Consider the following 57,671-nt stretch of genomic DNA (forward strand, 5'->3'; position numbering starts at 1 on the left):
GCCTGTCGGAACTTTAATAGCAGGAGAGATTTCCGCTCCCATAATTACACTAATTTCATCCAATAGCTTTTGCAAATCATTTTCCGCTTTTTTAAAAGCAGCTATTTTTTCATGTAAATCTACTGCTCGTTTTAACTCCCGCATTTGTTTCGATACAGATGTATAGTCCGGATGATATTTTCCAAAACGCTGCACTTCTTCATAACGCTCTTTCATTGCTGTAAATTGACGAATTAGCATTTGTACTTCCGAATCTTGCTGCACTGTCTGGTAGCACTTGCGGTATTGCTCTGCTATATCTGAAAGAACAACTGCCTTTGCAAGTTGTTCAGCCTTGTCTAAAATCATTACGCTCTCTAGCGTCGCTACAATCATGAGAGACACCTCCGAATATTAATCATATCACATTTACAGCAGAACTACTAATCCCATGACTTTATTCAGATATAGATTACAAACAAATATGTTCAGCGATATTGTACTTCAAAATTTCCCACGTTCCCTCTATTTCTCTCACATAACTGATACAAGCATTTTGTAATGGTGTTTGAAACGTAATTTCTTCTGGAGAAATAGCATGTAACATCGCTTTAATTGCGTGAGAATGTGCAACAATAATAATACGTTTTCCCATATATTTTTGGGCAACATCTTTTAATGCTGCAAAACACCGCTCAACAATTTCTTGATCCGTTTCCATTCCTTCCACGTTACCATCTGCAATAGACTGTCTAACTTCAGCAACTGGCTTTCCTGATGCTATTCCAAAGTTCCGTTCCATAAAACGTTCATCAAGATGAATTGTGTCTATTTTCACCACATTAGCAATAGCTTGTGCTGTTTCATATGCTCTTACTAGTGGACTACTAACGATAATATCCCATGATTCAGCTTTTAACGCTGCTGCACTTTGTCCTGCTTGCTTTTTTCCAATTCCATTTAAAGGAATATCTTCTCTTCCTTGAATAATCTCTTGAAAATTCCAATCAGTTTGTCCATGTCGTACTAAACAAATTTCCGTCATGCTATAACTCCTTTTTCTATAATCCATTTTTATTGTAACAAAAGTTTCGCATGACGGACATACTTTTTACTTCCAATTAATTAACGTTTTGCTGTTTCATATATTGAAACATGTCTATCATAAGAGAAGCAACGGATAATTGATTTTGGAACTTAGCTACCTTGTCTGGGATTGTCTTTTTAAAATATTGCATGGCCGCTAATTCAAATGCTTCTTTTTCACTTGGATTTCTAGAAAGTTTTCGATACCAATATGGTTGCTCTCGAATATATTTCTGTAAATCTTCATTCGACTTTACAAATTCGATGAGTTCTGTTCTCATCACTCTTCCTCCTAATCTTTTTGAAAGAAAAACGGATTATTTTCGGAATTCCGCTGTTGCTTTGTTGTCTGATTCCCTTGAAACTGTTGAATAACCTGCTGCACACTTCCAAGGGCAGTCGTCATATTCGCTAAATGTTGCTGCACCTGTTCCACATCTATTTTTTTTAAAAACGATACCATTTGTCCCATAAAATCCCCAGACTTTTCTCCGCTCTCTTCTTGTACAGATGGAGGAACTATCTCTCCATTCACTTTGTAGCGATTCCATACACCATCTTGTTCTCCAAGTAAATACCATTCTTCGTAAAACTGTTGCCATGATTTCTCTCCATTTCGAACGTCATGAACCATCTTTGGATGCTGACGTACAAACTCTTTGAACTTTTGAATAGAAGGATGTAAATCTCCTTTCACTGTTGTCATTACAATCACCCCACCCGATGTATCTTTTACTATATTGTAAGAAAAAAAAGGCGCATGGTTCGCCTATTTTTAGGCAATCCATACACCTTACTTCTGAATAAAATTTTGCGTATAAAATTTATCATACACTCCAATTCCTAAACCAGTGAATTGTTCGTTTAGTAAATTCTTTCGATGCCCTTCACTATTTAACCATCCTTGAACCGCTGCAATTCCATCACTATGCTGCGCCGCAATATTTTCCCCAGCTAACTGAAATGATACATTTCCTTTTTGCAAACGATCTCCCAACGTCCCTAGCGTTGGTGAATCATGGGAAAAATAGTTGTTATCTTTCATGTCTTTACTATGTTCATATGCTACTGCCGCTGCTTGCTGATCCCATACTAATAACGGAAGATGGCTACGACTTCGAATTACATTTGTCAAATCTAAAATTTGCTGTGCATTCCCTTGTTCAACTTGTTTTATTTGTTCTGATGATAATGGCTGTGGATTCGTTAACTCTCCAGAATAAACAATCTGATACGGTCTTTGGTTAATTAACGTTTCATCATCCATATAACGAACACCAACAAGTTTATGTGTAAAATGATCAAAATATAATTGCGCCCATCCATCTTCTATAGAAACGAGTGGTTGTTCTGTTAGTTCAACATCAGATAATTCGAATTGATAGCCATTTTTCCCCATTTTAAGTGAAATTTCATGTGAAAACGGCTTTTTCTTATAAATCTCTTCATATGTTTCCCCAATATGAAATGGCGAAATATTTACTTTCTCTCCACCAACATAAATCGTAACAATTTTATGCTCTTTAACTCCAAACTGCACATATTGCGATAAGTCTTTATTATATACCCACCATTCATAACCATATGCAGATGGTTCAATTCGCGCTGGCTCATCCCAATTCGCTAATAAAATTTCAGAATCACTACCAAGTAACTCTGGAATTGTTTCTGGTATTCCTTTAATCTCTTTTTCTTTTTTTGTTTTCACAATCTTATGCTCTTTATTTAAATGAGGAGATTGAAATATATATTGAGAAACGAGTAATTTCCCGTATAGATCAATTGCTAAAATAAGAATGGTAATCACCATAATACGAAACAACTTTTTCAAATTATATACCTCCTGAATAACCATGAAATTGAGGTATACACAAACAAAACTGTTTTATCCATTTTGTGTGTACCACACTAAGTTCACTATATCATATTTCTTTTATAAAATCAGACATTCTCCCTTTTCTCTCTATATCAATTGCGTTTTCTCACTATTCGTACTATTATAAATTCAAGTGGTTCTACGTTTATAATAAGGAGGCTATTTCATGCAATTTACAAATACGAAACTTGAAGGCGTAGTTGTTGACTTCACACTTCTTACTGAGGTAATGGACAATCATCACTTTGTACTAGCTGGGCAATGGGATTACGAGCGAGTTACATACGACTATAAATTTGAAATGCTGAATGATGTGTATTATTTACGTATACAAGGTTTTGCGACAGAAGGAGATATTGGCAGGCGACATGCCCATATTAAATTATTAAAACCTCTTCTTGGTAAACATTATTATCCACACGGCGTCGAGTATGGAGAGAACGAAAATTTCCCAAAAAATGTTCTTCAAAAAAGCGAACAGTTACTTCAAAATATCGAAAAAGAGTTACAAGATTTAGCGATTATAGAATAAAGAAAACTTTCTACGAGTTTCGCTATATACAAGTTAAAAAACGACATAAAACCCCTTTCCTTTTAAGGGGGACGAGAGCATCTGGCCGTGCACAGTATCGGTCAGGGCCTTTTCCTGCCACATGCGAGGTTTAAAACAAAGGGAGAAAGCAAGTAGCGGGCATGTTTTATTCTGCATAGCAGCGACTTATATAAACAAAAAGAAGGTGTACACGATGGTACACCCTCTTTTTGTTTAGTAAATTTACCGCGCTATTCGTGAACGGTAAGCCTTCCTGCTGAAAGCTTTCTTTCAGTTTCAGATGATTGGTTTTGCAAATACGGGGGCAATGCATGTATCTGTTCAGCATCCTTTTTCCGTTCTTTACGCGCCCACGAGAAGAAAACATACCCAATCACTGTGCCATATACAAGTTCTTGTATAACTTTCATTACAATCCCTCCTGTTTTCTGATCCTCTAAAACAGGAATCCAATGTAAGAAATTAGGACCTGTAATATTTAGGTTAGATAATGTTCCAGCTGGCACGCAAAGTGCCATTGCCTTCATCCATGCACTTGGATCTGTATATGTCACAAATAATGGCTCATTAGCAAATATAATAAGCGCACAAGCCGGTGTTAATAACATCCCATTAGCAAACATATAACCAATCTTTTGGATATCACTTAACGTTTGATATTGTGGTAATGGATTAAATATCGGCCACCATAGCATGATTGCCATAAAAAACAACACAGCAAGAACAACTGGATGTCCAATTTGACTCTGCTTTACCGTATCAAACACAAGCGGTAAATGATACATAGAAAAAAAACCGTTAAACATCAATAAGGCGATAATAGGATTTGCCCATATGCGTAACATCATCCGAATAAATCGAAGTGATGTTATATATTCAAACAACCAATTTGGTAAGCCAAGTAACAATAATGGCGGTACAGCAATGTACATGATTGCCATTTCCAACATATGTGCACTAAACACAATATGCCCAAGTAAATCGATCGGACCTCCTTTAACTAAATATAAAAGGAACATTCCACTTGTAAAATAAAAGATTTTCCGTTTACTTACTTCTTCCCCATTCGGAAAACGATGTCTATACTTTCCAATAATTAAAAAATAACCAATTACAATAGCGAATATAAAAAGAAAAAAGATTGGGCTCCACAGTGCTTCAAAACCAAATATCCATAAGTTGTTCACTTTTCCTTCACCCTCCCTTTCATAAGCAAAAGGGGATTGACGAAACATTCAATCCCCCTTTCTATTTTAAATCCAAACGATTGTTGTAAAAGTTAAAATCGTTACTAATCCGACTAGTAAACCAGCATACAAGAAAAATGATGGAGCTTCATGCCCTTTATGGCTCATATGCATAAAATAATACAATTGAAAAATAACCTGTACGGCAGCTAACAATAAAATTAATGGTACCGAAAAAAGCGGACTAAATGTTTTCGGATATGCGACTGCTACAAATGCAATAACTGTTAAAAAAATCATTAATCCGAACGTAACGACTTGATGTTTCATTTCTTCCGCACTTTTTTTTCTGCGATAAGCGAGATCCACTTTAGGATTGTTTATATTTGTTTGTTTTATCGCCATTGTTTATCCCACCATTCCCATTAAGTATACTACAGTGAAAATAAACACCCAAACTACGTCAATAAAATGCCAGTAAATTGATGCGACGTAAAACTTCGGAGCATTATATAAATTCAAACCACGCTTCGCATTACGGAGCACTAGAGTTAAAATCCACAGTAATCCAAATAAAACGTGTAACCCATGCGTACCAACTAACGCATAAAACGCAGATCCAAATGCACTACTTTTTATAGTATGCTTAAATTCATGAGTATAATGATTAAACTCATAAATCTCAAAACCTAAAAAGCCAATCCCAAGCAATGTTGTAATAATAAGCCAAAACTGCATTTGTTTAAAATTAAAATTCTTCATATGATACATTGCATATACGCTCGTTAAACTACTCGTTAAAAGAAGCATTGTCATAATAAACACAAGTGGCATTTGAAACATTTCTTGTGACGTCGGTCCACCGTTTGTTGAATTTTTCAGTGCTAAATATGTTCCAAACAAGGAAGCAAACAGTACCGTTTCGCCTCCTAGAAATAACCAAAATCCAATGAATTTATTCTTCCCTTCGAGGGTTGCTTTTTCAGGCTCTGCTGGAAAGGTTTCATTTGTTAATTTTTCCTCTGCATGCATTACGCCTTCCCCCCTTTATCATCTAAATCTTCTTTATGAATATGGTATCCATGATCATCAATTACAGATCGGAAGAACATCGCTCCAAACGTAATAATAAGACCAACGATCGCTACCATTAACCACATTTTCTCTTTCCCACCCTGCATATACATCGCTCCAAATGCTGCGATAAATAGGCCTAAAGAGATAACAAACGGTAAGAAAGATGAGTTTGGCATATGAATATCACCAATCGGCTCTGCTGGTGTGATTTCATTTTTCCCTTCCCGTTTTTCAATCCATAATGGATCTAATCCACGCACAAACGGTAATTGCTTGAAGTTATATTCAGGTGTCGGCGCAGGAATTGCCCATTCTAACGTACGACCATCCCATGGATCGCGTCCAGCTTGTTTTTTTGAAAAAGATGTTTTTACAACATTAACCAAAAGCACAATTGTTCCAAGAGCCATAAATACTGCGCCTATTGAACTAATTAAGTTACCAGTTTCTAATCCTTGTCCTGGCAAATACGTAAAATATCGGCGCGGCATACCGATTAAACCAAGGAAGTGCTGAATAAAGAACGTTAAATGGAAACCAATAAAGAACAACCAAAACGTAATTTTACCAAGTGTCTCATCCAAGATTTTATTAAACATAAGCGGCCAATAGTAATGAGCCCCCGCAAATAATCCAAACACAACTCCACCGACAATTACGTAATGGAAGTGAGCGACAACAAAGTAATTGTCATGAAATTGATAATCAGCAGGAGCAGATGCAAGCATAACCCCTGTCACACCACCCATAACGAACGATGGAATGAAAGCAACAGCCCACATCATTGGTGTTGTAAAGCGAATACTTCCACCCCACATCGTAAAGAGCCAGTTGAAAATTTTAATACCTGTCGGAACAGCAATTGCCATTGTAGCCACAGAAAAAATGGCATTCGCTACCGGGCCAAGACCCACTGTGAACATATGATGCGCCCACACCATGAATCCTAAAAATCCAATTAATACCGTTGCAAATACCATAGATGAATATCCGAATAATCGTTTTTTAGAGAATGTCGCGAAGATTTCTGAGAATATTCCGAAAACAGGGAGTATAAGAATGTATACTTCTGGATGACCGAAAATCCAAAATAAATGCTCCCATATAATCGTATTTCCTCCTAAAGCAGGATTAAAAAAGCTTGTTCCAAATAAACGATCTAACATTAATAAAGCTAAACCGACTGTAAGTGGCGGGAATGCAAATAAAATAAGTGCGGAAGTTACAAACGTCGTCCATGTAAACATCGGCATACGCATATATGTCATTCCAGGTGCACGCATATTAATAATGGTAACTAGAAAGTTAATTCCACCTATTAATGTTCCAATACCTGAAATTTGCAAGCCGAGAACATAGAAATCGATGCCGTGTCCTTTTGAGGCGAGTGATAACGATGCATATGATGTCCATCCTGCATCAGGTGCCCCGCCTAAAAACCAACTTAAATTTAAAAATACGCCCCCAAAGAAAAATAGCCAAAATCCAAGCGAGTTTAAAAATGGAAACGCAACGTCTCGTGCACCAATTTGAAGTGGTACAGCTGCATTCATCATCGCAAATACAAGCGGCATTGCTGCTAAGAAAATCATTGTTGTTCCGTGCATCGTTAACACTTGGTTGTACGTATCTCCAACAAGAAAATCATTGTTTGGAAATGCTAGCTGATACCGAATAAATATTGCTTCTATTCCACCAATGATAAAAAATAACCCACCTGCAATTAAATAGAGAATGGCAATCTTTTTATGGTCTACTGTCGTTAAATAATCCCAAATTACAGAGCCCACTCCCTGTTTTTTTGCTACAGAACTCACGTTTTCTACCTCCCCTTCGCAAATAGTTTCTCTTTACTTTTCAACTTTTAATGTTTTCAAGTAAGCATTTAATGCCTCTACTTGATCATCAGTAAGATTACCGTATTTTCCAGTCATTTTATTTCCTGGTTTCATGCTCTCAGGGTTTTTTAACCATTTTTTTACATTTTCTTCATTATTTTCAGCAATTCCCGCAACCATATCTCGATCTGCGAAATTTGCTAAATTGGGTGCGATACGTGCAGAAGGTGGTCTGCTATCATTGGATCCAGTAGCATGACAACCCACACAACTCTTTTCAAAAATTTGTTTACCTTCCTGCGCTTGCGTAGAAGCAACAGCTTTCTTACCATCCAACTCTTTCATACTAGCAATCCATTTTTTGTACTCGCTTTCACTAACAGCTTTCACTTTAAACTGCATTAAAGCATGAGATGGACCACAAAATTCTGCACAAAAACCATTATATGTGCCCGATTTATCTGCTTTAATCCACATTTTGTTCGCATTATCTGGATTTGTATCCATTTTTCCAGCTAATGATGGTACCCAAAATGAGTGTTTAATATCAGAGCCTTTTAAATTTAAATACACTTTTTTACCTGTAGGGATGACTAAATCTTGCGAAGTTGCTAATTTTTCAGTATTGTAAGAAAATTCCCACCAATAAAGATTCGCTGTTACATCAACAACGATTGTGTCTTTATCAATATTCTTTTTCTCCATCGCACTAACGTCAGCAAGTTTAAACGTATATGTAACAGTAGGGACAGCCAATACCAATAGAAGTAAAATTGGAATGACTGTCCATATAATTTCTAGCTTGTGATTCCCTTCTACTTGCTTCGGAATATAATTTTCCTGGCCCTCTCTTTGACGAAAACGCACAATTACATACAAGAAAATAATTGTAACAACAAGAACGACACCTATCATGATTGCACTGGCTAATAACAATAAATCATATTGCATTTTTGCTACTTCACCTTGTGGAATCAAAGTAGATTGAAAGGCTTTACCGCATCCCCCTAACAGTAAAGCCACTAGTGAAACGAGCGAAAGCAATCGCCACTGTTTCTTCATGCAAACAACCCCCACTTTCTTTGTTAATTAGATTGTACTTTATAGTAAGTAAAGTAAATCTCAACGTAAAGAAATCCCCTCATGTAGTTGTCTTAGAAGAAAGTTACAACAATCATTAAAACAAATAAGATTGTTAAGTAATTTAAGGAGTATACAAACATTTGCACGGACCATTTGATGTCGTCTTTCTTGCGGAAGCCATAAAACCCTAACACGATCCAGCCGATGTTAAGCACTGTTGCAATTACCATAAATGTTACTCCAAGTGCACTCATATAAAATGGCAGTGGTAATAAGCATACTGTCCAAATCATAATTTGACGTTTTGTAATATCAAATCCATGCGCAACAGGAAGCATTGGAATACCTGCATTGCGATATTCTTCAACACGTTTCATCGCAAGTGCGAGGAAATGTGGAATTTGCCAAATAAACATAATTAAGAATAGCATCCAAGGAATAGGGTGACTCAAGCTTGGATCAATAGCCGCCCAACCAATTAAAGGCGGAACTGCACCTGATACACTTCCTACTACTGTGTTTAACGTATATTTTCGCTTTGTCCATAACGAATACAGAACAACATACGTAAAGAAACCAATAAAACCAATAAATGCTGCCATCGGTGTTGTAAATAGCAAAAATACAAAACCCAAAAGCGAAATTGTAATCCCTAATGTTAATGCGAATCCTGGTTTATATTTTCCTGTTACTGTTGGACGATTTTTTGTTCGTTCCATTAAATGATCAATATCTCGGTCAATATAATTATTTAAGCTACATGCCCCCGCCATAATTAATGCAGAGCCGACGATTGTAAAAAATATTTTATCTAGATGGTCCATAACATTCAATCCATTGAAATGTAGAGCTAACCAAAATCCTGTAAATACAGTAAGTGTATTTGAATTTACAATCCCCATCTTAACGAGCGCTAATAAATCTTGTACACGTGTTGTTTCCGGTACATTTGTTATAGCTGACTCATCATGCAGTTCACTTGTTGCATGGCTCATCACTTTAACCCCCTCTTAAAACTTCCATCTTTCTTTTGCCTATTTACTTAAAATAAAACATCGTGGTTTTATATAGCAATATTATTACTGTAGAAATGTTGTTTTGTGGTTTTACTATTAATATACACTTCTCGCTCGAATATATTAAAACATATTTCATGAAGAAATTGTGAAGAAAACATGAACTTTTTGTGTCTATGACTGAAAAAGTTTTCCTACTACTTCATCAATCATAGAACGTATTTCTCTTTTATAATAAACTATTTTGTCAAATTCCGCATGTATTTCGATGTATTTATTTATAAAACTCACTACTTTTTTGTTAGAATCAGTAATTTATGTTCTAAATTTCAGTATTTTTTCACCTTCGCTTCACACTTTCTGTCCCCTTTGCTATTTTATCAGATTTTATATATCATAGGACTGTAGTGCATTTCTGTTTCTATAACATTTATCCGGCTATTTGCGGGCAGTAACCTCCCCGACTCTGGATTCTAAGGAAACAAAGAGAATAAAGAACTGTTGGCATGCGCCCGATTGGTTTAAGATCCCTCAATAGGGGATGCAACAAGTCACTGAGGGATGTTGAACTTTATTTCATTAAAATATTGCACAATAACTTTGAAATTGAAAGCTGGTGAAAAGAATTGCAACGCTTTATAAAATGGTTAGCAGTCCTTACAAGTCTTGATTTATTATTCGTTCTACTTGGCGGTGCATTAGTTACTAAAACTGGCTCTGGACAAGGCTGTGGTAAATCTTGGCCGCTATGTAATGGAGAATTTGTTCCTTCGCATTTATCGATGGAAACAATTATTGAGCTGAGTCATCGCCTTACTTCAGGTTCTGCAGGAATTCTCGTTACACTACTATGTATCTTATCTTGGAAATACTATGGACACGTTCGTGAAACAAAAGCACTTGCCATTCTATCTTTCATATTTTTAATAGCACAAGCGCTCATGGGTGCTGCTGCGGTTGTATGGGGGCAAGTTCCAGCTGTATTAGCAATTCATTTCGGTATTTCCCTTATTTCGTTTGCTGCTGTTATTTTATTAACACTTCTCATCTTTGAAATCGATAAGAAATTTGATGCCTATTCACTTGTTATTGATAAGAAGATGAAGTTTCACATTTACGGTGTAACAATTTACAGTTACCTTGTTGTCTATACAGGAGCATTAGTACGGCATGAGCACGCAAGCTTGGCCTGTCCGATTTTCCCATTATGCAGTAAAAACAGCCCTCTACCCACGCAATATCATGAATGGGTACAAATGGGGCATCGGATTGCTGCTATGTTAATTTTCGCTTGGATTTTATATGCCATGATGATAGCTATTAGGCATTATAAACAACAAAAGGTTATATGTTATGGGTGGATTACAGCTTTTATTCTTGTCACATGTCAAGCAATCGTTGGTATTTTAGTTGTATACACAGACGCGAGCTTAGCAATGTCCCTTCTGCATTCACTCTTTATTTCATGCTTATTTGCTGTATTGTGCTATTTAGCTATGCTAGGAACACGCAGTAAAACAAACAGAAATAAAACAGAAATAAATCGTAATATTAAACAAACGAAACTATCATAATAACTTGTCTCTTCCAACAAGTTATTATTTTTAAAAAGCAAAAAGAGCTGCACAAAAGCAGCTCTTTTTTATTTTCATAATACGAGTGATAGCTTCATTTTATTGCTCTAATTCAATCAGCAAATCACCCGTTTGAATTGCCTCTCCATCTTTCACATACACTTTTTTCACCGTACCAGTAAATGGAGCTTGTACAGTTGTTTCCATTTTCATCGCTTCTGTAATTGCCATGGAATCACCTTTTTTCACTTGCTCGCCTTCACTTACTACTACTTTGATTACAGTTCCTGGCATTGTTGCGTTAATATGGTTTGGATTTTCACGATTTCCTTTCACTCGCTGCGAAACCGTCGCTTTCACACTTTCATCTTTTATAACAATTTCACGAGGTTGTCCATTAAATTCAAAATAGACAACACGTGTACCATCTAATTGTGGTTCTCCAATCGAAATTAATTTCACAATTAACGTTTTACCACGTTCGATTTCTACACTAATTTCTTCACCAAGTTTCATTCCATAGAAGAATGTCGGTGTGTCAAGAACAGAAATATCTCCATATTGCTCTGTAGTTTTTTGATAATCCATAAATACTTTCGGATATAACGCATACGCTACAATATCAAACATCGTTACTATACGACCGAGCTTATGGAATAACTCTTCTTTTAATGCTTCAAAATCGATCGGTTCTAGCAATTCACCTGGTCTTACTGTTAAAGGCTCTTTACCTTTTAGTATAATTCCTTGTAGCTCTTTCGGAAAACCACCATACGGTTGTCCAAGATCACCAGAAAACATTTCTACAACTGACCCTGGGAAATCTAATGCATGACCACGTTCATAAATATCTTTCTCTGTTAAATGATTTTGTACCATAAATAGAGCCATATCACCGACTACTTTTGATGATGGAGTTACTTTAACGATATCACCGAACATATCATTAACGCGGCGATACATCACTTTCACTTCATCGAATCGATCTCCTAATCCGACAGCTTTTGCTTGTTGCTGTAGATTACTATATTGACCGCCTGGCATTTCATGCATATACACTTCTGTATGCGGTGCATTCATCCCACTTTCAAAGGAGGAATAATATTTACGAACATCTTCCCAATAATGAGAGAGCTTCTCTAGAGATTCCACATCCACATTCGGCTGTCTTTCATTTCCTTCTAATGCATAGAATAACGTATTAGCGCTCGGCTGAGATGTTAGACCTGCCATAGAGCTTACCGCAACGTCTACAATATCCACTCCAGCTTCAATCGCTTTTGCATATGTTAATACACCGTTTCCACTCGTATCATGCGTATGAAGATGCACTGGAATCGATACCGTCTCTTTTAATGCGGACACTAAATCGTATGCTGCGTTCGGCTTTAATAAGCCTGCCATATCTTTAATCCCTAAAATATGAGCACCAGATGCTTCTAACTCTTTCGCCAAATTTTTGTAGTAATTTAAATCATATTTACTGCGCATTGGATCATGGATATCGCCTGTGTAACACATTGTTGCCTCTGCAATTTTACCGCTTTGACGCACAGCATCAATTGCAACGCGCATACCTTCCACCCAGTTTAAGCTATCAAAAATACGGAATACATCAATGCCAGCCTGTGCAGAACACTCTACAAACTTTTGAATTAAGTTATCTGGATAGTTTTTATATCCTACTGCATTTGATGCACGAAGAAGCATTTGGAATAATACATTTGGCATACCCTCACGTAATTGTAATAAACGTTCCCATGGATCTTCTTTTAAGAAACGATACGCGACATCAAATGTTGCTCCGCCCCACATTTCTGCCGAAAATAGATTCGGTAACATTCTTGCTGTTGGTTCAGCAATTTGTTTCAGCTCTTGTGTACGAATACGTGTTGCTAATAACGACTGATGTGCATCACGGAATGTAGTATCAGTTAATAAAACTTGTTTTTGTTCTTGAACCCATTTTACTAATCCATCAGCTCCGCGCTCATCTAAAATTTGCTTTGTACCAGTTTGGATTGGTTCAGAATGTTTTATATTCGGAATGCGCGATTCGGCAAAAATCGGTTTTTCTTGTTTTCCTACTCCAGGGAATCCATTTACCGTTACCGTGCCAATATACGATAGCATTTTTGTACCACGGTCTTTTCGTTTTGGAAATACGAATAGTTCCGGCGAGGAATCGATAAACGATGTATCATATTCTCCTGATAAAAAGTTCTGGTTCTTTACAACATTTGCCAAAAACGGAATATTTGTTTTAATACCACGAATACGGAATTCCTTTAAGTTACGTTCCATTTTAGACGCTGCTTGTTCAAATGTTAATGCCCAAGTTGTTACTTTTACAAGTAAAGAGTCGTAATATGGTGTAATAACTGCACCTTGAAAGCTATTTCCTGTATCTAAACGAACCCCAAAACCGCCACCAGAACGATACGCCATAATTTTCCCTGTATCTGGCATAAAATTATTAAGCGGATCTTCTGTTGTCACGCGAGATTGAATTGCAAATCCATGTGTAATGATATCTTCTTGTTTTGGAATACTTACTTTTTCACTATGTAAAGCATATCCGTCAGCAATTAAAATTTGTGATTGAACGATGTCAATACCTGTAATCATTTCTGTAATTGTATGTTCCACTTGGACACGTGGATTCACTTCAATAAAATAGAATTCATTTCCTTTTACAAGAAACTCAACTGTTCCTGCATTCACATAATTAACATTTTTCGTTAATTGAACTGCAGCCTCACAAATACGATTGCGCAGTTCAGCAGAAAGAGACACACTTGGTGCTACTTCTACAACTTTTTGATGTCGTCGCTGTACAGAACAATCACGCTCATATAAATGAACAATATTTCCATGTTCATCTGCTAATATTTGTACTTCAATATGCTTTGGATTTTCAACAAATTTTTCAACATATACTTCATCGTTTCCAAATGCTGCTTTCGCCTCGGATTTCGCACGATCATACGCTTCCTTTAATTCCTCTTCACTACGTACAATCCGCATCCCGCGGCCGCCACCACCAAGAGCTGCTTTAATGATAATTGGGTAATCATACTTTTTTGCAAAATCGGCTACTTCGTTAAGCTCTTTTACAGGGCCATCACTACCAGGAATGATCGGGATATTTGCCAGTTGAGCTTGCGTTCTTGCCTTTACTTTATCCCCAAACATGTCTAAATGCTTACTCTTTGGACCAATAAAAACAATACCTTCATCTTCGCAACGTTTTGCAAATTGGATATTTTCTGATAAAAAGCCGTATCCTGGGTGAATTGCATCCACATTATTGCTTTTTGCAATTTCAATAATACCTTCAATATCAAGATATGCATCAATTGGTTTTTTTCCTTCGCCTACCAAATACGCTTCATCTGCTTTATAGCGATGATATGAACCGCTATCTTCTTTCGAGTAAATCGCAACTGTGCGTAGTCCTAATTCTGTACAAGCACGAAACACACGAATCGCAATTTCTCCGCGGTTCGCTACTAATACTTTTTGAATACGTTGCAGCTTTTTCATGATTTTCCCCCTCTATTTTCCTACCATTCATAACACCATAAGTTTGTCCCGCTTTAGTGGGAGTAAGTATATCACTTCCAACAGTACTTTTTCACTGCGTGCAAGCTTCACTTTATTTTTGTTCATCATACCTTATTTTTTGACAAACGCTAAGCATTCTGTCCAATTTGTCTCACAAAATTAGTATAGCATAAAATAAAGGAAGCAACCATCTTTTTTGTAGAACACATTCAACTAAATATGACATACTCTTTATTGTAAAACCACAAAATAATCATCCTTTTTTTGAATCTATACAAATAAAAGAAGCTTTGTACAAGTGTACAAAGCTTCTTTTATTTTACAACAACAAGATGTCTCTCTTGTTTAGGTTGTTGTTGTTGTTGTTGTTCTCGCTCTTGCTGTTCTCTTTTTTCTTGTTGTTTCACAAAACTAGCTACATTTAATAAAATTCCCATAGCTGCTAAGGTTGACACTAAAGAAGTACCACCAAAACTAACAAATGGTAAAGGCACACCGGTAAGTGGCATAACTCCCGTAATCCCACCTAAGTTTACTATAGCTTGCACTCCAATCATACTGCCAATTCCAATTGCAAGTAAACTCCCAAAAGGATCTTTACATTTTTGTGCAATTCGAAAAGCACGAACGACAATAACTAGTAAACCTATTAAAATAATTGCCACCCCAACAAATCCTAGTTCCTCAGATACAATTGCCATAATGAAGTCTGTATGTGGCTCTGGTAAATACCCATACTTTTGAATACTATTTCCTAATCCTCTACCAATTACACCACCAGAAGCTATTCCAACAAACGAATTAATTAATTGAAATCCCTTCCCTTGGGCATCTCCAAACGGATTCCAAAACGTAGTGAACCGTGCAATTTGAACAGGCGTTAAAACATTTTGTCCTATAAAATATCCAAGCGGGATCCATATAATAGATGTAAGAGCAATTCGTTTTATCCAAACTTGAAAGGGTATCCCTGAACAGAACGTCATAATTCCAATCGTTGAGATAATTAATAATGTTGTCCCTAAGTCAGGCTGTTTTAAAATTAAATAAATTGTAATCAATAAAAAACTAAACACTCGGCCAGCACCATGCCAAATCGGTCCATCTGTCGCTTGTTTTTTTGCATAAAAACGCGCTAATACAATGATGATCCCTACTTTAACAAACTCCGATGGCTGTACACCAAACACCCACGATTTCGCATGATTCACAACAGTTCCCCATTTTAAAACAATTAGTAACATTCCAATGCTAGCAACAACGATTAAAACAGTAATTATACGCTTTCGCCATACTTGAAAGGGAACAAACATAACAATAAGCAAACCAATTGTCCCGACGAACATCGCTTTTAACTGTGACAGAAAAAAGTGATTGCTCGTCCATCCGTATTTCGGATAATATTTTGTAATTGCAACAATAGAACTGGCACTATACACCATAATAACGCCGAGCACACATACGATAACAAGAGGAAGCACTAAAGAATAATCTATGGACTTCCAGACTCTTTTCATTCAAAATCCTCTTTCTCTCTTCTTTTTTACAATTGTATTCCATATGTATTAGCATTCTTCCTGCTTTGCAGGAAAAATCATTTTTTCCACAAAAAAAGCTCAAACTGATTCGGTTTGAGCTCCTTATTTGAACCAGCTATTATTGTTTGTTTGTAAAAGCATCATGCAACGCCGATAGCTCGCGTTCTAATTCTCCTAAAATTTCTTTACCTTGCTCTTCCGCAACGAGACCAAGACGAACCGCAAAATCAACTTCACGGGATAAGCCAAACATTTGTGTATCGAGTACCTCTTCGTACAATGGACACTGTGGCATCGTAAGGTGGTCCATTTGCACCTTAATAAGTTTTAATATTTTCTCTGCATCAGCTTGTAGAAGGGCAAGTGCCTTTTCCTGATGATTCATTACTGTCTCAGACGCCAAATTGGTTCCCTCCATTTCCGTCCTACTCTCCTATCCTATCTATTAATATTAGCGATAGTTTTCGTAAATTGCAATAGAAACATTTTCTGTGACAATTGTTCCTAGTCCTATTATACTGAAAAGTGGGAGTATAAGACAAATGGGGGAAAAACAATGACTGAAATCTTATTTATTAACGGAAATGTCCGCTTTCCAATTACAATTGATCCAAGTGTCTGGATTTTTGATGATCGAAAAGTCGACTTAACAACATACTTTACAACTCCAAAAGAAATAACAAGTGAATTAGCACAGTATACTAAAGAAACATCTAAACATTGGGATCGTGAAATTAGAGAAGGAGCTATTTTTCCACCTATCAATAAGAGCGTTGCAAGATTTGAAAAGGAGAAAATGATTACAGGAACATTCGGTATACCATTTTTACCTTTTTTAGAAAACGCAGAGATTTCTAGCGAGGCAACACATGTAGAAATTCATACTGAATTCGATATTACAACAATTTCAATAAAGGAAGCAAAGGATGCTATTCTCGGTTTTTCTATTAAAGGGAAGCCACTAAAAGAAGACGGTCCTGTCCACCTTTATTTTGGAGATGGCTCTAATGTCAATAATCCCATTCGATATATTCGAAAGTTTACTATCGTATAAAGTGAAACTTTAATCAGTGGGGGTTTTTTTCATCCCCCACTGATTATTAGTTGAACCAATCGGGCTTTTACGGGCAGTTATCTCCCACCTAACTTCTTTGCTTTCGCCAAATTTTGAGGTGGGAGTATTACTGCCCGTTAATGCGGGATAAAGTGAAACTTTCGATGGCAAAAAGATTTACTTTACATTCACAAAGGACAAGCAAATAAGAGTGGCTTTCGCCACTCTTTCCTACAATAAATCCGCTGCAAGTTGCGCTAAATTAGAACGTTCACCTTTTACAAACTTCACATGTCCACTAATTTTTTGTTCTTTAAACTTCTCTACAACAAATGTTAAACCATTATTATATTCATCTAAATATGGATGATCAATTTGCTGTGGATCTCCCATTAAAACAATTTTGCTTCTCTCTCCGACACGCGTTAAAATTGTCTTCACTTCATGTTTCGTTAAATTTTGTGCTTCATCAATAATAATAAACTGCTCTGGAATACTACGTCCGCGAATATATGTTAGAGCTTCTACTTCAATAGAACCCATTCCCGCTAAAATTGCATCTAATTCCCCAGGCTTTTTTGTGTTAAATAAATATTCTAAATTATCATAAATCGGTTGCATCCAAGGTCTTAACTTTTCTTCTTTCTCTCCTGGTAAATATCCAATGTCTTTTCCAACTGGAACAATAGGCCTTGCCACGAGCAACTTTTTATACATTCCCAAATCTTCTGTTTGCATTAGTCCCGCAGCTAATGCTATTAATGTTTTCCCCGTTCCAGCTTTCCCTGTCAATGTTACAAGAGGAATGTCTTCACGTAACAACAATTCCATCCCCATAATTTGTTGTACATTTCGAGGACGAATTCCCCAAATCTGCTCATTTGGAAAAATAAGCTTTTTTATCTTTTTCCCAGAGTGATCAACGATCCCGAGAGCCGAACTCGATCCTCCTAAAGCATCCTTCATTACAATAAATTGATTAGGGTAAAACGGATGATTCGCAATTTCAGAAAGAGGAAGCTCTCCTTTTTCATAAAAACGGTTTAAAATCTCTTTTTGTATGTAATACTCTAAGAAGCCTGTATATATGTTTTCAACTTCCGTAACACGATCACTCAAATAATCTTCGGCTTGTAATCCTAGAGCATCAGCTTTTACTCGTACAAGCACATCCTTACTCACAAGGATGACAGATTTCCCATTTTCTTTTTCTTGCTCTTCTAATGATAAATTTTTGGCCACAGCTAAAATACGATTATCATTTGTTTTCTCTACAAAAATATCTTGTAATTGAACAAACGAACGATGATTTAGCTCAATTCGAAACGTCCCTCCATTCTCAAGAGGAATGCTGTCATGCAGTTTCCCAAGTTCGCGAAATTTATCTATTAGTTTTGATACATAGCGCGCATTTCTTCCAACTTCATCCATATAACGTTTCTTCGAATCTACTTCCTCTAACACAACAGCTGGAATGACTACATCATTATCTTCAAAAGAAAAAATAGATAACGGATCCTGCAAAAGCACATTCGTATCTAGCACATAAATTCTATTCAACCTGTTACCCCCTGACTCCACCATGAAATTTGTAGAACAAGGGTTTCATCCATAGGTATGGACGAACCATTGTTATAATTATATGTACTGTACAAACGAGATAGAATAGAAATTACTTGAAATATAAATAAAAAGGATGAACAACTTTCTTTGCTGCCCATCCTGTTTCACACATCCTTCATCGCTGATAAAACTTGGTTGTCTAATTTTTCCGCGGCGCGAAGATCGTATGTTTTTTCATATTTCGGTTCAATAGCAAGTTTCGCACCGTAAAACATTACGTCACGTACTTCTTGTACAGAAACTTCAATTAAAGTTAATTTCAGCGGAATACCTTCTATCCGCTCTGTTTTGATAATCGCTTTACCACTTATAGAATATACGGATTCATTTGCCATAACAGTAAGAACAAGCCCTGCGTGATGGCGCAAATTCTCTACAATACGAGAACGTTGATCCACTGCAAAACGAATAACTTTTTCATCCATTGCATATACCCATGAAATCGCACTTACATTTGGAACACCTTTCTCAAAATCAGTCGTTGCAATTGTCACAATACGCTCTTCACGTAACGCTTTCACTAAAGCATCTGTTAATGCTAGTTCCACTATATTTGCCATGCTTCCACCTCCATAAACTTCTATATTGATTTCGCTCTAACAGGCACTTCCTACCAGGAGACTGTAACAAACGAAGAAAAGAGGCCTGCCCACATGATTCAACTAACCATCAACAAAAATGTACATTCAACGCTAATAATAGTTTCACTTATATAATAACCTATTTTTCGAATTGCGAAAATATTATTTTTTTCTCCTATAGTTCAAAAACTTCTAAGGTCCATGATATACTAAAATAAGATAGAACTTGTGCCGAGGTGACAAAATGAGAGTCAAATGTATTCTTTGCGATAAAAAAGAAGATTTAAATGACGAAAATCCAGTAGCGAAGCGACTTCGTAATCGTCCTATTCATACATTTATGTGTAAACAATGTATAGGTCGAATTACAGAACGTACTTTAGAACGACACGCAACAGGAAATTTCCGATTATATCGTGATAAAACAGTTGAAGATGAATGGTAATTGTTAATAGGAATATCGTCTATTCGAACGCTGATAGCAATCCAATAAACATTACTATATAGTATTCCAACCGTCTAATTGTCACGCATAAATAAGCCCTTATCGAACAGGATGAGGGCTTATTTATATTTCTCCGGTTCACGGTTTATCTGTTCTAAAAAACAATCAATCAACTCAAGTGGAAACCGAACTGATTTCTTTTCTCCTTCTTTTTCATATGTAACAAAATACATATCTTCCTTTTTTTCTACTGTAACATGTTGTAACTGATGATTTTCATGTAACATATTATGAAAAAGCATATATGTTTCTTGAGCAGCTTCATCATATGGACGAGCTTCTGCTACAATTTTAATCGTTAACCAATTATATAATGCATCTTGCACAGAACGCATCTTACATTCCCCCTTTAGCCTGCTTTTGAATGTTTCGCTTGTCGCAAACGTAATTTATATATACCAAGTATAATAATCGCTACAACAAGCCCTTCTCCTACAGGCAGAAAAACAGCAAAAAAGGTTAAAATAGTGCACCCAAGTATTAGTACAGTATAAATTACTACATTCTTTAACAAAGATAATTTTCTAGCAAACCCTAAATTATAAACAATAATGCTGAATATAATAATTGTACCGTAAAGAAGCCACATTCCCACTTCTGGATTGACATCTACATTGTACAACTTCGCAAAAAATGACATTTTTTCAAGCACTACATTTCTCCCCCTTACTCACGCAGATGAATAACAACTCCTTCTATTTCATTTCCAATTTACTTACTATAAGAGTACCCTGCAAAAAAAGTACTGTCCACAAAAAAGAACAAATTTTCAAAAAATAATTACGATAAAAAAGCTGCCTTTTATTAAAAGGCAGCCCTACATTACTTAAGCTTCTACAGATTTCTTTTTCTTAGCAGCTCTTTCGCGCTCACTCTTATCAAGAATCTTTTTACGAAGACGAATTGATTCTGGAGTTACTTCACAGAACTCATCATCGTTTAAGTACTCTAATGACTCTTCTAAAGTCATTAAGCGTGGTTTTTTCATTGTTGAAGTTTGATCTTTCGTCGCAGAACGAATGTTAGTTTGTTGTTTCATTTTTACAACGTTAACTGTTAAATCATTCTCACGTGTATGTTCTCCAACAATCATACCAGCATATACTTCTGTACCTGGTTCAACGAAGATTACACCGCGATCTTCAACTTGCATAATACCGTATTGTGATGCTTTTCCTGTTTCAAGTGAAACAAGAACACCTTGGCGACGTCCACCAACTTGTCCAGCATGTACTGGTTGGTAGCAATCGAATGTATGGTTTAAAATACCATAACCACGAGTTAATGTTAGGAATTCTGTCGTGTAACCAATTAAACCACGTGCTGGAACCATGAAAGTAAGGCGAACTTGACCGTTTCCGTTATTCACCATGTCTAACATTTCACCTTTACGTGCACCCATTGATTCCATAATAGAACCAGTGTATTCTTCAGGCACATCGATTTGTACGCGCTCTACAGGCTCACATCTTACGCCATCAACTTCTTTAATAATTACTTCTGGTTTTGACACTTGTAATTCGTATCCTTCACGGCGCATGTTTTCGATTAAGATTGATAAATGTAATTCTCCGCGTCCAGATACAATCCATGCATCAGGAGATTCTGTATTATCTACACGTAAGCTCACATCTGTTTCTAACTGTGAACGAAGACGTTCTTCAATTTTACGAGATGTAATATACTTACCTTCACGACCTGCAAATGGACTGTTATTTACAAGGAATGTCATTTGTAGTGTCGGCTCATCAATACGTAATAACGGCAATGCCTCTTGATGCTCAACTGGACATACCGTTTCACCAACGTTAATGTCTTCCATACCTGAAACAGCTACTAGGTCTCCAGCTTTTGCTTCTTCAATTTCTTGACGTTTTAATCCCATGTAACCAAATAATTTTGTTACACGGAATTGTTTTACACTTCCATCAACCTTCATTAATGCAACTTGTTGTCCTACTTTCATTGTACCGCGGAATACACGACCAACTCCGATACGACCTACATAATCATTATAATCAAGAAGTGCTATTTGGAATTGAAGTGGCTCTTCACTGTTATCGATTGGTGCTGGAATATGATCAATAATTGTATCAAATAATGATTTCATATTCTCTTCTTGGTTTGCTGGATTTGAATCTAAGCTCGCTGTTCCGTTCATTGCTGAAGCAAATACAACAGGGAACTCTAATTGATTTTCGTTTGCACCAAGTTCAATGAATAAGTCGATTACTTCATCAACTACTTCGTCTGGACGAGCAAAGTCACGGTCAATTTTGTTTACAACAACGATTGGAGTTAAGTTTTGCTCAAGTGCTTTCTTTAACACAAATCGTGTTTGTGGCATACAACCTTCATATGCATCAACAACAAGTAAAACACCATCAACCATTTTCATGATACGTTCTACTTCACCACCGAAGTCAGCATGTCCAGGTGTATCTAAAATGTTAATTCTTTTATCTTCATAATGAATCGCTGTATTTTTCGCTAAAATAGTAATACCGCGTTCTCTTTCTAAATCATTTGAATCCATTGCACGTTCTTCCACGTGCTCATTTGCACGGAACGTCCCCGCTTGACGTAATAACTGGTCAACAAGTGTTGTTTTACCATGGTCAACGTGGGCGATAATTGCTATATTTCGTAAATCTTCTCGTTTTTTCAACATGTCCAACTCCTAGTGTCTTTTTAATCCTTTTCTATTATAAGAGCGAAGGGGATATAATAGCAATCAAAATAAAACCAAGAATGAAAATATAGTTGTATTCTCACTTTTGTGAAAGTACAATAAAACTGGAGGGTGAAATATATGGAACAGATTCAGTATCGTTTTTTATTAACAGCTATCATTGGTGTTATTTTTATGATTGGTATTGGAATTATGATTGCTGAGAATAGCCCAATCGGTGTTATTATTTGTATTATTGGTACGATTTTTACAATCGGATACGGATTTATAACAAAAAGAAAAATGCGTAAGCTACAATAACCACAAAAAGTAAGAAGCGATTTTCTATGCCTCTTACTTTTTTGTTTTTTCTATGGATTTTATACACCTATTGTACATATTGTAGCATCTCTTCGTACACACCTGGTCTTGCAACGAGAACGCTACTCTTCTCAATAATTTGCAGCGGCTCTCCAGTAAAAGTCGTTACTTTTCCTCCAACCTCTTCTACAATAATCTTTCCTCCGCCAAAATCCCATGGAGACAAGCGAGGTGTCACATAAGCATCTAATCGTCCTGTTGCTACATATACCATTTCAAGTGCTGCACAACCGTATGAACGTGTTCCTCTTGCTTTTTTTACAAGTTGTGCCATTTTCCTCATATCAAGACGAGAATTATCAGTAAGCCACGTAGCATTTACAGCAATAACTCCTAATGATACTTCACTCGGCTGTAATGATGGAATTTCTATTTCATTACAAAATGCTCCAATACCCTTTTTCGCATGATATAACTCATCATGAACTGGGTCATATACGAGACCAATTTTCCCAATACCATTCTCATATATGCCAATTGAAATCGCAAAATTCCGCTTTTGATGAACAAAATTCATCGTGCCATCAATTGGATCAATTAACCACAAAACTCCATCCGTTGAAGCCAACTCATCGCCATATCCTTCTTCTCCAAGAATATAGTGTTTAGGAAATGTCTCTTTAATTTTCCCAATAAAAAATTGTTCAATTTCCCGATCCATATTTGTTACTAAATCAGAGGCATTTGACTTCGTTTCAATAATAAGAGACTGCTTCATCGATGAAACAAGGTGCTGCCCCGCTTCTTTTATCCATTGTTTTGCGTATACATCAATTTCTTCCCATACCTCTTGCATTTTTAAACACTCCGATCTGTACAATTCACAGAAAAAACGAACCCTTTATAAGGTTCGCACCAACTAATTTTTTATACATACACTATTATTATGCCTCTAACCGAATCATTTCAAGTCTTAACACTTCTAATTTTTTCATACACTCTTCTTTTTTCATGTCGTCTTTTTCCATCATTGCATCATATAGCGTTGCTAATTCATAATCTAATTCTAAACGTAACACCGGAATTCTCTTCTCCGCATCTGTTCTTTTTAATGCGTTGATTACCTGTCTCATATTCGTTTGCCTCCTCCCAATATTCGCTTGCCCTCGACCTTGAATTTACTCAATTTTCTGATTTTTTTGTTTTATACTATATTATGTGGGATAAATCATCTATGCAACTAATTTGCATTTTTATCTGAAATTTTTTTATAAGCGTCTTTTTTTATGAATTGTACAGGCTATGTTAGAATAAAAACAAACTAGGAGTTGGAGGAACAACCATGACATCAAAAACTTTCAAAGAAAAGGACTTCACTGTGTTCTCTGTAGATGGTCTAGAAGAAAGAATGGCTGCAATTAAAACGAACATTCATCCGAAGTTAGAAACTCTCGGTGAACAATTTTCTCTTTTCTTAACAAATGAAACTGGTGAACCTTTTTTCTATCATGTAGCGAAACATGCACGTCGTAAAGTCAATCCACCAAACGATACTTGGGTTGCATTTTCAACAAATAAACGCGGATATAAAATGCTACCACATTTTCAAATTGGACTATGGGGGACACATGCTTTTATATACTTTGGTTTAATTTATGAGTGCCCACAAAAAATGGAAGCGGCTCATGCCTTTTTAAAACATTTAAATGATTTAAAAACGAATATACCAAATGATTTCGTTTGGTCCATTGACCATACTAAGCCTGATGTAAAATTACATAACACCCTTCAACTAGAAGAGTTACAAAAAATGATTGAGCGGTTAAGGACTGTTAAAAAAGCAGAATTATTAGTAGGAATTCATATTTCTCCAGAAGAATTTGCAAATCTTACTGATGAGCAATTCATCCAAAAAATTGAATCCACGATGCACTCGCTCCTTCCTTTATATAAAATTTGTAATCGATAAAGCAAAACGGACAATATTTGTATTGTCCGTTTTTAGTTGTTATCCCATTATAACACTTCACTTTTTATTTTTCAAAATTTTTTTACATTTTAACGATGTCTTCTTCTTGTAAATTTTTCGCCTTTTGAATTGTACGATAAATGGAATAACCACTCACTTCTTGGAATTCTTTGTCGATTTTCTTTTCTTCTGCTTTTCCTGGTACAATTTCTTTAAAATGACGATACAAACTCATCAGATTTTCTCTTTTCAACCCTTTTTCATAAGCTTGTTCAATCGCTTCATAAAATTTAATTACTACAACCATTTCTTCTGTTGACCAATCATAATTAATTGGATATTGATATTCCATAATAACACCTCGTCTATTCCAGTTCACTCTAATTTGTTCTCCTTCATTATCATACGCGAGATAAAGTGAAACTTCCACCTGTATGCTTAGTCACCAATCGTTTTCTTTACCAATCCAAAATCTTACCAATAATATTTTTTCTTGAATCCAGCAAAAATATCATCTGTTAATCAGGATGTCTTTCACTCTTTCCATCACTTATTTTGCTCAGGCTCCGTTTGATGATACTCTATCCTTGAATTTTTTCAGTCCAACAATTCATTTTTTACGCATAATTCTTTCTGCATAAAAAAACGATAATTACCATTATTATTTTTCTATACATCTTCTTCTATAGGTGATATAATGCTCTTGTTTTATAGAACATAAAGAGATACTTCAAATAGTAGTGAGAATTTCTCTTCTGCTATTGATTAGTGTAACAGGATAAATATAAAACAAAATTAATAAATATTAATAAAAAAGAAGGGGTGTATAAATTGTCCCAATACGAAACACCATTGTTTACTGCTTTAAGAGAGCACAGCAAGCGAAATCCAGTTCAATTTCATATTCCAGGTCATAAAAAAGGACAAGGAATGGATCCTGAATTCCGCGAATTTATTGGGCATAACGCATTATCAATTGATTTAATTAATATTGCACCACTCGATGATTTACATCATCCAAAAGGTATGATTAAACATGCTCAAGATTTAGCAGCAAAAGCTTTCGGCGCTGATCATACATTTTTTTCTGTCCAAGGAACAAGTGGTGCAATTATGACAATGGTGATGAGCGTTTGTGGTCCTGGAGATAAAATTCTTGTACCGCGAAATGTTCATAAATCTATTATGTCAGCGATTATTTTCTCAGGCGCAAAACCAATTTTTATTCATCCAGAAATTGATCCAACATTAGGAATTTCACATGGAATTACAATTCCTTCTGTAAAAAAAGCGCTTGAAGAACATCCAGATGCAAAAGGACTCCTTGTCATTAATCCAACATATTTTGGTTTTGCAGCTGACTTAGAGCAAATTGTAAAGTTAGTACATTCATACAATATGCCAGTACTAGTGGATGAAGCCCATGGTGTTCATATTCATTTTCATGACGAAATGCCAATGTCAGCAATGCAAGCTGGCGCTGATATGGCTGCAACAAGTGTTCACAAACTAGGTGGCTCATTAACACAAAGTTCTGTTTTAAATGTAAGAGAAGGGCTTGTAAACGTAAAGCATGTTCAATCGATTATTAGTATGCTTACAACGACTTCAACATCTTATATTTTATTGGCTTCACTTGATGTTGCAAGAAAGCGTCTTGCAACAGAAGGACGAGAACTTATTACGAAAACTATTCAATTAGCAGAAGAAGTTCGAGAGCAAGTAAATGAAATTGAACACCTGTATTGTCCTGGTAAAGAACTGCTAGGAACCGATGCAACTTTTGACTATGATCCAACAAAGCTTATTATTTCTATAAAAGAATTAGGAATTACAGGGCACGATGCAGAATTATGGTTAAGAAAGCATTATAATATAGAGGTTGAACTTTCCGATTTATATAACATTCTGTGTCTTGTTACACTTGGAGATACAGAAGATGAAACAAATCTACTAGTACGCGCTCTGCATGAATTATCAGCAACCTTTAAACATAGAGCAGAAAAAGGTGTTCAAATGCAAGTAGATATTCCAGAAATCCCTGTACTTGCGCTATCTCCGCGCGATGCCTTTTATTCTGAAACAGAAGTTGTTCCTTTTGCAGAAGCTGCTGGCCGCATTATCGCAGATTTCGTTATGGTCTATCCACCAGGTATTCCAATTTTTGCTCCTGGTGAAATTATTACACAAGAAAATTTAGACTATATTCAAAAGAATTTAGAAGCAGGATTACCAGTACAAGGTCCTGAAGATATGACATTACAAACTTTACGTGTCATTAAAGAATATAAAGCAATTAGCGAATAACTTCCTTCCCACTTCATATCTTTGGAGTGGGATTTTTCATTCACAAACACCCCTCTTCCAGCCTTCATATTATTTTTCCTATGCACCCTTTATCCGCCTATTCATACGATATAATGTAAAACTTCCATAAGGCGAAAGCCTGCCCAATCAAGATCTTACGGACAGTTCTCTCCCGACATTCACGAAATACTATTGTTCAAGGGCTTAGTAGGTGAAAATCAGTTAGACTCATCCTAGCAGTACTTTTTCTTAACTCCCTCTTATCTGAGAGCCTCATCTCCCTTTAATTCAAAATCAAAAGAATGTAAACATATAGGTGGGATTTTATGATTGTAATTGGCCGTTCCATTGTACATCCATATATAAAAAATGAAAACGAACCTTTCTATTCGGAAAAACAACAAATTTTAGAAATTATGACTGGAAATCATGAAGTATACAATTTCCAATCATTACATGAGTTAGCTTTTGATATAAATGTCCGTGTTCATATTATTACTTCTGCTTTAGAGTTATTTAACAGCGGGTTACAATTTCGCACATTTAAGCAATCTTTCTGTAATCCTGAATTTTGGGAAAGAACTCATTTAGGTGGCTTTCAACTTCGCCCTAATGTGTTACCCTCTTTTGCTATTCGTGATATTTTTCTAAACGGCAAAAAATATGGAACAGAATGTGCAACTGCAATGATTATTATCTTCTATAAATCACTGTTAGCATTGTATGACGAAGAAACGTTTAATCGTTTATTTGCAAATCTTTACTTATATACATGGGACTATGATAAGGATTTAAAGCTCACTACAAAAACAGGCGGAGAAATTGTTCCTGGTGACCTTGTTTATTTTAAAAACCCACAAGTGAACCCAGCAACAATTGAGTGGCAAGGAGAGAATGCAATTTATTTAGGAAATTTCTTTTTTTATGGGCACGGTGTCGGTGTAAAAACAGAAAGTCAAATTATTGATGCACTCAATCAACGACGTATTCCTTTCGCTTTTTTAACAGCATATTTAACAGATTTTCTAACACGGATAGACAGTCGGATGATGAGCCAATTTGCCTCTACAAAGAAAATGCAAACAGAAATCGAACTCATCCCCATCCGAGACGATGCAATTATTGCAACAATTGGTCACACGACTTCAATCCACTAAAAAAACGCCTGCACATGCAGGCGTTTCTATATTTATTGGGCTTTAGTATGTTCTTTATGCTCACACTCACAGTTAGAACCGCATTTTCCGTATAATACTGTTACTTTTTCATCCTCAAAATGCGCAATTGTGTTCTCACAAATTTGACATACGATAGTTCCCATTTTTAAATTCCTCCTAATATTGTAATTCCTAAGAATTTTTTGTAACCGCTTAACTTTCTGTCTTTATTTTAATATGTTATACTTTTTTAGTCAATAGTTTTAATTATGACATATTAATTATTTTTTAATTTTATTAGTATGAAACATTTATAAATAATAAGCAGCCGTATATTTATTATTACGACTGCTTTGACACAATTATTCCTCATATTCAGCATGCACAGAAGTAGGTGGCAATAGAAATTTAAAAAACTGCGCAAGATCTGTTGCCTCTTCACTCGTTTTTAGTTTAAAGACATCCTGTAAATGGTGCACATTTTCAATATCATCCTGTCCAAGGAGAGTTGCTCGACCAGTTTGCATACAAACAACAAGTGGTTTACCAAAAAACATAGTTGTGTACACCACACCAAAATCATACCGTGTCTCATTTGTCATAAAACCAAGAAAGCGGACTTTTGTATTTTCATGTTCATCATATAATTTTTCAAACATTGTCCCTCTCCTTTCTTCTTGATTTATCCACAATGTATATATTAAACAAAAAAAGCAAGATCCCTTTTAATTGTCAAAAAATTTACAACAATGTTAAAATAGTAATATATTATGTCCTTAGGAGGTTTATTATGCAAGATGCATTCATTAAACTCGTCCCAAATTCAAAACAGCAATCTATTTCTCTAGACGATGTTAAACAACTATTTCATTACTATAAAACAATTACAGCTCAAACAGGTCAACAACTCGGCTTTTCATACGCAAACACTGCCTTTCCATACGAAATGGTTGATACTTCAGATACAACACTTTGTTTAAAATCTAATCATGAACGCTATCACTCTATTTATGTAGGAACAGGAATTGAAAACGAACAATCTTTTATACAAATTACATTACCATCTACTGCAACCTTTGGAGATAAAGGAAAAGCTAATGAATTTTGCAGATTTTTAGCAAAGAAGTTAGAAGGAGAATTACAGCTTTTCAACGGAAGAACAATGTACTTTTATAAACGTTAACTAAAAAAAGAGCAGCTTACTCATAAAAAAGAGAAGACTATTCGTAACAGTGAAAAAAATTGCCTCTTTTCTGGAGTGCAACATAATATAGGCGCTAACATAAGCCAAATAAAAAAACACAAAAAAGAGCAGTACTTTGTAATGCAATTTATCGCGACTTGATAACAATAATACAATGGAGAATCCGCTCCATATAATAAAATGAAACAAAGCAACAAAAGTCATTTTCATGTTATTGCCTCCTTTCACACGTCCTATTGTATTACAATATATGGGCGCTAAAAGAAATCATTACATATATATGAGGAAATAGATAGAACAAGCAAAATGGATTTAGATAAAGTGAAACTTTAATCAGTGGGGGTTTTCTTCATCCCCCACTGATTATCAGCCTCACCAATCGGGCTTTTACGGGCAGTTTATCTCCCGCCTAACTTCTTAAGAAAAGCGGGAGCGGCTCGCTCAGAATCGCAGGACGCCCACGCACAAGGCGGAGAGGCGCTTTTTGCCTCGTCCGAGGGGGCAAAACGACCGGAGATTCTAGCCGCTAAAGCTGGACAACAAAGAAATGTGGAAGTGGCTCGTCCAGAATGTGAGGGGGATGGAGATTCTGACGTAGAGGTGTTTTTTACCTCGCAGGAAGAAGCGAAGCCACCGAACATTCTAGCCACTGGAACTGGACAATGTTTCCGCTGAATTTTGAGGTGGGAGTATTACTGCCCCCAAATAGCGGGATAAACAAAACAGCCGCCTCCTAATATCTAGGAGGCGGCTGTTTTGTTTATCTTATATTATTTTACAATGTGAATTGGCATTCCAAGAGCAACTTCAGCTGCTTCCATTGTGATTTCACCTAATGTTGGGTGAGCATGGATTGTTTGAGCGATATCTTCAGCTGTCATTCCAGCTTCGATAGCTAAACCAAGCTCAGAAATAATATCAGAAGCGCCTGCACCTGCAACTTGTGCACCTACAATAAGACCATCTTCTTTACGAGTTACAAGTTGTACGAAACCGTCTGTGCTGTTTAATGATAATGCACGTCCGTTAGCAGCGAATGGGAATTTAGAAACTGCTACTGTCATTCCAGCTTCTTCTGCTTGTTTTTTCGTATAACCAACAGATGCTAATTCTGGATCAGTAAAGCATACTGCTGGAATTCCGATGTAATCGATTGCTGATGCATGACCGCTAATTGCTTCAACAGCTACTTTACCTTCGTAAGAAGCTTTATGAGCTAATGGTGGTCCAGGAACGATATCACCAATTGCATAGATGTTTGGTACATTTGTACGGCATTGCTCATCGATTTCGATTACACCACGGTCAGTCATTTTAATTCCAACTTGCTCAAGACCGATTTCTTGCGTATTTGGACGACGACCTACAGTTACTAATACATAATCAGCATCAACAGTTTGTACTTCGCCTTTTACTTCGAAGCTAACTTTTACGCCGTTTTCAGTTTCTTCAACGCCTTTAGCCATAGCTTTTGTATGGATTGTTACGTTGCCTTTTTTCTGAAGTGCACGTTTTACAACTTGGCTCATCGCTTTTTCGAAACCAGCTAAAATTTCATCGCCAGCTTCTAATACTGTAACTTCTGTACCGAAGTTTGCATATGCAGTACCTAATTCCATACCGATGTAACCGCCGCCGATTACAACAAGCTTTTTCGGAATTTCTGGTAAGCTTAAAGCACCAGTTGAGTTAAGAACGCGTTTAGAGTATTTGAATCCAGGAATTTCAATTGGTGTAGAACCTGTTGCAAGAACAGCATTTTTAAACGTATACGTTTGTGCTGCTTCCTCAGTCATTACGCGTAATGTGTTTGCATCTACGAAGTAAGCTTCACCGCGAATGATTTCAACTTTATTACCTTTTAAAAGACCTTCTACACCGCCAGTTAATTTCTTAACTACACCGTTTTTCCATTCTTGAACTTTTGTGAAGTCAACTTTTACGTTTTCTGCAGTAATACCCATGTCATCAGAATGTTTTGCATTCTCATAACGATGACCTGCATTAATTAATGCTTTAGAAGGAATACATCCAACGTTTAAGCAAACACCACCAAGGTTAGCTTTTTCAATAATAGCTACTTTTTGTCCTAATTGTGCTGCACGAATTGCTGCAACATATCCACCAGGACCTGCACCAACAACGACTGTATCTAATTCAATTGGGAAATCTCCTACTACCATTGTTTATTACGCCTCCATTACTAATAATTGTGGGTCGTTTAATAGACGTTTAATTTGGTTTAATGCTTTCTGAGCTGTTGCACCGTCGATTAAGCGATGATCAAAGCTTAAAGATAATGCTAATACTGGAGCTGCAACGATTTCACCGTTTTTCACAACTGGTTTCTCAGCAATACGGCCGATACCAAGGATTGCTACTTCTGGGTGGTTAATAACTGGAGTGAACCATTGTCCGCCTGCAGAACCAATGTTTGTAATTGTGCAAGATGCACCTTTCATCTCTGCTGGAGCTAAGCGACCTTCACGTGCTTTACCAGCAAGTTCATTGATCTCGTTAGAGATTGTGAAGATAGATTTACGATCTGTATCTTTAACAACTGGTACTAATAGACCTTTGTCTGTATCAGCTGCGATACCAATGTTGAAGTAATGTTTGTGAACGATCTCTTGATTTGCATCATCTAAAGAAGTGTTCAGCATTGGGAATTCACGTAATGCAGATGTTAACGCTTTTACAACGTATGGAAGGTAAGTTAATTTAATACCTTTTTCAGCTGCAACAGCTTTGAACTTCTTACGGTGAGCAACAAGTTCTGTTACATCTACTTCGTCCATTAATGTTACGTGAGGAGCTGTATGTTTAGAGTTAACCATTGCTTTTGCAATCGCTTTACGGATACCGCTCATTTTCTCACGAGTTTCTGGGTATTCACCAGCTGGAATTGGTTGTGCTTTTGGAGCTTCTTCTTTCGCTGCTGGAGCTTCTGCCGCTACTGGAGCTTCCGTTTGTGCTACTGCTGCTTGTCCACCGTTTGCAAATGTGTCGATGTCAGCTTTTACAACACGGCCGTTTTTACCAGTACCAGCTACTAGACGAATGTCTACGCCTTTTTCACGTGCATATTTACGAACAGATGGCATAGCAATTACGCGCTCATTAGCTACTTCTTCAGTTGCTGCTGGAGTAGCCGCTGTTACTGGAGCTTCTTCTTTTACTTCTTCAGCTTTTGGTGCTTCGTCATGATCGTCACCTTTAAACTTAAGGTTTTCATAGCCAGGAGCGTCGAACTTAATTAAAGTATCTCCTACTACTGCTACTGTACCTTCTTCTACAAGAATGTCAAGTACTTTCCCTTTAACTGGAGAAGGAATTTCTACAACTGCTTTATCATTTTGTACTTCAAGAAGTACATCGTCTTCGTTTACTTCATCGCCTACTTTAATAAACCATTTTACGATTTCGCCTTCGTGGATACCTTCACCGATATCTGGTAGTTTAAATTCAAATGCCACGGAATTCAGCCCCCTGATTCTTATCATTATTATTGGAAATTGCAAAAGAAATCAGCATGTGCTGACTTCTTTTGCACATAAAACTCAAATTAGAAGTTCATTACTTTGTTAACAGCTTCAACAATATCTTTATGGTTTGGTAACCATACGCTCTCAGCTTGAGAGAATGGGAATATTGTATCAGCAGCTGCAACACGTACAACTGGAGCTTCTAAGTTTAAGATTGCACGGTCATTGATTTCCGCTACAACGTTAGCTGCAATACCAGCTTGTTTTTGAGCTTCTTGAACTACTACAACGCGGCCTGTTTTTTCAACAGAAGCGATAATTGTTTCGATATCTAATGGTTGAACTGTACGTAAGTCCACAACCTCTAAAGAGATACCTTCTTTTTCAAGTTCCTCAGCAGCTTTTAATGCAGCATGCACCATTGCACCATATGTGATAACAGATACATCTGTACCTTCACGTTTCACATCAGCTTTACCAATTTCAATTGTGTATTCGCCTTCTGGTACTTCTTGACGGAAAGAACGGTATAATTTCATATGCTCTAAGTAAACAACTGGATCGTTGTCACGAATTGCAGAAATTAAAAGACCTTTTGCATCATATGGAGTAGATGGAATTACAACTTTTAAACCTGGTTGTTGTGTCATTAATCCTTCTAAGCTGTCAGCATGTAATTCTGGTGTATGAACACCACCGCCAAATGGAGAACGAATTGTAACTGGAGCAGTCCAACGTCCACCAGAACGGTAACGAAGACGAGCCAATTGACCAGAAATAGAATCAATTACTTCGTATACGAAACCGAAGAATTGGATTTCAGGAACTGGACGGAAGCCTTCTAATGCTAAACCGATTGCAAGTCCACCGATACCAGACTCTGCAAGTGGAGTATCCATTACACGGTCTTCACCAAATTCAGCTTGTAATCCTTCAGTAGCACGGAATACACCGCCGTTTACACCAACGTCTTCACCAAACACAAGTACGTTAGGATCGTTTTTCATTTCAACGCGTAAAGCATCAGTGATTGCTTGAATCATTGTCATTTGAGCCATGGCTTACTTCGACTCCTTTTCTTTATAAATTTCATATTGTTCAGCTAAGTTGAAAGGCATTTTTTCGTACATGATTTCCATTAAATCAGTTACTTTCTGTTTTGGAGCTTGGTCAGCTTTAGCAATCGCTTCTTTAATGTCTTCTTTAGCTTGTTCGATTACTTTTTCTTCTTCTTCTTGAGACCAAATGCCTTTGTTTTCTAAGAATGCACGGAAACGTACGATTGGATCTTTTTGTTCCCATTCATTTTCGATATCTTTTGTACGGTAACGAGTTGGATCATCACCAGCCATTGTATGTGGACCGTAACGGAATGTTAAAGTTTCAATTAAAGTAGGACCTTCACCGTTTACTGCGCGCTCACGAGCAAAAGCAGTTGCTGCATATACAGCTAATGGATCCATACCGTCTACTTGAATACCGTAAATACCAGCTGCAACTGCTTTTTGTGCTACAGTTTTTGCTGCAGATTGTTTTTCTACTGGAGTAGAAATTGCATAACGGTTGTTTTGAACAACGAAGATTGCTGGAGCTTTAAATGCACCTGCAAAGTTCATACCTTCGTAGAAGTCACCTTGAGACGCACCGCCGTCACCAGTGTAAGTAATTGCAACAGATTTTTTACCACGTAGTTTCATACCTAATGCAACACCAGCCGTTTGGATGATTTGTGCACCGATAATAATTTGTGGAGAAAGTGCATTTACATCTGCAGGCATTTGGTTACCCATGAAATGTCCACGAGAGAATAAGAATGCTTGATATAATGGTAAACCGTGCCATACTAATTGTGGAACATCACGATATCCTGGTAAGATGAAGTCTTCTTTTTCAAGAGCAAAATGACTTGCTAATTGAGAAGCTTCTTGTCCAGCTGTCGGCGCATAGAAACCTAAGCGACCTTGACGGTTTAATGAAATAGAACGTTGGTCTAATACGCGAGTATACACCATACGACGCATTAATTCTTTTAATTGCTCATCAGTTAATTCTGGCATAGCTGCTTTATTCACAACTTCGCCTTTTTCATTTAAAATTTGTAATGTTTCAAATTGAGCTGCGATAGCTTTCATTTGCTCATCAACATTAAATAGGGCCTTTTTTGTTTTAGTACCCATTCCGTTCACCTCTTCCTCTCTTGAACCATATTCTTAAACGCTTTCACTAGCACCTCACTAAAATGAAAGCATAAGTTTGAAAACTGACGCATCATTCGTCAGTTATTGAATAATTTGTATACCTAACAATCTGTACTAATGTTTTCATTTAAACCAATTAATACAATATTGATCACGTTTTTAAGTTTACAACTATTCTAATCGTCATGTCAATCACTTTGATTTCGATTTTTTTCAAAGGTTAAAGAGATTTTCTTAACAAATACAAGTTTTCAAAATACTATCTGTATTAGTGAACAAAAACCTCCTGTTATATTATTTCCTTTTCCTAGATATTTTGCTCATAGAATAATATGTAAACGTTTCACTTCACTCTTATCTTTTGTCCCATCCTAATAAAAATATACAACATCTGCCTTCTTTTTAGGCAAATAACTATACATTTCTCTCCTTTCCTCCATACATTATATTAACCGCAGCATTCGCGGAAATGGTAAAGGAGGTCACACCATGTACGGATACACTTTTTGTTACCCCTCAACTTGCGCATATCCTTCGTATGGATATGGTGGTTGCGGCGGCGGCGGTGGCTTTGGACACGGCTTTGCTTTAATCGTTGTATTGTTTATTCTTTTAATTATCGTCGGTGCTGCTTGCATCTGTTAATGTAAAACGAAACAATCATAAAAGAACAAGGCATTTTTTCGCCTTGTTCTTTGTCATGACTTTTTTCATAACCTTTGGTAGACTAAAGATGAAAGGAGAGATTGTATATGCTTACAATGGACGATGTGATTCGTGAAGGAAATCGCATTTTACGAGCAGTAGCTGAAGAAATAGCTCTACCAGCAAGCGAAGAAGATGTTCATATATTACGAAAGATGATTGAATTTGTGATTAACAGTCAAAAACCCGAAATGGCTGAAAAATATAATTTACGCCCCGGAATTGGTTTAGCCGCGCCGCAAATCGGTGTTTCGAAAAGAATGATTGCTGTCCATGTCACAGATCGAGATGGTACATTATATAGCTACGCTTTATTTAATCCAAAAATTATTAGTCACTCTGTAGAGCGTACATACTTACCAGGGGGCGAAGGATGCCTATCAGTGGACCGCGAAGTTCCTGGCTATGTACCACGTTACACTCGCATTACCATAAAAGGAACCACAGTGGATGGTGAAGAAGTCAAACTACGTTTAAAAGGGTTACCGGCAATTGTATTCCAGCATGAAATTGATCACTTAAATGGCGTTATGTTTTATGATCATATTAATAAAGATAATCCATTTATGATTCCAGAAAATGCAGCACCTTTAGAAAGATAGAACGAACTTTCCATCATCAGGAATTTTTCACTACTTGCGAATAACAAAATAAAAAGAGTCAGTTTTCACTGAAGTTGGTGAAAACTGACTCTTTTTATTGAAATGGTTCTCATATTTATACTTTATAATAGCCCTGCCCACTGCAATCCATGAAGAATACCATCTTCTGCAACATCTTTTGTTACATAATTCGCAAGCTTTTTCAAATCTTCATGTCCATTTCCCATAGCAATTCCTGTACCTACGGTTTCAATCATTTCTAAATCATTTAACCCGTCTCCAAATGCATATACTTGTTCCCCTGTGAATCCAAGCTTTTCAATAAACTTTTCAATTCCTTTCGCTTTCGACCCTCCCATCGGAATAATATCCATAGAGTAAGCGTGCCAGCGAATAAAATGAAACTTTGAATAGTCGTTAATAAACTTTTCTTCTTCTCCTGCCCTGCAAAATAAAAGTGTTTGATAAACGTCACGTTCTTCATAAAAGCTAGGTTCAAACGCAGGATGATCCATGTGAAGGCTAGCAAAGCTTTCTGTTACATAATGATGCGATGGCACTGTTGCTTTCATTTCTTTATGATCTAAGTACACAAGCGGATAGCCTTCTTGCTCTGAAAATTTCGTGAAAGCATGTAATGCATCAGGGTGTAGAGGATTTTTATATATAACCTCATCTTCAAACACCACATACTGTCCATTGAAACTTATATAGTTATGAATATTTAGCTCTTTACGAATATCTTCAAACATAAATGGCGCTCGTCCTGTTGCAATTGCCACATGTATACCCTTTTCTTGCAAACGACGTACAGCTTCTTTTGTGGATTTTGGTATTTCTTTGTTATGATCTAGCAATGTTCCGTCAATGTCAAAAAAGACAATTTTATCATTCATTTACATAACCCTTTCTACTTCATCAATTCAAACGTATCACTTTATACTGTAAATATTTTTTCAAATACTAAAAAAGTATAACATATTGATGAATAAAGTGCTTCTTATCTAACCTTCCTGCCTAACTATGCATATACTGAAATAAAAACGGTACTACGGTTCAACATATGCATTTTCTTTTCTATTCTATCTCATACTATAAGTTGAACGAAATATTTTCTTGCAAGTAGTTCATTTTTTGAAACTTAATTCTTCTTGCACATTCTAATAAGATTATATGCATGTTTTGAGCGAAGAAAGGAAGGGACAACTGTGTTAAAGAAACTGAAGAAAAAATTAAAAGTATATTGGAACGATTTGCTTCGTAAAAAAACAATTGCTTAAATCATGCCCATTTCGGGCTTTTTTCTTCACTCTTATTCGAAAAAACATGAAAATCATAACCGTTTGCTTTATAATAGGTAAAAGATAGCCTAAAACATAGACAAGGAGAGATTGTTTTAATGATTTTTAAAGTATTTTATCAAGAAAAAATGCTAGAAGTACCTGTACGTGAAAATACTAAGGTGCTCTATCTAGAAGCTGAGTCTGAAAGAGAAGTTCGCACAAAATTACACAAGTTCGCATATAACATTGAGTTTATCCAGCCTGTTACTGGTGCTCATCTTGAATACGAAAAGCAATATGCAGATTTCAAATTAGCGGAGAACGTTTAATTTATGAAGTTCTTAAAAAATGACCAAACTGCTATTTTCGCACTTGGCGGACTCGGTGAAATCGGCAAAAATACATATGCTGTTCAATTTCAAGATGAAATTATTATCATTGATGCTGGAATCAAATTTCCAGAAGACGAACTTCTTGGGATTGATTATGTCATCCCTGACTACACGTATCTCGTACGTAATGAGGAAAAAATTAAAGGGCTCTTTATTACACACGGTCATGAAGATCATATCGGTGGGATTCCTTATTTATTGCGCCAAGTAAATATTCCAATTTACGGTGGGAAACTAGCGCTCGGACTAATTAAAAATAAGTTAGAAGAGCACGGATTACTGCGAAAAGCACAATTGTATGAAATTAAAGAAGACGATGTGATTAAATTCAAAAAAACATCCGTTTCCTTCTTCCGTACAACACATAGCATTCCTGATTCATACGGTATCGTTGTGAAGACACCACAAGGACAGGTTGTGCATACAGGAGATTTCAAATTTGATTTCACACCAGTTGGTGAGCCAGCAAATTTAACAAAGATGGCTGAAATCGGAAAAGAAGGTGTCCTTTGCTTGCTATCTGATAGCACGAATAGCGAAGTCCCTCACTTTACGATGTCTGAGCGCCGTGTAGGTGACAGCATCCAGGATATTTTCCGTAAAGTAGAAGGTCGCATTATATTCGCAACATTTGCTTCTAATATTCATCGACTACAACAAGTTGTAGAAGCAGCAGTAGCAAATAATCGAAAGATCGCTGTTTTTGGTCGAAGCATGGAAGCAGCAATGGAAATCGGACAAAATCTTGGCTATATTCGCTGTCCGAAAGATACAATTATTGAACCATCACAACTAAATCGCATACCAGCAAATCAAGTTGTGATTTTATGTACAGGAAGTCAAGGTGAACCAATGGCTGCATTATCTCGCATCGCTAACGGTACACACCGTCAAATTCAAATTATTCCTGGTGATACTGTTGTATTCTCTTCTTCTCCAATCCCTGGAAACACAGTAAGTGTAAGCCGTACAATTAACATGCTATATCGTGCAGGTGCCGAAGTCATTCACGGACCATTGACTGACATTCATACAAGTGGACACGGTGGACAAGAAGAACAGAAACTAATGTTACGTCTCATTAAACCAAAATATTTTATGCCAATTCACGGTGAATATCGTATGCAACGTATGCATGCAAAATTAGCAAATGATTGTGGCATCCCAGAAGAAAATTGCTTCATAATTGATAACGGAGATGTACTTGCACTTCGTGAAGATGAAGCAACAATTGCAGGGAAAATCCCGTCTGGTTCTGTCTATATCGACGGAAATGGTATTGGTGATATCGGTAACATCGTACTTCGCGATCGTCGCATTCTTTCGGAAGAGGGACTTGTTATCGTTGTTGTTAGCATCGATATGAAAGGTTTCCAAGTAGCGGCTGGACCAGATATCATTTCTCGTGGATTCGTTTATATGCGCGAAAGTAGCGATTTAATTAACGATGCACAGACATTAATTACAAATCATTTAGAAAAAGTAATGGAGCGCAAAACAACACAGTGGTCTGAGATCAAAAATGAAATTACAGATACATTGGCTCCGTTCTTATACGAAAAAACGAAACGTCGACCAATGATTTTACCAATCATTATGGAAATTTAAATAAAAAGGACAATGCCGCTATGTCGGCATTGTCCTTTTTGTCATTTCGCTAAAAACATTTCGAAGCGATCTACATCATTATCGTGACCAATAACAATTAAAATATCTCCCATTTGAATATTTTCTGTCGCACGCGGTGAAATAAGAACTTCCTTCCCACGCTTAATTGCTACAATGTTCAATCCAAATTTCGCACGAATATCTAATTCGATTAATGAATGACCATCAATCTTTTCGTTCGCAATAATCTCAACAATACTATGTTCATCTGAAAGCTCTAAATAATCCAAAACGCTACTTGAAGCAATATTATTGGCGATTCTTTTTCCCATATCGCGCTCAGGATGAACAATTTGATCTGCTCCAATTTTCCGAAGAACTTTTTCATGATAATCATTTTGTGCTTTTACAGTAATATTTTTTACACCTAGCTCTTTCAAAATAAGCGTTGTTAAAATACTTGATTGAATATTATCTCCAATTGCAATAACTACATGCTCAAAGTTTCGAATACCAAGACTTTTTAATACCATCTCATCTGTAGAATCCGCAATTACAGCATGAGATGCAATATTTACAAATTCATTTACACGATCTTCATCCATATCAATCGCCATAACTTCCATTCCTAATTGCGCTAATTCCCGGCAAATACTACCACCAAATCGTCCAAGACCAATAACAGCAAATTCTTTTTCTTTCGTACCCACACAAATTCCTCCAGTAATATCAAATCGTATCAAACGAAACTTTTATCGGTGGAATTTCTTTATCTCCCACCTACCTTCTTTAACTCTTCAAAAACGTGATGTGAAGGCTTTGCTCCCTTTAATCATAACCAACTATCATTGTAGCATATTTTATCCCGCTATTCGTGGGCAGTAATACTCCCGCCTCAAAATTCAGCAAAAGCATTGTCCAGTTCCAGTGGCTAGAATGTTCGGTGGCTTCGCTTCTTCCTACGAGGTAAAAAACACCTCTACGTCAGAAGCTCCATCCCCCTCACATTCTGGGCGAGCCACTTCCACATTTCTTTGTTGTCCAGCTTTAGCGGCTAGAATCTCCGGTCGTTTCGCCCCCTCGGACGAGGCAAAAAGCGCCTCTCCATTCTTATTTCTGCTTTTGAATATAAAAAAATTGCTGTAAATAAAAAGCAAGCATACATACTAACATACCAAAGATAAATATATTTCCAAACGAACTGAACGTTTGAAATACAAACATTAAAGTTTCTTGTCCAAAAAAAGCAAATAATAAATTTATAAAAGCAAATAATATCGCAAATTGATAGTGGTGCTGATGAAATAAATAATGCGTCGCTCCTAAAAAACCAACAAAAGAAACAATAAACACCCACCACATTTCAATCATCTTTTGCCACCCTACTATCTCATACCCGTTCACAACAATAGCAATTGTTCCTATAACAATCATAGTTGGAACGCTCCAAAATAAAGCCCACTTTCGAAAGAGTAATACCGCATTCCTGTCTTCTCGTTTATGTGCGCAATACGTTAAAAAAGTCGCGCTTATATATAAGACCGATACAATCGTTAGAATAATAATTAACCAAAAATGAAGCTGATAATACTCATGCTCTATATTCGTAACAATTGCTGCTAACAACCCTGGAATACATATGCCAGTATATCCCTCCACCAATGCCTTATTCCAAAACACCATATTACCAATTCGAATTCCTAATAACATAAAAATAATGGCCCCAAGGATAAATAAGGTCATTTTATTTCCAACTAAACTCGTTGAAAAAGCGATTAATCCAACAAATAAGAATAGAGCAAATGCATTCATAATTTCTGCAACAGGTGATAAATACCCTCTCATCCACTCATATGTGTTCGTATAATTTTCTTTTTTTGCTAAACAATATGTATAAAAACTAACACCAAAATAAATTGCTGCTACAATTACATATGTATATAAAAAGAAACATAGTATAGTACTTCCGATTTGCACACTATCCCCTACCTTTTTCTCTATGTACCATATTGATTTTACACAAATTTCATATAAAATGTAAATAAAAACCTCCCTGCTACATGGGAGGTTTTCCTTTATTCAGCTGTTTTTTCAGCTTCATCAAGAACGCGATTTACTCGTTTTGTCAACATTTGCATACCACTACCGCCCGCTTGAAAATGGCGCAATACACCGTTTTTATCAAACACGTAGTATGCTGGTACATATTGGTTTTCAAAAGAGTCTGTAATCACATGCTTATTGTCTACCAAAATAGGCTGTACAATACCGTGCTCCTCCGCCACCGCTTTCACTTTTTCAAGATCTAAATCTTCTTCTGAACGCGGCATATGCACAGCAATTACATTTAATTTATCTTTATAGTTATCACGGAATTCATTAATACTCGGCATTGCTTCTTTACATAAATGACAGCTAACAGACCAAAAATGAATCAATGTTGGTTTATCGCCAATTAACGCTCCCCTGACTACTTCTCCATTTAGTACAGTCGTTGCTCCTTCTAAGGAAGGCATTGGTTCACGTAATTTCATAACATTTCCTCCTTATATATGTAGAGAAAGGTCTAACAACAATTTGCTAGACCTTCTTCACTCATTCAAAAATTAAACGTTTAAAGTTGCTTGACCTGGTTTCCAGTTTGCTGGGCAAAGTCCGCCAGTTTGAAGCGCTTGAAGAACACGGATTACTTCGTCAACTTCACGTCCAATATTATTATGATGTACAACTTGATACATTAATTCACCTTCCGGGCTAATAATGAATAGACCACGAAGTGCAATCCCTTCTTCTTCAAGTAATACGCCATATTCACGAGATACTACATGATTTGTATCAGCAGCTAATGGATATTTCAACTCACCTAAACCGTTTTTCGTACGGTCAGTGTTAATCCATGCTAAATGAGTATGGATTGTGTCAGTTGATACACCAATTACTTCTGCATCTAAATCTTCGAACTCATCATAACGATCAGAAAGTGCGATAATTTCTGTTGGACATACGAAAGTGAAATCCATTGGATAGAAGAAAAGCACTGTCCATTTGTCTTGTTTCATAACTTCTTCAAGGCTTACTTTACCGAATTCTTTGTTTGGCATAACAGCATCCATCTCAAAGCGTGGAGCTTGTTTTGCTACCATACGTTCTGCCATATGTACCAACCTCCGTTAATTTTTAGTCATATATTGTATTATATAGGAAAAAATAGTTTTTAGTCAATATCATTTAATAATTATTATAAAACAACTAACTATCAACTCTTTCTCCCATCTACTATTATAAAGCATTGTGCTAGAATTACAAAAAAAACGCACTATATATACAAGTTAAAAAACGACATAAAAACCCTCTTTCTTTTTAGGCGGTCGAGAGCATCTGGCCATGCATAGAAGCAGTCAGGGCCCTTTTCTGCCACATGCAAGGTTTAAAACAAAAGAAGGAAGCAGGTAGCGATCATGTTGTATTCGGCATAGCAGCAACTTATAAAGAAAAGCGGAAGCGGCTCGCTCAGAACAAGAGGGGGCTGGGGCTTCTGACATAGAGGCGCCTTTTGCCTCAGTGGAAGACGCGAAGCCACCGACTTTTCTAGCCGCTGGAGCTGGATCATAAAGAAACGCGGAGCCGACTGTTTAGGGAAGCCGAGCTAGACAAGGATGTCGAAAAATTAATATATATAGACTATACAAATTTTCTTATACAAAAAAGGAACAAGCATTATGCTCTGTTCCCTTTCCATTTTACGTATGTTGTTAAAAATAGAATCGCTTTTTCAATTGCTGATTCATCCGGCTGTAATTTCGCATGATGTAGACCATATTCAGATTCGACACCGAGCCAAAACATAAAACCTGGAATCTCACGCAGCATAAATCCAAAATCCTCGCCTGTCATTGCTTCTGTGCAAGTGATAACATTCATATCTGTATGTTCGTCCGTAAACCCCATAAATTCCTTTGTTAACATTTCATCGTTATATACTTGGTGATACATCGCTCCGTAATCAATATGTGCTGTACACTCAAAAGACGTTTCGATGCCAGTAACAATTGCTTCAATGCGTTCCTTCACTCGTTTCATAGATTCAACAGATAATGTACGAATCGTTCCTTCTAAACGAGCCTTTTCCGCAATAATATTTTGTACTGTTCCACCAGTAATTTTTCCGATTGTAATAACTGCACTATCTAACGGATTCACATTGCGACTAATAACAGATTGTAGCTGTGTGACAAGATGGCTTGCGGCAACAATCATATCATTTGCTGTATGCGGATATGCTGCATGTCCCCCCTTCCCTTTCAAATCAATGTATAACTCAGAGGTATTAGCAAAAAGCAGCCCCTCTTTTGTCGCAATTGATCCAACAGGATATTCTGGTGCGATATGGAGCCCAAAAATCATATCTGGTTTCCACGCTTGTAACTCTTCACTTTGTAATAGGGGAAGAGCCCCCCCCGGCCCTTCCTCAGCTGGTTGAAAAATAAAAATGAGATCATCATCAATTCGCTCTGTAACAAAAGCTGTTAATAACCCAAGACCAATTGTTGTATGCATATCATGCCCACATGCATGCATCATCCCTTCATGTAATGAGGCAAATTCATATCCTGTCTCTTCCGTAATTGGAAGCCCGTCAATATCAGCGCGGTAACCAATTGTTTTTTCCGGATTACGGCCATGAACTTTTACAATGACACCTGTTTTCCAAGTCTTTACTTCTATATACTCACTTGGAAGGGTACTTATATAATTTAAAATGTATTGCTGTGTTTTCCATTCTTGAAAACCAATCTCTGGAATTTGATGTAAATCTCTGCGCATTTGAATAAATTTATTTATCATCACCGTTTCACCACCATTGATAAAAAGCGTAAGAGCCTACAAGCTCTTACGCTTTCTTTTTTTATTGCTCCGGATTCAGTTGACGAAGCTCTTGTTTAATTTCTGTTTTTGCTTTTGTTTTTTCGTCAATTTCTTTAATAACGCGTGCTGGTGTTCCTGCAACAACTGTATACGGTGGTACGTCTTCTGTTACAACTGCACCCGCCGCAACAACTGCACCTTTCCCTACTGTAACACCTTCTAGTACTACTACGTTTGCACCAATTACAACATCATCTTCAACGATAACTGGTTTTGCAGAAGGTGGCTCGATAACGCCTGCAAGTACAGCTCCAGCTCCAACGTGACAGTTCTTACCTACTGTTGCACGTCCACCAAGTACTACATTCATATCAATCATTGAACCTTCACCAATTACAGCTCCAATGTTAATTGTTGCGTTCATCATAATAACTGCATTATCACCGATTTCAACTTGGTCACGAATAATTGCACCTGGTTCAATACGTGCTTTAATGCCTTTTAAGTCAAGCATTGGAATTGCAGAGTTACGACGATCATTTTCTACAACGTAATCTACAACATGTTTTTTATTTTCTTCAAGGATTGTCTTAATTTCAGACCATTCCCCAAATAATACGCCTGATTTTTTATTTACAAATGCTTGTACTGTTTCTGGGAATGTAATTTCTTTTAGATCCCCTTTTATGTATACCTTTACAGGAGTTTTCTTCTCACTTTTTTGAATAAACGAGATAATCTCGTTTGCATCCATCATTTTCATGCTTGTTGCCTCCTAAATCCATTTATACTGTTACTCTACCAAACGAAAAGACTCCTCGCAAGAAAATAATCTTATTTTCCTGCTTGAATTTCTTCAATAACATCTAAAAACGCCTGCACTTGTTTTAATTGTCTAGCCGATTCACTTGTTAATAACCACGTTTCTCTCGTCAGTTGTACTGGAGTTTTATATGTCTTTTCCCTTACTTCCCTTAAAACAGTAGAGGGCAAAAGTGCATAACCAATACCATTTAAAACAAGTTGCTTACACGTTTCAATTTGATCGACAACAATCGTACGTCTAGGGGGATTAGAAAATAAACCATACCACCAATTTTGGATTTGTCCATAATATGTCGAGTCACTTTTAAATTGAATGAACGGTCTATTGGTATCTTTTAACATGGAAATATCCTTAATTTCCGTATCAACTAAATACAGCTCATCTTCAAATAATTGTTGTTTATACCCTTTATATTCTTGCGTCCCCCGCAAAATTGCAACATGAACATCACCTTCGTAAAAATGATTTTGCACTTCACTGCTCCAGCCTGTGAAGAGAGAAATCTTTACAGATGGATACTTTTGTACAAACATTTTTAAAACTGGCGGCAACCAATATTGTCCAATGACAGAGGCAACAGCAATCTTTAAAGTACCATATGTCTCTGTTTGAAAAGTTGCTAATTCGCTCTTAATTGCTTCCTCTCTTTGCAACATATCTTTAGCATAATTCGCCACCTTCTCGCCTTCTGGTGTAATCGTTAATCCTTTTTGAGAGCGAATAAAAAACTTCATCCCCCATTGTTTTTCCATCGATTGAAGCCTTTGACTAAGCGCTGGTTGTGATACAAATAAGCGCTCAGAAGCCTTTCGCATATTTAACTCTTGTGCTAAGATAACCATCATCTGAAAATCATCAATTTGCAATGTTTTCCCCTTCTTTCGTTACAACTGAACGATAAAAGCGACTTCTTCTTTCAGTTGAAGTCGCCTTTTCCAACATTATCGATTAAATCGTCTTACTGTTTTATTTAGTAATTTTAAAATTGCCCGACGTGTCAAAATCCCTTCAAAATATCCTTCATCGTTTTCAACACATACAAACGGATGATCAATCGTCACCTCTAGTGCTTTTGAAAATGAATCCTGTAACTTCAGACGTGGGATATCACCCTTCATTACACTTTCTACTTTCATATCCTCTAATTTTTCAAACTCAATACGCTCTAGCCCTAAAATACCGTCCAAAATCATTGCGGTACTTACTAATCCATGTAATTTGTACATTGAGTCTAATACTGGAATTGCCGAATAACCAGATTTCACCAAAACAAGTAAAGCATGCTCCAAACTATTTCCAATTTGAACGTGTGCTACTTTTTCCGATGAAATCATTAAATCTTTTACAAAAACTTGCTGAAACTCTTCTTTCGGAATGCTAATCATATCCATATCCCCCACTTTAACTCATTCTAACAAGTAGCAATTGTAAACCAATCGTAAAAAAACAATTCGTTCAAGTAATGCTCTACTTTTTCAATTCTATTTTTAGTTTATGACAACGTTTACATATTATTATTTGTCCTTATTTTCTTATATAAAATAAATAATCACAGTTCATTTTACCATAGAAACAAAAGAAAAGACCACCATTCTGGCAGCCTTAATATCCTTCATTTTTCAGACGAGCAAATAGGCTTGTAACTTGTTTATAATGAGCTATATCTGTTTTCTTTTGCCCGTTTTCGATATCAGAAAGTTCAACAGAAAGTATTTCACTCGCATAATTTTGCTGAAACAACACATCTAACAATAAGTTTTGTTCCTCTTTCGTTAAATCAATTTCTCTACTCATTTTCTCCTCCCCTTATTCAACCGTCCTTATTATTTATTATATAAAATATTCCCTTTATTTAATAGATTGAAAAATCAGTACAAAAATTATTTCGTGTACCGATTAGCATAACTAAACGCCGCATATGCATCCGGTTTAATTTTAGGGGTTAATCCCATTGCTGTAATTTTATTTGTCATATCTACAATAAACTCTCTCGTTAAACCATATTTTCCGATATCCAAATGAATCTCCATAACAAATTCAGCACCTTCTTCGCAGTATGGATAAAGAATATCCCACAGCTGTTGTATTCGATCAGGTGTAAATAAACAAGCAATCTCTTGACTAAATTGTGTTTCCAAATAAATTTTTTCTCGTAAACTCGGAGGCTTTCGCTTTATCGTTTGGTGGTATAAACACCCCCATGCCCCTTTTCCAACGCGATGCAAATGAATGGCTGTAATAAAACGTGTATTATTTTGATGTACTTGCGAATCTGTTCCAATTGACAATCGATACATATTACGTGGTGCACTTTGAATAAAATGACAAATTCTTGAGAATACAGCTTCAAAACTCATGTGTCGTTCTGATAAATTGTAAAATTGATATTCTCTGCCCATACAGTCACGTCCCTTCTCGTAGACAGACTTTCGCATTCTCATTGTATGGGACAGAGTAACAAAATATGTCTTGCTTACCCCTTGCTCGTTTCAATATTCCGGATTAAATATGTACAGAATGGACATTTGAAAATAACATTTTGATTAGATTGTGCTATTAACACATGTGTAATCTCTGATTGTCTATGACACTTTGGACACACAACAACAGGCATGTTTTCCATTTTTCTCACCCCCTGACGAATAGAATCCTACCTCAAAATAAAGTAAAAGCTTCCCATCAGTTCGTTTAAGAATGACCCTTTTGATGGAAGTTTCACTTTATAGAATGTGTTATCAGTGTAGGACCAGAGAGGGAATATTATTCAGCATATAAAGTGAAACTTCCATCAGTGGGGGTTTTTCATCTCCCGCCTATCTTCTTTAGAAAAACGGAAGTGGCTCGCCCAGAATGTGAGGGGGATGGAGCTTCTGACGTAGAGGTGTGTTTTTTACCTCGTAGGAAGAAGCGAATCCACCGAACATTCTAGCCACTGGAACTGGACAACGCTTTTCTCTGAATCTTGAGGTGTGGATCTTACTGCCCTCGAATAGCGGAATAAAAAAAGAAGGTGCCTTCATTCTGAGGCACCTTCTTTTTATGTATCAAGAAAGAATGTCGTAAATTTCGATTGCAACCATATCAATATTATCGAATTGATATACTTGTGGTTTTTCTCCTTGTTGATACACTTCTAGCTCGTACATATCGCTTTTATCAAAATATTTTACGCTACATTTGCGTTCACCGTTCACTTCAAAATAGCGTTGTGCTACTTCGCCGCTTTCAGCTTGTTCTTTTAGACTAACAAGACGAGTTAAAATTCCTTGGAGTAGAGACATAAAATCTCCCCTTTCTCTAATCTTCCTACGAATAGGTTTTGCAGCAATACTCATTCTATCCGTCATAACTGAAAAAATGTCCCACACCCTAGGATAATGGTTATGCGCAAGAAACTCAACTAAAATTTGTCGAAAAAACATACAAAAAGCCGAAATACACACTTCTATCACTTTTCTCCCATATTTAATAGAAAATACTTGACATCAAAGTTTTGAGAATCTAAAGGAAGATTGTGCATAGCCTTTCATAGAAAAAACATCTGTATGAATGAAAATTTGACTTTATTGCAGTTTTTTACATGCGAGAATATAATGAGAAGAAGTTAAAAGGAGGATTTACATGAAGAAAGTAGATGTATACACACAACCTGATTGTCCACCGTGTCAAATTATAAAAGAATTTTTAAAACATCATCATATTACTTTTACAGAATATGATGTCAAAAAAGATGCTGCTGCTCGCAATCGTCTCCTCTATGATTATGAGTCCTATTCTACTCCTACTGTTGTTGTAGACGGGGAAGTTGTAGCAGGATTTCAAATTGAAAAATTACAACAACTTTTAGAATTAGAACAATAAAAAAAGTGACAGTATATACGTCACTTTTTATTTGATCTACAAATGGCAAATTTTTTTCTTCCATACTTTAAGGACACCAAAATGGAGACGATAAAGTGAAACTTTAATCAGTGGGGGTTTTCTTCATCCCCCACTGATTATCAGCCCTCACCAATCGGGCTTTTACGAGCAGTTTATCTCCCGCCTAACTTCTTAAGAAAGGTGGAAGTGGCTCGTCCAGAATGTGAGGGGGATGGAGCTTCTGACGCAGAGGTGTTTTTTACCTCGTAGGAAGAAGCGAAGCCACCGAACATTCTAGCCACTGGAACTGGACAATGCTTCCGCTAAATTTTGAGGTGGGAGTATTACTGCCCACAAATAGCGGGATAAAATGAAACTCCTGTCATTTTTGGATGGCCCCTCAATAACAGGAAGTTTCCCTTTATTCCTTTTCGTATTTTTTAATTTCAGATAATAGCTGTTTATTTTCATGATACCCTGCCAATTTCCATTTATCACCATTTTTTTGCAGTGTAATAATTTGATACTCATCCGTTTTCATATTTCGTTCATACACGTATAACAAATTGTGCTCTTGATTGTATACAATTTTTGTTTTTGATGAAAAAGTAAATGGTACTTCTTTAGTAGGGAATAAATATTGAGCACTCCGTTTCACATCCTGATTATTTTCATCCGTAAAAACTTGAAGGAAGTTATCCGTGAAATAAGGAGATAATGTGTCATACATTTTATCCATTGATAGCCGCTTATCACGAATAGAAAACTGCGCTTCATATCCCTTTTGAATCGTTTCGAATATTTCATTTTGATCAATTTTTGTTTCTTCTTTTCCAAGAACCGTTGTCACACTTTGTCCAATTACAAATGCAACGAATAGAAATAGCACAATCCAAATCCCGTATTTCCTCATTTTCGCACCCTCCTTGTAAAAAGAGCTTATCCTTCTACTATTCATTGTAGCAATGATTATGCAATGAAAGAGTAGCTTTCGTTCGTAAAATGTTTACAACGATAGACAGCATTCTTATCATAGTTGTCACTATTACCAATTTATGATAAAAACAAACAAAAAAATGCACGAAATATTTCGTGCATTATAATAAAACATCTTCTTCATATAAAAATTCATAAGATAAGTCAATAAACAAATAATGCTCATCATCAATAGGAAACGAAAATGTCCGAACCAGTTCACCTGTCTCAAGATCCCCGTATAAATCAGACAATCTCCCCTTTTGCTCAAAGCGCAGCTTCATAATGTTTTCTAAAAAGTACGGACGCCAGCTCCAATTTTTCATATAATATTCTGGCATTAACACCCATTCTCCGTCTTTCTTCATAATATTTCCTGATTTTTGAAATCCATCTTCATTACAAATAAAAATGCGAAAGCTACAATGTGTCACTTGTTGACTAAAATTCATTAGCCATTTATTAAAATCTTCTATTTTTCTCTGCTTCGCTAATACATTTCCAACGTATTCTCGAAGCGTTTCTGTCAGTTCATAAACCTTCTGTAATTTTCGTTTTTCACGCTGAATAAATTGGTGACACTCATTGCCAAGGCGCTCTTTCAAAATGTCTTTATCAATAAAATTAGGCAAAGATTCTTTCAAATAATTCCCTTGGTAATATCTCCCGCCATTTTTCCATGCATATTGCAACTGATAGAATGCATCAATATCTTCATACAGTAATGTTGCTCCAATGCGTCTCGCCAAGAGTGATAATGAATACAAAATATCCTGGTACGATTGTAACAACGCCGTTTGACGTAAATTTGTTAAATCTACTTTTAAAATATCAGGAGTTAACATACTAATTCTTTCAAGATTACTTGTACCTGTTCCTACTTTGTTAATCGCAACTTGAATATCATATGTACGGTAATACATAAGTAAATGATTAAACTGTTCAATATCTTCTTTAAAATCGTGTTCTGTTATTTCTAATATAATATGATTTAAACGTAATCCTTTCTTCTCATACGTTAATAATAAATGCAGTAAACTTTCACTTTCATCACTCATCAATATATGCGCATTACGATGCACAAATAATAAAAATGATTGATCTGTTTCCAAGTAACGATCCAATGCTTTTCCTAAAATAACATTATCTACTTCAAGTTGAAATTCATATGGAATCGAATCATCGTGAAAAAATGAAGCAAGACTGTGAATCCCTTCTTCTGTTTGTATACGTCCTACTACTTCATATCCAATTACAGTATGTTCATCTGCACTAAAAATAGCTTGATAATAAGGAAGGACTTTATCCAAATTACTCATCACATCTAATGCATCTATCATAGTTCTCCCCCCCCTTTACTTTTCAAAGATTATAACACGTTATGTAGAAAAAATAATAAAAAAAATCCCTTCAGTTCTCCTGAAGGGATTAGAGGGGTAAAATGCTAAGGGGAATTAGCAATTCTACTATGAAGAAAAAAGAGAATTTAAATATACCTTATAAACATGTTTCTTGTAAAGGCCCTCTTTCTACGTGTCACAAATTTGTCACAAATAACCCCTCACTTAAAACGGATATTGATGCAAATGTTGACCACCATCCATTGTGATGCAAGCTCCATTTATGTACGCTGCTTCTTCAGAGCATAAATAAAAAGCAAGACCAGCAATTTCTTCTGGTGTACCAAGCCTGCCAAGTGGAACACTGTGTAATGTTCGCTTCGCTGCTTCTTCAGATATCCAAAGCTTATCTGCTCCCCCTGTACGTTCAATTGGCCCTGGTGCAATTGCATTCACACGAATTCCATATTTACGTCCCCACTCAACAGCAAGTGTTCTCGTCATTGCCAATACACCTGCTTTCGCTGCTGCAGAATGAATAACACCAGGACCTGCATCCCATGCATAAGTTGCAACCATATTAATAATTGTTCCTTTTATCCCTTTTTCAATCCAGTATTTACCGATAGCTTGACTACAATAAAATGTCCCGTTTAACACAATGCTAATAACTGCATTCCAACCATTTGGCGATAAATCTTCAGCAGGACAAAGAAAATTTCCCGCTGCATTATTTACAAGTACATCGATGCGCCCAAATTCTTTATCGATTTTTTCAATCATTCCTTTTATATCCTCAATATTACGCACATCCATTTGAACAGGTAATACTTGTCCTTCAAATTGCTCAATTTCTTTCTTTGTCTCTTCTAACTTTTCTAGTGTACGTCCTGTAATTACAACTCGCGCTCCTTCTTTTGCAAAACGAGTTGCCATTCCTTTTCCCATTCCACTTGAACCGCCTGTAATTACAACTACCTTTTCTTTCATAATTTCCCCTCCCTAAAATGAATACATATTCATTTTATCATTTTATTCGACGGAATTCTTTATAAATTTAAATTTTTCTGATATATTTTAATAAAATACACTATTAATTAAGGAAAGGAGAGAAGATACGCAGCGATTCATTCTAACGAATCACACCTTTCTACTATTATTATTTTCTATCATCTCGCTCATATAAATATGAATCAAATAACAAGAAGAAATTTTATAAAAAAAGGAATTCGCACACTATTGTATACTTGTATAACGACTGGTACAGGTTACTATTATGCAAAGTTTATAGAACCATCTCTTCTCTCTTTTACGTATCATACACTCCATTCCCCACTTATTCCATATGGGTTTAACGGTGTTAAAATCGTTCAATTTAGCGATTTACATTTAGGGTATTATTACTCATTGCAACAACTTTCTAAAGTAGTTGCAAAAATAAATGAAAAAAAACCCGACATCGTATTTTTTACCGGGGATTTAATCGACAATTATCAAACATATGAAGGTACTCCATTTGTCTCATCAATTTTACAAACGATTCATGCCCCGCTTGGTAAATTTGCCATTTTCGGTAATCACGATCATGGTGGGTACGGGACAGAATACTACGGTCATATCATGAAGCAATCCGGATTTGAAGTATTACAAAATGATGAAAAACGCATTCGTCTACTAGATGGAAGTGAAATTTCTATTTTCGGTATTGACGATATTATGCTTGGAAAACCTGACATACATGGTATTTTAAAACAAGCGCAAGATCATCTTTATACAATTGTCCTCGTACATGAACCCGATGTTGCACCATATATTGCGAATTTCCCTATTAATTTACAACTTTCTGGACATAGTCATGGTGGACAAGTACAACTCCCTTTCTTTGGCGCCATTATTACTCCTACATTTGCAAAGCATTATATTGAAGGTTTTTATCATATTAAGCAAAACTACGAGTTGTTATTGTATGTAAATCGAGGCATTGGAACAACGCGTGTGCCATTCCGATTTTTAGCAAAACCGGAAATTACACTCTTCACGTTACAATCGACATAATATAAGATTGTGTTTCGCCTATTTTCTACACCATTCTCTCTTGTACTCGCTCATCCACGCTATTTTCCCATATGATAACAATGAGTTCATTGAAGGAGGTTTTAACATGTATCCTCAATATCAGCCAATTCCATTCCGTTCAGCTCCATTTGGTCCAATCGGAGATTCACGATTTATCCCATTTTTCGGATTTCCTTTTTTAGCTGGGCTTGCAGGAGGTTTACTCGGCGGAGCATTGGCATTTGGGCCTAGACCATTTTGCGGACCGTATCCTTGCTACGGCCCTCCTTTTCCAACACCGTATTTTTACTAATGTAAGTAGAAAAAACTATGTAAAAAAGGCCTCAAATCGAGACCTTTTTTCTATGTATCTCTTATTCCATTACGTGCAAATAAATCCACTTTCATTTTTCAACATGTAAATCACCGCTATGCAGACTAAAAAATAACCTACTATCACTTTTTATCTTGCATTTGGTAGTAAAAATCCCTGCTCGCTGCTATGCAGAATCCAACCTGGCCGCTACTTGCTTTCTCCCTTTGTTTTAAACCTCGCATGTGGCAGGAAAAGGCCCTGACCGCTTCTATGCATGGCCAGATACTCTCGTCCGCCTAAAAGAAAAAGGGATTTTTATGTCGGTTTTTCAATTTATATTTATAGAGAATTCCAGTTTTACCTTATTCCTCTTCAGTATGTGTATATGCCATTTGAAAGAGCTGCACTTGACTTTCAATATTGTCTATACAATTCCTTACCACATAATGATATTCTCCACGTTCATTTTGTTCACGTGCTTTTACATTATCATCTAAAATAAGTTGTAAAACATCTTTAATTCGCGTTTTCATATCAATTCCTAAAATAGGAAATGATATTTCTACACGCTTTTCCATATTACGCGTCATCCAATCGGCTGAAGATAAAAATATTTTTTCCTCTCCATTATGGTGAAAATAATAAATACGACTATGTTCTAAATAACGACCTACCACACTAATAACGCGAATATTATCACTTACACCTAGTATTTGAGGACGCAAACAGCAAATTCCCCTCACAATGAGATCAATTTTTACACCAGCTTGCGATGCTTCGTATAATTTTTGAATAAGCGGTTTATCTGTTAAGGAATTCATTTTCGCTATAATATAGCCATTTCCATATTGTTTATGATAGCGAATCTCTTCGTCAATGAGTTCAATAAATTGCTGACGAATATCAAACGGGGCAACGGATAATTGATGAAAATGTGGTTTCATCGTATATCCGCTTAAATAGTTAAAAAAGTTTGTTGCATCAATTCCAAAATCTTTGCGTGATGTAACATATCCAAAGTCAGTATATAATTTCGCAGTTGCATCATTATAATTACCTGTGCCTAAATGAACAAATCGCTCAATTTTCCCATACTTCCGCCTTACAACAAGCGTAATTTTACTATGTGTTTTCAAATGGCTAACACCATAAATCACATGGCAACCTGCTTTTTCTAATTCTTTTGCCCATTGGACATTATTTTCTTCATCAAAACGAGCCTTTAATTCCACAAGTACTGTCACTTGCTTCCCGTTTTCTGCTGCTGTTTTTAAAGCTTGAATAACAGGTGAATCCCCGCTTACACGGTATAGTGTTTGTTTGATTGCTAATACATTTGGATCTTCAGCTGCGTCTGCTACAAAATCAATGACCGGATGAAATGACTCAAACGGATGATGTAATAGAATATCTTGTTCTAGCGCTTTTTCAAATATATCTTCTTCGTTATCTAAATCTTGAGGTGGCTGAGGAATAAATGCAGGATATATTAGATGATCATATGTAGGTGCTAACTTTTTATAGAGCGCAAATAAACATGTTAGATCAAGCGGGCCCTCAATCATATATACATCTTCATCTTTCACTTCTAACACTTCGTATAATAGAGACAATACTCTTTCATCTAAATTATCCGTCCCTACCTCTAAACGAACCGCCGCTCCCCATTTTCGTTTTTTTAATTCTTTCTCAATGACTTTCAATAGATCACGTGCGCCTTCCTCATGAATTGTTAAATCTGCATTACGCGTAATTCGGAAACGGGTAACAGAAGATACTGTGTATCCTGTAAATAATTTATGAGTAAAGTTACTAATCACGTCTTCTAAAAAAATAAATTTTTGCTTATTATCTTCATTGGGTAAAAAAATAAAGCGTTCTAATAGTGATGGAACTTGAACGATGCCAAGCTTTGTTCGATTTTCTTCTACTGTTTGTCTTTCATCATATAAAATAGCAGCTAAATTTAAACTTTTATTTAATAACATAGGAAATGGTCGATACGCATCAATTGCTACAGGTGTTAACACAGGGAAAATTTGCTCATCAAAATATTCTTCAATAAATTCTCGTTGTTCTTTCGTTAAATCATGAAAAGACAACTGTTCGATTCCTTCTTCCCGCATTGCAGGAAGTAAAACATTTTGATAAGTATCATACTGTACTTGCGTTAATTCATGTGCTTTGTATGAAATTTTTTCCAGTTGTTTTTTCGGCGTTAGTCCCGCTTTATTTTCCGGTTGATTAAATCCAGCTCTCACCTGATCTTTTAGTCCTGCAGCACGCACCATGAAAAATTCATCTAAATTTGAGCTGAAGATACTAATAAACTTTAATCTCTCTAGTAATGGATTACTGTCATCTTGTGCTTCTTGTAATACTCGTTCATTAAAGGCAAGCCAGCTTAATTCACGATTGTTATAATAAGCTGTATCATTCAAATTTATAAGACTATTTTTCATCACTTCCATATTCCCTTCACACTTCCCTCTAAAGCTTTCTCAATATAATTTAGTTATATTTATTTTAACAAATTTTTACTGGGAGAAATGTAAATTTTTTGTAAAGAAGTCCATACAACTTAACATTCTTCATTAAAACACAGATCAATGTTCACCTTTAAAATTTTCTCTATCTGCTTTTTCTGCTTTTCAGCTTGTACTTTTTCAGATAAAGCTGATTGCTTACAGCAAATATAAAAAGCAAGCCCACCTTCTCTTTTTACAATACGAACGGATTCAATAAGATTCCGATTGGTTACATTTAATGCTGCTGAAAATTGCAAAACCGATCCTAATAATCGTATTTTTCTTTGTTCGTCTTTTTCAAACCAACCCGCAAATGGTTCGATGCATTGTCTAAACAACAATTTCGATTTATAAGAAGCAATTAATGCTAATTTAATCCGTTCTTTATGCATCATGCCATCTATCGTTTTATTTGCTAATAAATAAAATGTATGTTGTCTACTTGACTCTTCATCAATATATTTTCCAATATTAAATACTTTTGCCGCTCTATGCAGTGCAGTCCAATCTTCTTGCTCGAAAGAAACAATCCCATTTTTTTCTAATCCCTTACAAATATTCGTAGCATTTTTCATAAGTTGTATCACAGCACCCATCTCCATCTCATATTCATGAGAAAGTAAGTGTAAGCTTTCTTCCACGACATTTGGATAATAAGTAATTCCAATTGGACTAACTAACTCTTCATAAAAAACTCCTTCGCGTAGTCCTTTTCTACTTAATACAAAGGACGGGGCTTCTATAATAGTTGTTAACATCTTAAACACTTCTACTGCCGGAATAATAGTATCTGCGCGATCTTTAGCAAGACCTTCTAACTTTTGCAATTCTATAAAGGGAAGCCTTACTAAATGTTCGTACACAT

At 36.2% G+C, this 57,671-nt stretch carries 62 protein-coding genes and 1 pseudogene (2 of these 63 cut by a window edge); 16 read left to right on the forward strand and 47 right to left on the reverse strand.

Translation table 11 applies throughout. The annotated features are described in order from the left end of the window. The 5 genes from MR076_RS15570 to MR076_RS15590 form a co-directional block, all read right to left on the reverse strand. On the reverse strand, positions 1 to 375 hold the 5' portion of the coding sequence (locus MR076_RS15570) for a YlbF/YmcA family competence regulator (RefSeq protein WP_242222115.1). 78 nt of this gene lie to the left of the window's left edge; the window shows 375 of its 453 coding nt (coding positions 1-375); it begins with the start codon at positions 373 to 375; its stop codon lies beyond the left edge, outside the window. 76 nt (positions 376 to 451) lie between these two features. Beyond that, positions 452 to 1,024 carry a histidine phosphatase family protein gene (locus tag MR076_RS15575; RefSeq protein WP_242222116.1) on the reverse strand — a complete coding sequence of 191 codons (573 nt, stop codon included), beginning with the start codon at positions 1,022 to 1,024 and terminating at the stop codon, positions 452 to 454. A 76-nt stretch (positions 1,025 to 1,100) separates the two neighbouring features. Beyond that, entirely contained in the window at positions 1,101 to 1,346 is a 246-nt protein-coding gene (locus MR076_RS15580; protein ID WP_242222117.1) for a YlbE-like family protein, read from the reverse strand. Between the two features lie 11 nt (positions 1,347 to 1,357). Continuing rightward, on the reverse strand, positions 1,358 to 1,771 hold the full coding sequence (ylbD, locus tag MR076_RS15585; protein ID WP_242222118.1) for a YlbD family protein: 414 nt from the start codon (positions 1,769 to 1,771) through the stop codon (positions 1,358 to 1,360). Between the two features lie 87 nt (positions 1,772 to 1,858). After that, a complete protein-coding gene (locus MR076_RS15590; RefSeq protein ID WP_242222119.1) occupies positions 1,859 to 2,896 on the reverse strand; it encodes a CAP domain-containing protein in 1,038 nt (345 codons plus the stop codon). A gap of 211 nt (positions 2,897 to 3,107) precedes the next feature. On the opposite strand from MR076_RS15590, the gene MR076_RS15595 reads away from it, so the two are divergent. After that, complete coding sequence (locus MR076_RS15595; protein WP_242222120.1) at positions 3,108 to 3,473, forward strand: YugN family protein; 366 nt, start codon at positions 3,108 to 3,110, stop codon at positions 3,471 to 3,473. Between the two features lie 251 nt (positions 3,474 to 3,724). Here the strand turns inward: MR076_RS15595 and ctaG are convergent, their stop codons facing one another. The 6 genes from ctaG to cyoE all read right to left on the reverse strand — a co-directional run bounded on the left by ctaG (position 3,725) and on the right by cyoE (position 9,674). Continuing rightward, complete coding sequence (gene ctaG, locus MR076_RS15600; protein ID WP_242222185.1) at positions 3,725 to 4,681, reverse strand: cytochrome c oxidase assembly factor CtaG; 957 nt, start codon at positions 4,679 to 4,681, stop codon at positions 3,725 to 3,727. A gap of 66 nt (positions 4,682 to 4,747) precedes the next feature. Further along, entirely contained in the window at positions 4,748 to 5,086 is a 339-nt protein-coding gene (ctaF, locus tag MR076_RS15605) for a cytochrome c oxidase subunit IVB (RefSeq protein WP_242222121.1), read from the reverse strand. Positions 5,087 to 5,089: 3 nt separating this feature from the next. Beyond that, positions 5,090 to 5,713, reverse strand: a complete 624-nt coding sequence (locus tag MR076_RS15610; RefSeq protein WP_242222122.1) for a cytochrome (ubi)quinol oxidase subunit III — start codon at positions 5,711 to 5,713, stop codon at positions 5,090 to 5,092. Next, on the reverse strand, positions 5,713 to 7,575 hold the full coding sequence (ctaD, locus tag MR076_RS15615; RefSeq protein ID WP_242222123.1) for a cytochrome c oxidase subunit I: 1,863 nt from the start codon (positions 7,573 to 7,575) through the stop codon (positions 5,713 to 5,715). Before ctaD ends, MR076_RS15610 begins: the two co-directional genes overlap by 1 nt. Before the next feature lie 33 nt (positions 7,576 to 7,608). Beyond that, positions 7,609 to 8,658 carry a cytochrome c oxidase subunit II gene (coxB, locus tag MR076_RS15620; protein ID WP_242222124.1) on the reverse strand — a complete coding sequence of 350 codons (1,050 nt, stop codon included), beginning with the start codon at positions 8,656 to 8,658 and terminating at the stop codon, positions 7,609 to 7,611. A gap of 92 nt (positions 8,659 to 8,750) precedes the next feature. Next, positions 8,751 to 9,674, reverse strand: a complete 924-nt coding sequence (gene cyoE / locus MR076_RS15625; RefSeq protein WP_242222125.1) for a heme o synthase — start codon at positions 9,672 to 9,674, stop codon at positions 8,751 to 8,753. A gap of 647 nt (positions 9,675 to 10,321) precedes the next feature. Here cyoE and MR076_RS15630 point away from each other — a divergent pair. Next, positions 10,322 to 11,269: a COX15/CtaA family protein gene (locus MR076_RS15630; RefSeq protein WP_242222126.1), complete on the forward strand. Its 948-nt coding sequence runs from the start codon at positions 10,322 to 10,324 to the stop codon at positions 11,267 to 11,269. A 99-nt stretch (positions 11,270 to 11,368) separates the two neighbouring features. Here MR076_RS15630 and pyc read toward each other — a convergent pair whose 3' ends face one another. The 3 genes from pyc to MR076_RS15645 all read right to left on the reverse strand — a co-directional run bounded on the left by pyc (position 11,369) and on the right by MR076_RS15645 (position 16,777). Further along, positions 11,369 to 14,815, reverse strand: a complete 3,447-nt coding sequence (gene pyc, locus MR076_RS15635) for a pyruvate carboxylase (protein WP_242222127.1) — start codon at positions 14,813 to 14,815, stop codon at positions 11,369 to 11,371. Between the two features lie 335 nt (positions 14,816 to 15,150). Beyond that, positions 15,151 to 16,353 carry an FtsW/RodA/SpoVE family cell cycle protein gene (locus MR076_RS15640; protein WP_242222128.1) on the reverse strand — a complete coding sequence of 401 codons (1,203 nt, stop codon included), beginning with the start codon at positions 16,351 to 16,353 and terminating at the stop codon, positions 15,151 to 15,153. Between the two features lie 139 nt (positions 16,354 to 16,492). After that, positions 16,493 to 16,777, reverse strand: a complete 285-nt coding sequence (locus MR076_RS15645; protein WP_242222129.1) for an Fpa/YlaN family protein — start codon at positions 16,775 to 16,777, stop codon at positions 16,493 to 16,495. A 153-nt stretch (positions 16,778 to 16,930) separates the two neighbouring features. On the opposite strand from MR076_RS15645, the gene MR076_RS15650 reads away from it, so the two are divergent. Further along, positions 16,931 to 17,428, forward strand: a complete 498-nt coding sequence (locus MR076_RS15650) for a molybdopterin-binding protein (protein WP_242222130.1) — start codon at positions 16,931 to 16,933, stop codon at positions 17,426 to 17,428. 231 nt (positions 17,429 to 17,659) lie between these two features. On the opposite strand, the gene MR076_RS15655 is transcribed toward MR076_RS15650, so the two are convergent. Next, positions 17,660 to 18,988 carry a PhoH family protein gene (locus MR076_RS15655; protein ID WP_242222131.1) on the reverse strand — a complete coding sequence of 443 codons (1,329 nt, stop codon included), beginning with the start codon at positions 18,986 to 18,988 and terminating at the stop codon, positions 17,660 to 17,662. A 167-nt stretch (positions 18,989 to 19,155) separates the two neighbouring features. Next, the gene (locus tag MR076_RS15660; RefSeq protein WP_242222132.1) at positions 19,156 to 19,611 is read right to left on the reverse strand and encodes a pyridoxamine 5'-phosphate oxidase family protein; all 456 of its coding nucleotides are present in this window, start codon (positions 19,609 to 19,611) and stop codon (positions 19,156 to 19,158) included. Between the two features lie 265 nt (positions 19,612 to 19,876). On the opposite strand from MR076_RS15660, the gene MR076_RS15665 reads away from it, so the two are divergent. After that, positions 19,877 to 20,077, forward strand: coding sequence for a YlaI family protein (locus MR076_RS15665; protein ID WP_242222134.1), 201 nt, complete (start codon positions 19,877 to 19,879; stop codon positions 20,075 to 20,077). 119 nt (positions 20,078 to 20,196) lie between these two features. Here MR076_RS15665 and MR076_RS15670 read toward each other — a convergent pair whose 3' ends face one another. The 3 genes from MR076_RS15670 to typA all read right to left on the reverse strand — a co-directional run bounded on the left by MR076_RS15670 (position 20,197) and on the right by typA (position 22,808). Next, positions 20,197 to 20,472 carry a hypothetical protein gene (locus MR076_RS15670; protein WP_242222137.1) on the reverse strand — a complete coding sequence of 92 codons (276 nt, stop codon included), beginning with the start codon at positions 20,470 to 20,472 and terminating at the stop codon, positions 20,197 to 20,199. Positions 20,473 to 20,486: 14 nt separating this feature from the next. Further along, entirely contained in the window at positions 20,487 to 20,789 is a 303-nt protein-coding gene (locus MR076_RS15675) for a YlaH-like family protein (RefSeq protein ID WP_242222138.1), read from the reverse strand. 174 nt (positions 20,790 to 20,963) lie between these two features. Continuing rightward, positions 20,964 to 22,808: a translational GTPase TypA gene (gene typA, locus MR076_RS15680; RefSeq protein ID WP_242222140.1), complete on the reverse strand. Its 1,845-nt coding sequence runs from the start codon at positions 22,806 to 22,808 to the stop codon at positions 20,964 to 20,966. Positions 22,809 to 22,949: 141 nt separating this feature from the next. Between typA and MR076_RS15685 the strand changes: the two genes are divergently transcribed. Then, positions 22,950 to 23,129, forward strand: coding sequence for a DUF5325 family protein (locus MR076_RS15685; protein ID WP_035429202.1), 180 nt, complete (start codon positions 22,950 to 22,952; stop codon positions 23,127 to 23,129). 67 nt (positions 23,130 to 23,196) lie between these two features. Here MR076_RS15685 and MR076_RS15690 read toward each other — a convergent pair whose 3' ends face one another. Next, entirely contained in the window at positions 23,197 to 23,985 is a 789-nt protein-coding gene (locus MR076_RS15690) for an inositol monophosphatase family protein (protein WP_242222142.1), read from the reverse strand. 88 nt (positions 23,986 to 24,073) lie between these two features. Next, positions 24,074 to 24,262, reverse strand: a complete 189-nt coding sequence (locus MR076_RS15695) for a hypothetical protein (protein WP_020059298.1) — start codon at positions 24,260 to 24,262, stop codon at positions 24,074 to 24,076. Positions 24,263 to 24,471: 209 nt separating this feature from the next. On the opposite strand from MR076_RS15695, the gene MR076_RS15700 reads away from it, so the two are divergent. After that, positions 24,472 to 25,098 (forward strand): YktB family protein, encoded by a 627-nt coding sequence (locus MR076_RS15700; protein ID WP_242222143.1) that lies wholly within the window; start codon positions 24,472 to 24,474, stop codon positions 25,096 to 25,098. Between the two features lie 82 nt (positions 25,099 to 25,180). Here the strand turns inward: MR076_RS15700 and MR076_RS15705 are convergent, their stop codons facing one another. Then, entirely contained in the window at positions 25,181 to 25,450 is a 270-nt protein-coding gene (locus MR076_RS15705; protein ID WP_242222186.1) for a UPF0223 family protein, read from the reverse strand. A 479-nt stretch (positions 25,451 to 25,929) separates the two neighbouring features. On the opposite strand from MR076_RS15705, the gene MR076_RS15710 reads away from it, so the two are divergent. Both MR076_RS15710 and MR076_RS15715 read left to right on the forward strand, forming a co-directional pair. Next, positions 25,930 to 27,405 carry an aminotransferase class I/II-fold pyridoxal phosphate-dependent enzyme gene (locus tag MR076_RS15710; RefSeq protein WP_277928499.1) on the forward strand — a complete coding sequence of 492 codons (1,476 nt, stop codon included), beginning with the start codon at positions 25,930 to 25,932 and terminating at the stop codon, positions 27,403 to 27,405. Between the two features lie 326 nt (positions 27,406 to 27,731). Continuing rightward, a complete protein-coding gene (locus MR076_RS15715; RefSeq protein WP_242222146.1) occupies positions 27,732 to 28,562 on the forward strand; it encodes a protein-glutamine gamma-glutamyltransferase in 831 nt (276 codons plus the stop codon). 32 nt (positions 28,563 to 28,594) lie between these two features. Here the strand turns inward: MR076_RS15715 and MR076_RS15720 are convergent, their stop codons facing one another. Both MR076_RS15720 and MR076_RS15725 read right to left on the reverse strand, forming a co-directional pair. Further along, positions 28,595 to 28,726 (reverse strand): GapA-binding peptide SR1P, encoded by a 132-nt coding sequence (locus MR076_RS15720; protein WP_035429210.1) that lies wholly within the window; start codon positions 28,724 to 28,726, stop codon positions 28,595 to 28,597. A gap of 198 nt (positions 28,727 to 28,924) precedes the next feature. After that, on the reverse strand, positions 28,925 to 29,221 hold the full coding sequence (locus MR076_RS15725; protein WP_035429211.1) for a DUF3055 domain-containing protein: 297 nt from the start codon (positions 29,219 to 29,221) through the stop codon (positions 28,925 to 28,927). A gap of 131 nt (positions 29,222 to 29,352) precedes the next feature. Here MR076_RS15725 and MR076_RS15730 point away from each other — a divergent pair, with 131 nt between their 5' ends. After that, positions 29,353 to 29,745 (forward strand): DUF1885 family protein, encoded by a 393-nt coding sequence (locus tag MR076_RS15730; protein WP_242222147.1) that lies wholly within the window; start codon positions 29,353 to 29,355, stop codon positions 29,743 to 29,745. Here MR076_RS15730 and MR076_RS15735 read toward each other — a convergent pair whose 3' ends face one another. The 5 genes from MR076_RS15735 to pdhA all read right to left on the reverse strand — a co-directional run bounded on the left by MR076_RS15735 (position 29,746) and on the right by pdhA (position 35,428). After that, complete coding sequence (locus MR076_RS15735) at positions 29,746 to 29,976, reverse strand: hypothetical protein (RefSeq protein ID WP_242222149.1); 231 nt, start codon at positions 29,974 to 29,976, stop codon at positions 29,746 to 29,748. It abuts the gene before it with no gap. A gap of 560 nt (positions 29,977 to 30,536) precedes the next feature. Continuing rightward, positions 30,537 to 31,949 carry a dihydrolipoyl dehydrogenase gene (lpdA, locus tag MR076_RS15740; RefSeq protein WP_035429216.1) on the reverse strand — a complete coding sequence of 471 codons (1,413 nt, stop codon included), beginning with the start codon at positions 31,947 to 31,949 and terminating at the stop codon, positions 30,537 to 30,539. Between the two features lie 6 nt (positions 31,950 to 31,955). Further along, on the reverse strand, positions 31,956 to 33,242 hold the full coding sequence (locus tag MR076_RS15745; protein WP_242222150.1) for a dihydrolipoamide acetyltransferase family protein: 1,287 nt from the start codon (positions 33,240 to 33,242) through the stop codon (positions 31,956 to 31,958). A gap of 89 nt (positions 33,243 to 33,331) precedes the next feature. Further along, positions 33,332 to 34,309, reverse strand: coding sequence for an alpha-ketoacid dehydrogenase subunit beta (gene pdhB / locus MR076_RS15750; protein ID WP_242222151.1), 978 nt, complete (start codon positions 34,307 to 34,309; stop codon positions 33,332 to 33,334). A 3-nt stretch (positions 34,310 to 34,312) separates the two neighbouring features. Beyond that, the gene (gene pdhA / locus MR076_RS15755) at positions 34,313 to 35,428 is read right to left on the reverse strand and encodes a pyruvate dehydrogenase E1 component subunit alpha (protein WP_090914289.1); all 1,116 of its coding nucleotides are present in this window, start codon (positions 35,426 to 35,428) and stop codon (positions 34,313 to 34,315) included. Positions 35,429 to 36,013: 585 nt separating this feature from the next. Here pdhA and MR076_RS26815 point away from each other — a divergent pair. Both MR076_RS26815 and def read left to right on the forward strand, forming a co-directional pair. Further along, positions 36,014 to 36,094: pseudogene (locus tag MR076_RS26815) on the forward strand (YjcZ family sporulation protein); the annotation flags it as partial. 107 nt (positions 36,095 to 36,201) lie between these two features. Next, on the forward strand, positions 36,202 to 36,756 hold the full coding sequence (gene def, locus MR076_RS15765; RefSeq protein WP_242222154.1) for a peptide deformylase: 555 nt from the start codon (positions 36,202 to 36,204) through the stop codon (positions 36,754 to 36,756). Positions 36,757 to 36,878: 122 nt separating this feature from the next. Here def and MR076_RS15770 read toward each other — a convergent pair whose 3' ends face one another. Continuing rightward, positions 36,879 to 37,652 carry a Cof-type HAD-IIB family hydrolase gene (locus MR076_RS15770; protein WP_242222155.1) on the reverse strand — a complete coding sequence of 258 codons (774 nt, stop codon included), beginning with the start codon at positions 37,650 to 37,652 and terminating at the stop codon, positions 36,879 to 36,881. A 503-nt stretch (positions 37,653 to 38,155) separates the two neighbouring features. Between MR076_RS15770 and MR076_RS15775 the strand changes: the two genes are divergently transcribed. Then, positions 38,156 to 38,368: a DNA-dependent RNA polymerase subunit epsilon gene (locus MR076_RS15775; RefSeq protein ID WP_242222156.1), complete on the forward strand. Its 213-nt coding sequence runs from the start codon at positions 38,156 to 38,158 to the stop codon at positions 38,366 to 38,368. 3 nt (positions 38,369 to 38,371) lie between these two features. After that, on the forward strand, positions 38,372 to 40,039 hold the full coding sequence (rnjA, locus tag MR076_RS15780) for a ribonuclease J1 (protein WP_242222159.1): 1,668 nt from the start codon (positions 38,372 to 38,374) through the stop codon (positions 40,037 to 40,039). Between the two features lie 41 nt (positions 40,040 to 40,080). Here the strand turns inward: rnjA and MR076_RS15785 are convergent, their stop codons facing one another. The 12 genes from MR076_RS15785 to MR076_RS15840 all read right to left on the reverse strand — a co-directional run bounded on the left by MR076_RS15785 (position 40,081) and on the right by MR076_RS15840 (position 49,012). Next, positions 40,081 to 40,749 carry a potassium channel family protein gene (locus tag MR076_RS15785; RefSeq protein WP_242222160.1) on the reverse strand — a complete coding sequence of 223 codons (669 nt, stop codon included), beginning with the start codon at positions 40,747 to 40,749 and terminating at the stop codon, positions 40,081 to 40,083. Between the two features lie 400 nt (positions 40,750 to 41,149). Then, positions 41,150 to 42,016, reverse strand: a complete 867-nt coding sequence (locus MR076_RS15790) for a cytochrome C oxidase assembly protein (RefSeq protein WP_242222163.1) — start codon at positions 42,014 to 42,016, stop codon at positions 41,150 to 41,152. A 98-nt stretch (positions 42,017 to 42,114) separates the two neighbouring features. Then, positions 42,115 to 42,573, reverse strand: coding sequence for a TlpA disulfide reductase family protein (locus tag MR076_RS15795; protein ID WP_242222165.1), 459 nt, complete (start codon positions 42,571 to 42,573; stop codon positions 42,115 to 42,117). Positions 42,574 to 42,645: 72 nt separating this feature from the next. Further along, positions 42,646 to 43,194 (reverse strand): peroxiredoxin, encoded by a 549-nt coding sequence (locus MR076_RS15800; RefSeq protein ID WP_090914271.1) that lies wholly within the window; start codon positions 43,192 to 43,194, stop codon positions 42,646 to 42,648. Positions 43,195 to 43,756: 562 nt separating this feature from the next. Beyond that, complete coding sequence (locus MR076_RS15805; protein ID WP_277928504.1) at positions 43,757 to 44,884, reverse strand: N-acetyldiaminopimelate deacetylase; 1,128 nt, start codon at positions 44,882 to 44,884, stop codon at positions 43,757 to 43,759. Positions 44,885 to 44,945: 61 nt separating this feature from the next. Then, positions 44,946 to 45,668, reverse strand: coding sequence for a 2,3,4,5-tetrahydropyridine-2,6-dicarboxylate N-acetyltransferase (dapD, locus tag MR076_RS15810; RefSeq protein WP_242222168.1), 723 nt, complete (start codon positions 45,666 to 45,668; stop codon positions 44,946 to 44,948). Positions 45,669 to 45,739: 71 nt separating this feature from the next. After that, on the reverse strand, positions 45,740 to 46,576 hold the full coding sequence (locus MR076_RS15815; RefSeq protein WP_277928505.1) for a LysR family transcriptional regulator: 837 nt from the start codon (positions 46,574 to 46,576) through the stop codon (positions 45,740 to 45,742). 96 nt (positions 46,577 to 46,672) lie between these two features. After that, a complete protein-coding gene (cbpB, locus tag MR076_RS15820; RefSeq protein WP_242222170.1) occupies positions 46,673 to 47,116 on the reverse strand; it encodes a cyclic-di-AMP-binding protein CbpB in 444 nt (147 codons plus the stop codon). A gap of 217 nt (positions 47,117 to 47,333) precedes the next feature. After that, entirely contained in the window at positions 47,334 to 47,525 is a 192-nt protein-coding gene (abbA, locus tag MR076_RS15825) for an antirepressor AbbA (RefSeq protein ID WP_242222171.1), read from the reverse strand. 86 nt (positions 47,526 to 47,611) lie between these two features. Beyond that, a complete protein-coding gene (locus MR076_RS15830; RefSeq protein WP_242222172.1) occupies positions 47,612 to 48,130 on the reverse strand; it encodes a ribonuclease H-like YkuK family protein in 519 nt (172 codons plus the stop codon). A gap of 74 nt (positions 48,131 to 48,204) precedes the next feature. Further along, positions 48,205 to 48,354, reverse strand: a complete 150-nt coding sequence (locus tag MR076_RS15835; protein ID WP_242222173.1) for a hypothetical protein — start codon at positions 48,352 to 48,354, stop codon at positions 48,205 to 48,207. Between the two features lie 421 nt (positions 48,355 to 48,775). Next, the gene (locus MR076_RS15840) at positions 48,776 to 49,012 is read right to left on the reverse strand and encodes a YkuJ family protein (protein WP_020059327.1); all 237 of its coding nucleotides are present in this window, start codon (positions 49,010 to 49,012) and stop codon (positions 48,776 to 48,778) included. 340 nt (positions 49,013 to 49,352) lie between these two features. On the opposite strand from MR076_RS15840, the gene MR076_RS15845 reads away from it, so the two are divergent. Beyond that, a complete protein-coding gene (locus MR076_RS15845) occupies positions 49,353 to 49,592 on the forward strand; it encodes a glutaredoxin domain-containing protein (protein WP_242222174.1) in 240 nt (79 codons plus the stop codon). Positions 49,593 to 50,013: 421 nt separating this feature from the next. Here MR076_RS15845 and MR076_RS15850 read toward each other — a convergent pair whose 3' ends face one another. The 3 genes from MR076_RS15850 to fadH form a co-directional block, all read right to left on the reverse strand. Continuing rightward, positions 50,014 to 50,505, reverse strand: a complete 492-nt coding sequence (locus MR076_RS15850) for a DUF3993 domain-containing protein (protein WP_242222175.1) — start codon at positions 50,503 to 50,505, stop codon at positions 50,014 to 50,016. 184 nt (positions 50,506 to 50,689) lie between these two features. Continuing rightward, positions 50,690 to 51,907, reverse strand: a complete 1,218-nt coding sequence (locus tag MR076_RS15855) for an EAL domain-containing protein (protein WP_242222176.1) — start codon at positions 51,905 to 51,907, stop codon at positions 50,690 to 50,692. Positions 51,908 to 52,132: 225 nt separating this feature from the next. Beyond that, positions 52,133 to 52,897, reverse strand: a complete 765-nt coding sequence (fadH, locus tag MR076_RS15860) for a 2,4-dienoyl-CoA reductase (RefSeq protein ID WP_242222177.1) — start codon at positions 52,895 to 52,897, stop codon at positions 52,133 to 52,135. Between the two features lie 198 nt (positions 52,898 to 53,095). On the opposite strand from fadH, the gene MR076_RS15865 reads away from it, so the two are divergent. Next, positions 53,096 to 53,962 (forward strand): metallophosphoesterase, encoded by an 867-nt coding sequence (locus MR076_RS15865; RefSeq protein ID WP_242222178.1) that lies wholly within the window; start codon positions 53,096 to 53,098, stop codon positions 53,960 to 53,962. 106 nt (positions 53,963 to 54,068) lie between these two features. Next, positions 54,069 to 54,275, forward strand: coding sequence for a hypothetical protein (locus MR076_RS15870; protein ID WP_242222179.1), 207 nt, complete (start codon positions 54,069 to 54,071; stop codon positions 54,273 to 54,275). A 365-nt stretch (positions 54,276 to 54,640) separates the two neighbouring features. Here the strand turns inward: MR076_RS15870 and MR076_RS15875 are convergent, their stop codons facing one another. Together MR076_RS15875 and MR076_RS15880 are read right to left on the reverse strand one after the other, a co-directional pair. Beyond that, positions 54,641 to 56,749, reverse strand: coding sequence for an RNA degradosome polyphosphate kinase (locus MR076_RS15875; RefSeq protein ID WP_242222180.1), 2,109 nt, complete (start codon positions 56,747 to 56,749; stop codon positions 54,641 to 54,643). Between the two features lie 110 nt (positions 56,750 to 56,859). Continuing rightward, a protein-coding gene (locus MR076_RS15880; protein ID WP_242222181.1) for a Ppx/GppA family phosphatase crosses the window boundary here: on the reverse strand, positions 56,860 to 57,671 show its 3' portion. Its footprint extends 727 nt past the window's final position; only the last 812 of its 1,539 coding nucleotides appear in the window; the start codon falls outside the window, past its right edge; its stop codon occupies positions 56,860 to 56,862.

It is taken from the genome of Bacillus cereus group sp. BfR-BA-01380 (assembly GCF_022663535.1).
Taxonomy (GTDB): Bacteria; Bacillota; Bacilli; order Bacillales; family Bacillaceae_G; genus Bacillus_A; species Bacillus_A cereus_BB.

Coding starts and splice junctions, on each gene's coding strand:
- MR076_RS15685 (WP_035429202.1), top strand. CDS start 22,950: ATGGAACAGATTCAGTATCGTTTTTTATTAACAGCTATCATTGGTGTT.
- cbpB (WP_242222170.1), bottom strand. CDS start 47,116: ATGATTAGCATTCCGAAAGAAGAGTTTCAGCAAGTTTTTGTAAAAGAT.
- MR076_RS15795 (WP_242222165.1), bottom strand. CDS start 42,573: ATGAAATTACGTGAACCAATGCCTTCCTTAGAAGGAGCAACGACTGTA.
- typA (WP_242222140.1), bottom strand. CDS start 22,808: ATGTTGAAAAAACGAGAAGATTTACGAAATATAGCAATTATCGCCCAC.
- MR076_RS15800 (WP_090914271.1), bottom strand. CDS start 43,194: ATGGCAGAACGTATGGTAGCAAAACAAGCTCCACGCTTTGAGATGGAT.
- MR076_RS15850 (WP_242222175.1), bottom strand. CDS start 50,505: ATGAGGAAATACGGGATTTGGATTGTGCTATTTCTATTCGTTGCATTT.
- MR076_RS15670 (WP_242222137.1), bottom strand. CDS start 20,472: ATGCGTTCTGTGCAAGATGCATTATATAATTGGTTAACGATTAAAATT.
- MR076_RS15835 (WP_242222173.1), bottom strand. CDS start 48,354: ATGGAAAACATGCCTGTTGTTGTGTGTCCAAAGTGTCATAGACAATCA.
- MR076_RS15845 (WP_242222174.1), top strand. CDS start 49,353: ATGAAGAAAGTAGATGTATACACACAACCTGATTGTCCACCGTGTCAA.
- MR076_RS15660 (WP_242222132.1), bottom strand. CDS start 19,611: ATGGCAAATATAGTGGAACTAGCATTAACAGATGCTTTAGTGAAAGCG.
- MR076_RS15865 (WP_242222178.1), top strand. CDS start 53,096: ATGAATCAAATAACAAGAAGAAATTTTATAAAAAAAGGAATTCGCACA.
- MR076_RS15595 (WP_242222120.1), top strand. CDS start 3,108: ATGCAATTTACAAATACGAAACTTGAAGGCGTAGTTGTTGACTTCACA.
- MR076_RS15695 (WP_020059298.1), bottom strand. CDS start 24,262: ATGAGACAGGTAATCAACGCATTAAAAAGAACAGATGCGGAGAAGAGA.
- MR076_RS15870 (WP_242222179.1), top strand. CDS start 54,069: ATGTATCCTCAATATCAGCCAATTCCATTCCGTTCAGCTCCATTTGGT.
- MR076_RS15830 (WP_242222172.1), bottom strand. CDS start 48,130: ATGGGCAGAGAATATCAATTTTACAATTTATCAGAACGACACATGAGT.
- MR076_RS15580 (WP_242222117.1), bottom strand. CDS start 1,346: ATGAGAACAGAACTCATCGAATTTGTAAAGTCGAATGAAGATTTACAG.
- MR076_RS15700 (WP_242222143.1), top strand. CDS start 24,472: ATGACATCAAAAACTTTCAAAGAAAAGGACTTCACTGTGTTCTCTGTA.
- ylbD (WP_242222118.1), bottom strand. CDS start 1,771: ATGACAACAGTGAAAGGAGATTTACATCCTTCTATTCAAAAGTTCAAA.
- MR076_RS15770 (WP_242222155.1), bottom strand. CDS start 37,652: ATGAATGATAAAATTGTCTTTTTTGACATTGACGGAACATTGCTAGAT.
- MR076_RS15640 (WP_242222128.1), bottom strand. CDS start 16,353: ATGAAAAGAGTCTGGAAGTCCATAGATTATTCTTTAGTGCTTCCTCTT.
- MR076_RS15650 (WP_242222130.1), top strand. CDS start 16,931: ATGACTGAAATCTTATTTATTAACGGAAATGTCCGCTTTCCAATTACA.
- rnjA (WP_242222159.1), top strand. CDS start 38,372: ATGAAGTTCTTAAAAAATGACCAAACTGCTATTTTCGCACTTGGCGGA.
- pdhB (WP_242222151.1), bottom strand. CDS start 34,309: ATGGCTCAAATGACAATGATTCAAGCAATCACTGATGCTTTACGCGTT.
- MR076_RS15690 (WP_242222142.1), bottom strand. CDS start 23,985: ATGCAAGAGGTATGGGAAGAAATTGATGTATACGCAAAACAATGGATA.
- MR076_RS15610 (WP_242222122.1), bottom strand. CDS start 5,713: ATGCATGCAGAGGAAAAATTAACAAATGAAACCTTTCCAGCAGAGCCT.
- pyc (WP_242222127.1), bottom strand. CDS start 14,815: ATGAAAAAGCTGCAACGTATTCAAAAAGTATTAGTAGCGAACCGCGGA.
- MR076_RS15575 (WP_242222116.1), bottom strand. CDS start 1,024: ATGACGGAAATTTGTTTAGTACGACATGGACAAACTGATTGGAATTTT.
- MR076_RS15875 (WP_242222180.1), bottom strand. CDS start 56,749: ATGGAAGTGATGAAAAATAGTCTTATAAATTTGAATGATACAGCTTAT.
- MR076_RS15725 (WP_035429211.1), bottom strand. CDS start 29,221: ATGTTTGAAAAATTATATGATGAACATGAAAATACAAAAGTCCGCTTT.
- MR076_RS15840 (WP_020059327.1), bottom strand. CDS start 49,012: ATGTCTCTACTCCAAGGAATTTTAACTCGTCTTGTTAGTCTAAAAGAA.
- coxB (WP_242222124.1), bottom strand. CDS start 8,658: ATGAAGAAACAGTGGCGATTGCTTTCGCTCGTTTCACTAGTGGCTTTA.
- MR076_RS15805 (WP_277928504.1), bottom strand. CDS start 44,884: ATGATAAATAAATTTATTCAAATGCGCAGAGATTTACATCAAATTCCA.
- MR076_RS15855 (WP_242222176.1), bottom strand. CDS start 51,907: ATGATAGATGCATTAGATGTGATGAGTAATTTGGATAAAGTCCTTCCT.
- MR076_RS15775 (WP_242222156.1), top strand. CDS start 38,156: ATGATTTTTAAAGTATTTTATCAAGAAAAAATGCTAGAAGTACCTGTA.
- ctaF (WP_242222121.1), bottom strand. CDS start 5,086: ATGGCGATAAAACAAACAAATATAAACAATCCTAAAGTGGATCTCGCT.
- MR076_RS15815 (WP_277928505.1), bottom strand. CDS start 46,576: ATGATGGTTATCTTAGCACAAGAGTTAAATATGCGAAAGGCTTCTGAG.
- pdhA (WP_090914289.1), bottom strand. CDS start 35,428: ATGGGTACTAAAACAAAAAAGGCCCTATTTAATGTTGATGAGCAAATG.
- MR076_RS15715 (WP_242222146.1), top strand. CDS start 27,732: ATGATTGTAATTGGCCGTTCCATTGTACATCCATATATAAAAAATGAA.
- MR076_RS15730 (WP_242222147.1), top strand. CDS start 29,353: ATGCAAGATGCATTCATTAAACTCGTCCCAAATTCAAAACAGCAATCT.
- lpdA (WP_035429216.1), bottom strand. CDS start 31,949: ATGGTAGTAGGAGATTTCCCAATTGAATTAGATACAGTCGTTGTTGGT.
- fadH (WP_242222177.1), bottom strand. CDS start 52,897: ATGAAAGAAAAGGTAGTTGTAATTACAGGCGGTTCAAGTGGAATGGGA.
- cyoE (WP_242222125.1), bottom strand. CDS start 9,674: ATGAGCCATGCAACAAGTGAACTGCATGATGAGTCAGCTATAACAAAT.
- MR076_RS15705 (WP_242222186.1), bottom strand. CDS start 25,450: ATGGAATATCAATATCCAATTAATTATGATTGGTCAACAGAAGAAATG.
- MR076_RS15665 (WP_242222134.1), top strand. CDS start 19,877: ATGAGAGTCAAATGTATTCTTTGCGATAAAAAAGAAGATTTAAATGAC.
- MR076_RS15720 (WP_035429210.1), bottom strand. CDS start 28,726: ATGGGAACTATCGTATGTCAAATTTGTGAGAACACAATTGCGCATTTT.
- def (WP_242222154.1), top strand. CDS start 36,202: ATGCTTACAATGGACGATGTGATTCGTGAAGGAAATCGCATTTTACGA.
- dapD (WP_242222168.1), bottom strand. CDS start 45,668: ATGAAAATGATGGATGCAAACGAGATTATCTCGTTTATTCAAAAAAGT.
- abbA (WP_242222171.1), bottom strand. CDS start 47,525: ATGAGTAGAGAAATTGATTTAACGAAAGAGGAACAAAACTTATTGTTA.
- MR076_RS15735 (WP_242222149.1), bottom strand. CDS start 29,976: ATGAAAATGACTTTTGTTGCTTTGTTTCATTTTATTATATGGAGCGGA.